This is a genomic window from Nocardioides luteus (assembly GCF_014648595.1).
GTDB lineage: Bacteria > Actinomycetota > Actinomycetes > Propionibacteriales > Nocardioidaceae > Nocardioides > Nocardioides luteus.
This window is the reverse complement of sequence record NZ_BMRK01000003.1, coordinates 364,188-414,845: the sequence shown is the minus strand read 5'-3', so window position 1 is coordinate 414,845 and position 50,658 is coordinate 364,188. Positions and strand designations below refer to the sequence as shown.

50 protein-coding genes and 3 tRNA genes are annotated in these 50,658 nt (G+C 69.4%); 33 read left to right on the top strand and 20 right to left on the bottom strand.

The annotated features are described in order from the left end of the window. Window positions 1-340 precede the first annotated feature (340 nt). From IEY81_RS06455 to IEY81_RS06445, 3 genes are read right to left on the bottom strand one after another with little or no spacing between them, the layout of a single operon-like run. On the bottom strand, window positions 341-1,600 hold the full coding sequence (locus IEY81_RS06455; RefSeq protein ID WP_189117624.1) for an MFS transporter: 1,260 nt from the start codon (window positions 1,598-1,600) through the stop codon (window positions 341-343). 51 nt (window positions 1,601-1,651) lie between these two features. Then, window positions 1,652-2,671 carry a DUF2332 domain-containing protein gene (locus tag IEY81_RS06450; protein WP_189117623.1) on the bottom strand — a complete coding sequence of 340 codons (1,020 nt, stop codon included), beginning with the start codon at window positions 2,669-2,671 and terminating at the stop codon, window positions 1,652-1,654. 57 nt (window positions 2,672-2,728) lie between these two features. Then, window positions 2,729-4,279, bottom strand: a complete 1,551-nt coding sequence (locus IEY81_RS06445) for a hypothetical protein (RefSeq protein ID WP_189117622.1) — start codon at window positions 4,277-4,279, stop codon at window positions 2,729-2,731. A 201-nt stretch (window positions 4,280-4,480) separates the two neighbouring features. On the opposite strand from IEY81_RS06445, the gene IEY81_RS06440 reads away from it, so the two are divergent. Beyond that, entirely contained in the window at window positions 4,481-5,281 is an 801-nt protein-coding gene (locus IEY81_RS06440) for a siderophore-interacting protein (protein WP_189117621.1), read from the top strand. 36 nt (window positions 5,282-5,317) lie between these two features. Here IEY81_RS06440 and IEY81_RS06435 read toward each other — a convergent pair whose 3' ends face one another. The 3 genes from IEY81_RS06435 to IEY81_RS06425 are packed head-to-tail and all read right to left on the bottom strand — an operon-like array spanning window position 5,318 to window position 8,318. Continuing rightward, a complete protein-coding gene (locus IEY81_RS06435; RefSeq protein WP_189117620.1) occupies window positions 5,318-6,583 on the bottom strand; it encodes an Nramp family divalent metal transporter in 1,266 nt (421 codons plus the stop codon). A 20-nt stretch (window positions 6,584-6,603) separates the two neighbouring features. After that, complete coding sequence (locus IEY81_RS06430; protein ID WP_189117619.1) at window positions 6,604-7,833, bottom strand: RNA polymerase sigma factor; 1,230 nt, start codon at window positions 7,831-7,833, stop codon at window positions 6,604-6,606. A 56-nt stretch (window positions 7,834-7,889) separates the two neighbouring features. Further along, a complete protein-coding gene (locus tag IEY81_RS06425; protein WP_189117618.1) occupies window positions 7,890-8,318 on the bottom strand; it encodes a YciI family protein in 429 nt (142 codons plus the stop codon). Window positions 8,319-8,485: 167 nt separating this feature from the next. On the opposite strand from IEY81_RS06425, the gene IEY81_RS06420 reads away from it, so the two are divergent. Beyond that, on the top strand, window positions 8,486-9,373 hold the full coding sequence (locus tag IEY81_RS06420; protein ID WP_189117617.1) for an LLM class flavin-dependent oxidoreductase: 888 nt from the start codon (window positions 8,486-8,488) through the stop codon (window positions 9,371-9,373). Here IEY81_RS06420 and IEY81_RS06415 read toward each other — a convergent pair. Both IEY81_RS06415 and IEY81_RS06410 read right to left on the bottom strand, forming a co-directional pair. Beyond that, entirely contained in the window at window positions 9,370-10,200 is an 831-nt protein-coding gene (locus tag IEY81_RS06415) for a nicotianamine synthase family protein (RefSeq protein WP_189117616.1), read from the bottom strand. The genes IEY81_RS06420 and IEY81_RS06415 overlap by 4 nt on opposite strands. Before the next feature lie 68 nt (window positions 10,201-10,268). Continuing rightward, window positions 10,269-10,628: a MerR family transcriptional regulator gene (locus IEY81_RS06410; RefSeq protein WP_189117615.1), complete on the bottom strand. Its 360-nt coding sequence runs from the start codon at window positions 10,626-10,628 to the stop codon at window positions 10,269-10,271. A gap of 117 nt (window positions 10,629-10,745) precedes the next feature. On the opposite strand from IEY81_RS06410, the gene IEY81_RS06405 reads away from it, so the two are divergent. From IEY81_RS06405 to IEY81_RS06395, 3 genes are all read left to right on the top strand, one after another. Further along, window positions 10,746-11,843: an alkene reductase gene (locus IEY81_RS06405; protein ID WP_189117614.1), complete on the top strand. Its 1,098-nt coding sequence runs from the start codon at window positions 10,746-10,748 to the stop codon at window positions 11,841-11,843. A 132-nt stretch (window positions 11,844-11,975) separates the two neighbouring features. After that, window positions 11,976-12,353, top strand: a complete 378-nt coding sequence (locus IEY81_RS06400) for a YciI family protein (protein WP_189117613.1) — start codon at window positions 11,976-11,978, stop codon at window positions 12,351-12,353. 1 nt (window position 12,354) lies between these two features. Next, the gene (locus tag IEY81_RS06395) at window positions 12,355-13,587 is read left to right on the top strand and encodes an RNA polymerase sigma factor (RefSeq protein ID WP_189117612.1); all 1,233 of its coding nucleotides are present in this window, start codon (window positions 12,355-12,357) and stop codon (window positions 13,585-13,587) included. Between the two features lie 21 nt (window positions 13,588-13,608). Here the strand turns inward: IEY81_RS06395 and IEY81_RS06390 are convergent, their stop codons facing one another. Continuing rightward, window positions 13,609-14,223 (bottom strand): TMEM165/GDT1 family protein, encoded by a 615-nt coding sequence (locus IEY81_RS06390; RefSeq protein WP_229787425.1) that lies wholly within the window; start codon window positions 14,221-14,223, stop codon window positions 13,609-13,611. Between the two features lie 203 nt (window positions 14,224-14,426). Here IEY81_RS06390 and IEY81_RS06385 point away from each other — a divergent pair, with 203 nt between their 5' ends. The 8 genes from IEY81_RS06385 (at window position 14,427) to IEY81_RS06350 (ending at window position 26,648) form a co-directional block, all read left to right on the top strand. Beyond that, window positions 14,427-15,182, top strand: a complete 756-nt coding sequence (locus tag IEY81_RS06385; RefSeq protein ID WP_189117611.1) for an HAD family hydrolase — start codon at window positions 14,427-14,429, stop codon at window positions 15,180-15,182. Window positions 15,183-15,818: 636 nt separating this feature from the next. Further along, window positions 15,819-16,586: an urea amidolyase associated protein UAAP1 gene (locus IEY81_RS06380; RefSeq protein ID WP_229787423.1), complete on the top strand. Its 768-nt coding sequence runs from the start codon at window positions 15,819-15,821 to the stop codon at window positions 16,584-16,586. Continuing rightward, window positions 16,583-17,374 carry an urea amidolyase associated protein UAAP2 gene (locus tag IEY81_RS06375; protein WP_229787421.1) on the top strand — a complete coding sequence of 264 codons (792 nt, stop codon included), beginning with the start codon at window positions 16,583-16,585 and terminating at the stop codon, window positions 17,372-17,374. Before IEY81_RS06380 ends, IEY81_RS06375 begins: the two co-directional genes overlap by 4 nt. Then, window positions 17,371-21,051 carry an urea carboxylase gene (gene uca / locus IEY81_RS06370; protein ID WP_189117610.1) on the top strand — a complete coding sequence of 1,227 codons (3,681 nt, stop codon included), beginning with the start codon at window positions 17,371-17,373 and terminating at the stop codon, window positions 21,049-21,051. Before IEY81_RS06375 ends, uca begins: the two co-directional genes overlap by 4 nt. Continuing rightward, window positions 21,048-22,742: an allophanate hydrolase gene (gene atzF, locus IEY81_RS06365; RefSeq protein WP_189117609.1), complete on the top strand. Its 1,695-nt coding sequence runs from the start codon at window positions 21,048-21,050 to the stop codon at window positions 22,740-22,742. Before uca ends, atzF begins: the two co-directional genes overlap by 4 nt. Before the next feature lie 311 nt (window positions 22,743-23,053). Next, the gene (locus IEY81_RS06360; protein WP_229787419.1) at window positions 23,054-23,728 is read left to right on the top strand and encodes a TetR/AcrR family transcriptional regulator; all 675 of its coding nucleotides are present in this window, start codon (window positions 23,054-23,056) and stop codon (window positions 23,726-23,728) included. A 201-nt stretch (window positions 23,729-23,929) separates the two neighbouring features. Then, window positions 23,930-25,159: a hypothetical protein gene (locus tag IEY81_RS06355; RefSeq protein WP_189117607.1), complete on the top strand. Its 1,230-nt coding sequence runs from the start codon at window positions 23,930-23,932 to the stop codon at window positions 25,157-25,159. A 97-nt stretch (window positions 25,160-25,256) separates the two neighbouring features. Then, window positions 25,257-26,648 carry a cytochrome P450 gene (locus IEY81_RS06350; protein WP_189117606.1) on the top strand — a complete coding sequence of 464 codons (1,392 nt, stop codon included), beginning with the start codon at window positions 25,257-25,259 and terminating at the stop codon, window positions 26,646-26,648. A gap of 217 nt (window positions 26,649-26,865) precedes the next feature. Here IEY81_RS06350 and IEY81_RS06345 read toward each other — a convergent pair whose 3' ends face one another. Next, a complete protein-coding gene (locus tag IEY81_RS06345; protein WP_189117605.1) occupies window positions 26,866-27,819 on the bottom strand; it encodes a helix-turn-helix transcriptional regulator in 954 nt (317 codons plus the stop codon). 128 nt (window positions 27,820-27,947) lie between these two features. Between IEY81_RS06345 and IEY81_RS06340 the strand changes: the two genes are divergently transcribed. Genes IEY81_RS06340 through IEY81_RS06330 form a run of 3 tightly spaced genes read left to right on the top strand, consistent with a single transcriptional unit; the run spans window position 27,948 to window position 29,504 of the window. After that, entirely contained in the window at window positions 27,948-28,583 is a 636-nt protein-coding gene (locus IEY81_RS06340; protein ID WP_189117604.1) for a histidine phosphatase family protein, read from the top strand. Beyond that, a complete protein-coding gene (locus IEY81_RS06335; protein ID WP_189117648.1) occupies window positions 28,577-28,909 on the top strand; it encodes a YnfA family protein in 333 nt (110 codons plus the stop codon). The genes IEY81_RS06340 and IEY81_RS06335 overlap by 7 nt, the downstream gene beginning before the upstream one ends. Before the next feature lie 22 nt (window positions 28,910-28,931). Beyond that, window positions 28,932-29,504: an NUDIX hydrolase gene (locus IEY81_RS06330; RefSeq protein WP_189117603.1), complete on the top strand. Its 573-nt coding sequence runs from the start codon at window positions 28,932-28,934 to the stop codon at window positions 29,502-29,504. A 177-nt stretch (window positions 29,505-29,681) separates the two neighbouring features. Here the strand turns inward: IEY81_RS06330 and IEY81_RS06325 are convergent, their stop codons facing one another. Next, entirely contained in the window at window positions 29,682-29,897 is a 216-nt protein-coding gene (locus IEY81_RS06325; protein ID WP_189117602.1) for a hypothetical protein, read from the bottom strand. Window positions 29,898-30,061: 164 nt separating this feature from the next. Between IEY81_RS06325 and chrA the strand changes: the two genes are divergently transcribed. Beyond that, window positions 30,062-31,183 carry a chromate efflux transporter gene (gene chrA, locus IEY81_RS06320; RefSeq protein ID WP_189117601.1) on the top strand — a complete coding sequence of 374 codons (1,122 nt, stop codon included), beginning with the start codon at window positions 30,062-30,064 and terminating at the stop codon, window positions 31,181-31,183. Here chrA and IEY81_RS06315 read toward each other — a convergent pair. The 3 genes from IEY81_RS06315 to mobA all read right to left on the bottom strand — a co-directional run bounded on the left by IEY81_RS06315 (window position 31,180) and on the right by mobA (window position 33,509). Continuing rightward, window positions 31,180-31,764: a bacterial proteasome activator family protein gene (locus IEY81_RS06315; protein ID WP_189117600.1), complete on the bottom strand. Its 585-nt coding sequence runs from the start codon at window positions 31,762-31,764 to the stop codon at window positions 31,180-31,182. The genes chrA and IEY81_RS06315 overlap by 4 nt on opposite strands. 14 nt (window positions 31,765-31,778) lie before the next feature. Further along, window positions 31,779-32,753, bottom strand: a complete 975-nt coding sequence (locus IEY81_RS06310; protein ID WP_189117599.1) for an NAD(P)H-quinone oxidoreductase — start codon at window positions 32,751-32,753, stop codon at window positions 31,779-31,781. A gap of 186 nt (window positions 32,754-32,939) precedes the next feature. After that, complete coding sequence (gene mobA, locus IEY81_RS06305) at window positions 32,940-33,509, bottom strand: molybdenum cofactor guanylyltransferase (protein ID WP_189117598.1); 570 nt, start codon at window positions 33,507-33,509, stop codon at window positions 32,940-32,942. Window positions 33,510-33,532: 23 nt separating this feature from the next. Here mobA and IEY81_RS06300 point away from each other — a divergent pair, with 23 nt between their 5' ends. The 4 genes from IEY81_RS06300 (at window position 33,533) to IEY81_RS06285 (ending at window position 36,620) form a co-directional block, all read left to right on the top strand. After that, entirely contained in the window at window positions 33,533-34,309 is a 777-nt protein-coding gene (locus IEY81_RS06300; RefSeq protein WP_189117597.1) for a carbon-nitrogen hydrolase family protein, read from the top strand. A gap of 85 nt (window positions 34,310-34,394) precedes the next feature. Then, window positions 34,395-36,212: a hypothetical protein gene (locus tag IEY81_RS24100; protein ID WP_229787417.1), complete on the top strand. Its 1,818-nt coding sequence runs from the start codon at window positions 34,395-34,397 to the stop codon at window positions 36,210-36,212. A gap of 49 nt (window positions 36,213-36,261) precedes the next feature. After that, window positions 36,262-36,492: a biotin/lipoyl-binding carrier protein gene (locus IEY81_RS06290; RefSeq protein ID WP_189117596.1), complete on the top strand. Its 231-nt coding sequence runs from the start codon at window positions 36,262-36,264 to the stop codon at window positions 36,490-36,492. Window positions 36,493-36,535: 43 nt separating this feature from the next. Continuing rightward, window positions 36,536-36,620: transfer RNA gene (locus tag IEY81_RS06285), tRNA-Ser, on the top strand. Between the two features lie 84 nt (window positions 36,621-36,704). On the opposite strand, the gene IEY81_RS06280 is transcribed toward IEY81_RS06285, so the two are convergent. Next, window positions 36,705-36,929: a hypothetical protein gene (locus IEY81_RS06280; RefSeq protein WP_189117595.1), complete on the bottom strand. Its 225-nt coding sequence runs from the start codon at window positions 36,927-36,929 to the stop codon at window positions 36,705-36,707. Window positions 36,930-37,100: 171 nt separating this feature from the next. On the opposite strand from IEY81_RS06280, the gene IEY81_RS06275 reads away from it, so the two are divergent. From IEY81_RS06275 to IEY81_RS06265, 3 genes are all read left to right on the top strand, one after another. Further along, window positions 37,101-37,595 (top strand): hypothetical protein, encoded by a 495-nt coding sequence (locus tag IEY81_RS06275; RefSeq protein ID WP_229787436.1) that lies wholly within the window; start codon window positions 37,101-37,103, stop codon window positions 37,593-37,595. Between the two features lie 43 nt (window positions 37,596-37,638). Further along, a tRNA-Ser gene (locus IEY81_RS06270) sits at window positions 37,639-37,732 on the top strand. A 176-nt stretch (window positions 37,733-37,908) separates the two neighbouring features. Continuing rightward, window positions 37,909-38,049, top strand: a complete 141-nt coding sequence (locus tag IEY81_RS06265) for a hypothetical protein (RefSeq protein ID WP_189117593.1) — start codon at window positions 37,909-37,911, stop codon at window positions 38,047-38,049. A gap of 68 nt (window positions 38,050-38,117) precedes the next feature. Here the strand turns inward: IEY81_RS06265 and IEY81_RS06260 are convergent, their stop codons facing one another. After that, entirely contained in the window at window positions 38,118-39,173 is a 1,056-nt protein-coding gene (locus IEY81_RS06260; protein ID WP_229787415.1) for a helix-turn-helix domain-containing protein, read from the bottom strand. A gap of 107 nt (window positions 39,174-39,280) precedes the next feature. Here IEY81_RS06260 and IEY81_RS06255 point away from each other — a divergent pair. Next, a tRNA-Arg gene (locus IEY81_RS06255) sits at window positions 39,281-39,353 on the top strand. 195 nt (window positions 39,354-39,548) lie between these two features. On the opposite strand, the gene IEY81_RS06250 is transcribed toward IEY81_RS06255, so the two are convergent. Then, window positions 39,549-40,016, bottom strand: a complete 468-nt coding sequence (locus IEY81_RS06250; protein WP_189117592.1) for a nuclear transport factor 2 family protein — start codon at window positions 40,014-40,016, stop codon at window positions 39,549-39,551. A gap of 213 nt (window positions 40,017-40,229) precedes the next feature. On the opposite strand from IEY81_RS06250, the gene IEY81_RS06245 reads away from it, so the two are divergent. Genes IEY81_RS06245 through IEY81_RS06225 form a run of 5 tightly spaced genes read left to right on the top strand, consistent with a single transcriptional unit; the run spans window position 40,230 to window position 45,500 of the window. Then, window positions 40,230-40,667, top strand: a complete 438-nt coding sequence (locus tag IEY81_RS06245; protein WP_189117591.1) for a MarR family winged helix-turn-helix transcriptional regulator — start codon at window positions 40,230-40,232, stop codon at window positions 40,665-40,667. A 41-nt stretch (window positions 40,668-40,708) separates the two neighbouring features. Then, window positions 40,709-41,890: a flavin reductase gene (locus tag IEY81_RS06240; protein ID WP_189117590.1), complete on the top strand. Its 1,182-nt coding sequence runs from the start codon at window positions 40,709-40,711 to the stop codon at window positions 41,888-41,890. Between the two features lie 42 nt (window positions 41,891-41,932). Then, window positions 41,933-42,961, top strand: a complete 1,029-nt coding sequence (locus tag IEY81_RS06235) for an LLM class flavin-dependent oxidoreductase (RefSeq protein WP_189117589.1) — start codon at window positions 41,933-41,935, stop codon at window positions 42,959-42,961. After that, window positions 42,958-44,571 carry an AMP-binding protein gene (locus IEY81_RS06230; protein WP_189117588.1) on the top strand — a complete coding sequence of 538 codons (1,614 nt, stop codon included), beginning with the start codon at window positions 42,958-42,960 and terminating at the stop codon, window positions 44,569-44,571. Before IEY81_RS06235 ends, IEY81_RS06230 begins: the two co-directional genes overlap by 4 nt. Then, window positions 44,568-45,500, top strand: coding sequence for a hydroxymethylglutaryl-CoA lyase-like TIM-barrel protein (locus tag IEY81_RS06225; RefSeq protein WP_189117587.1), 933 nt, complete (start codon window positions 44,568-44,570; stop codon window positions 45,498-45,500). Before IEY81_RS06230 ends, IEY81_RS06225 begins: the two co-directional genes overlap by 4 nt. A 59-nt stretch (window positions 45,501-45,559) precedes the next feature. Here the strand turns inward: IEY81_RS06225 and IEY81_RS06220 are convergent, their stop codons facing one another. Continuing rightward, entirely contained in the window at window positions 45,560-46,549 is a 990-nt protein-coding gene (locus IEY81_RS06220; RefSeq protein ID WP_229787412.1) for an Ldh family oxidoreductase, read from the bottom strand. Window positions 46,550-46,729: 180 nt separating this feature from the next. On the opposite strand from IEY81_RS06220, the gene IEY81_RS06215 reads away from it, so the two are divergent. Next, window positions 46,730-47,191 carry a PaaI family thioesterase gene (locus IEY81_RS06215; protein ID WP_229787410.1) on the top strand — a complete coding sequence of 154 codons (462 nt, stop codon included), beginning with the start codon at window positions 46,730-46,732 and terminating at the stop codon, window positions 47,189-47,191. An 82-nt stretch (window positions 47,192-47,273) separates the two neighbouring features. Here the strand turns inward: IEY81_RS06215 and IEY81_RS06210 are convergent, their stop codons facing one another. Continuing rightward, window positions 47,274-48,794, bottom strand: a complete 1,521-nt coding sequence (locus tag IEY81_RS06210; protein ID WP_189117585.1) for an MFS transporter — start codon at window positions 48,792-48,794, stop codon at window positions 47,274-47,276. Window positions 48,795-49,074: 280 nt separating this feature from the next. Between IEY81_RS06210 and IEY81_RS06205 the strand changes: the two genes are divergently transcribed. Both IEY81_RS06205 and IEY81_RS06200 read left to right on the top strand, forming a co-directional pair. Then, on the top strand, window positions 49,075-49,614 hold the full coding sequence (locus tag IEY81_RS06205) for a type II 3-dehydroquinate dehydratase (protein WP_189117584.1): 540 nt from the start codon (window positions 49,075-49,077) through the stop codon (window positions 49,612-49,614). Further along, window positions 49,614-50,363 carry a carboxymuconolactone decarboxylase family protein gene (locus tag IEY81_RS06200; protein WP_189117583.1) on the top strand — a complete coding sequence of 250 codons (750 nt, stop codon included), beginning with the start codon at window positions 49,614-49,616 and terminating at the stop codon, window positions 50,361-50,363. Before IEY81_RS06205 ends, IEY81_RS06200 begins: the two co-directional genes overlap by 1 nt. Window positions 50,364-50,423: 60 nt before the next feature. Here IEY81_RS06200 and IEY81_RS24095 read toward each other — a convergent pair. After that, window positions 50,424-50,658: oxidoreductase C-terminal domain-containing protein (locus tag IEY81_RS24095; RefSeq protein ID WP_276529623.1), on the bottom strand; the 235-nt coding region annotated here is incomplete at its 5' end.

The window sequence follows — 50,658 nt, the reverse complement described above, 5'->3', positions numbered from 1 at the left end:
GATGGTACTGCAACCGAGAGGCTGTGGGAGAGTAGGACGCCGCCGGACATATCTTTGCGCAGGGCCACCTCTTCGGAGGTGGCCCTGCTGCCATTTGTAGGTGTTTGCGATGATTGTCGAGGTCTCTTCGCGCCACGCCCCGTTGACGGGGATCGCAGCACGGGGTCCAATGTCATAGTTGCAGTCCGTATCAACATCTCGAACTAGGAGTTCCCATGGTCAAGAAGCTGCTCATCGCCGCCGTTGTCGCCGCGGGTCTCGGCGTGGCCATCAAGCTGGTCACCAGCCGCTGATTCGAGCTTCTCCAGCTGCCCGGTGCCCTCGAGGCGCCGGGCAGCTGTCATTTCGTCAGCTCGCGCTCTGCATCGTGGGGAAGGTCGACCTCGGCGAGAGACCGACGAGCGCCCGGGATCGCCAGGATCCCGGCCACCACGAGGAACAGCAGCAGGCCGGCGAGGATCAGCAGGGACTCGACGGTGAACTGGTCGGCGAGCGGGCCGAACACCACCATGGACAGTGGCATCGCGACGGACATGACGATCCCGACGATGCCGAAGACACGGCCCTGCATCTCGGGTTCGACCCGCTCCTGGAGGATCGTCATGGCAGGGGCGCTGAGCGCTGAGAAGAAGACTCCGATCAGCAGCCCGAACGCGAAGAAGACCCACATGTTGGTGGAGACCCCGAGCCCGACGACGAACAGCCCGATGAGGACCACCGAGACGACCATCAGGCGCATTCGGTGAGTGATCTTGGGGCCGAACGTCGCCATGGCCGCGCCTCCGGCGAGCATGCCGAAGCCCCAGAACAGCTCGTTGGCGGTGAGCTTCCAGACCTCGTCGCCGAAGGTACGCGTGACCATCAGCGGGGTCAGATAGGACGGGGCGCCGACCATGAGCATGACCAGCGTGAACAGGACGATGATCCAGCGCACGTGGGAGTGGGTGGAGACGTACTTCAGGCCGGCTCGCAGGTCGCCGAAGTAGGAGACCTTTCCCTGGTCTGTGCGTACGATGCGGGCGACCGGGACCAGGGCGAGCAGACCCACGCCGATCAGCGCGGTGGCGGCGTCGATGAAGAAGACGGCGACGATGTCCATGCTGGCGTAGATCACCGCAGCGAGCGCAGGAGCCAGGAGCGCCATCCCGGACTGGATCGTCTGGAAGGCTCCGTTGACCCGCAGCAGCTGCGACTCCGGCGCGATCTGGGGGATCATCGCGGTGACCGCCGGCATCTGGATGCCAGCGAAGACCGATCGGATCGCCAGCGCGAGGTAGATGATCCAGAGGTCGTCGATGCCGCTGGCCATCAGACAGGCCAGGATCAGGGTCGCGACCGCGATGGTGGCGTCAGAGCCCATGATCAGGAACTTGCGGTGATGTCGGTCCGCCCAGACGCCACCGAAGATCGACATGAAGGCCTGCGGGAGCATCCCGAAGACGAGGCTCAGCATCAGCACCGATCCGGATCGGGTCTCGATGGTGAGGTGCCACATCACGGCGAACATCACCAGCATCGAACCGAGCAGCGACATCGTCTGACCGGCGAGGAAGATCGCTACGTTGCGCTTCCAGCCGGGGAAGTCGTCGTCGACGGACATGGGGCCAGCCTCGACCCGGACCCCAGGTCCGTCAACCGACTTCGGCCCGGGCTATTCGAGGATCAACGGCGGACCGTGGTGGCTCGAACGGGCGAGCAGATCTCCATCGAGGCGAAGTGCAGGCCCATCGCTGCGGACGTCCCAGCCCGAGGCCTTCTGTGCCGGTGGCACGCCCTCCATGCTGATGTGGGCGATCCGTAGACGGCTGCGGGCCTCGGCGATCGCGGCGCGTACGCCGGTTCGAACCTCGGTCGGCCAGTACTGCTCGGTGATCGACTGCCAGACGACGGTCAGGACATCGTCCTGAGCCGGGGCCGCGAGCTGATCCTGCAACCAGGTGTCGGCGGAGCCGACGTCGATGAGCGGCGGGTCGTCCGCCGCGGCCGCCAGCGCACCTGCGAGACGGGCGTGCCGATCGACCTGGTGCGGCCACACGAAGGAGGTGAGGTAGTGCCGGCCCTTCTCGGTGGAGACGTCGACCGGGGCCAGGTCGCAGCCGCGCCGGGCGACGATCTCGAACGGAACCGGGCGGACGCCGGAGCTCTCGGTGTCGATCGCCAGCGGGCTGCTCTCGGGGCCGTACGCCCAGTCCTCACCGACGAAGCGATAGCGGTCGACGAGCAGGTTGAGGCCCGCCGAGGCGCCGGGCTCGAGCAGCCGGACGCGGGACAGGCCGGTGCGGCGTACGGCCTCGAAGATGCCGACCAGGAGACATGCCGAGCGGCCGACCTCGTTGGTCTGCGGCGCCACCGCCAAGCCCTCCCGGAGCTCGAGGACATGGGTTGCGATCACTTCTGCGAAGAGAGGCCAGGCATCGGCGTACGCGTCGTTGCCGCCGAGGTTCGGGTAGAAGCGCTCGAGCTCGGGGGCGTCACCGCGGAGCACGATGCGGTGCAGCGCGGCCAGGAGCCGCAGCTGCACCGCATCCCCTCGGGAGGCGTCGAGGTGGTCCCGGCAGATCTCCGCGGTGGGACCACCCGCCTCGAGGTCGTCCGCGAAGCGGTCGAGGAGCCATCCGTAGAGATGCTCCTGGTGACCGAAGTGATCTCTGAAGAGGTCCGCCAACGTCATGACCTCAGGATCCTCCCACCCCGCAACAGCAGTCGCTCCGGGGTGTGGGTCGGGATCTCAGCCGATCTCGGTGCGGACCGCCTTCGAGACGTCCTTGATGACGTAGACGGGGCCGACGTAGACCTTCTTGGTCTTTGCGACGACGCGGATGCGGCCGCGCACCTCGCGCTTGTGGCGGACCACGACCCACTTCGAGCCGTTCTTCTTCGCGTAGGTGTTGACGGTGCCGAAGTGGGTGCCACCGACGTAGATCTTGGCCTTGCCCCGGGTCGGGCCCGTGCGCACCTTGAGGCGAAGCGCCTTGGCGGCGAACCGGTCGATCGTCTGGTCGGAAGTGCGCGGGGAGACCGCGGCGTACACCCATGCGGAGCCGGCGATCGAGGGGAAGCCCCCGCTCGCCCAGTTGCCGCCCAGGACGGTGATCGGGGCGACCGAGCACTTCCAGCCGGTCCACGAGGAGAGGTTGCCGGCGGCGTCGCGGGCACGTGCGCGGAGGCAGATCGTGTCGCCGTCGTAGTCGGGCCAGCGGGTCTGGGTGGTCTGGGTGGTGTAGGTGGTGGAGGCGCCGAAGTGGGAGGTCCCGCCGGCGGCGCGCTTCTCCTGGTAGAGGTAGCCGGTCACCTTGACGTTGTCGGCCGCGGACCACGACGCAGTCGCTCGGTACATGCCGTTGCCGGCCCGCTTGCTCGGCCACGCGGGAGCGAAGGCGAACTTCGTGATCCGCGGCTTCGTCGTGTCCGACGACGCGACCGGTGCCGGCAGACCGGGCTCGGAGTACTCGGCGGGCGTGGCCGGATGGCCGATGGTCGCGCTGGACAGCTTCGAGGTGGAGCGCAGCGCCCACAGCCCGGTGACCAGGAAGGACTTGGGGGTGTTGGAGATGCCGCGGACCTTGATGCGACCGGTCAACGTCGACGACCTGCGGAGGGTGACGTACTTGCTGCCGGACCGCTTCGCGGTCGCGGAGACGGTGCCGAGGTAGGTCGAGCCGATGTGGATCTTCGCCTTGCCTCGCGAGGGGCCGGTGGCGACCCGGATGCGGACGCCGGTGGCCTTGACCGGCACGGTCGAGATGCGGTCGTTGGCGGTGCCGGTCTTGCGCAGCTTGAAGCTGAACGCGGACGGGTCCCAGGCGCCGTCGACGGTGTCCTCGCCGAAGGGGGCATAGGTGCAGCGCCAGCCGGACCAGGCGCTGCGGTTGCCGGCGGCGTCCGTGGCGCGTACCCGCTGGCAGGCCTGCTCGCCCTCGCCGACCTCGACGTGTACCGACCGCCGGGAGCCTGCGTAGGTCTTCGCGTACTTGGCGGTGCTCGACCAGGTGCTCGCTCCGAGGCGCGACCCCTTGCCGCTGCCGATCCACGTCTGGACCTCGTGGGAGGCGACGCCGACGTTGTCGGAGCTCGACCAGGAGTAGGCCGGGTTCGCGCTCCAGAAGGCGCCGCGCCACTTCATGTCGCCGGGACCGAGCCACTGCTTGATGGCGGTCGTGGAGATCTTCGGGGCGGTCGTGTCGGTGGTGGCCGACGCGGCGGTGACCGGGGCGAGGGTCGCCAGCAGGGCGACGGCGGTCGCTGCGCCCAGGCGCAGCCGACGGCGGGAGGTGATCATTCGTGCTCCAGGCTATGGCCGGCGGCGCCTGAAGGCGTGGCTGAGGGACCGCGGCGGGTTCATGCCGCTACGGCGGCTGCCGGAGATTATCAGGTGGTGAACGAGCTCGCACGAGTTTCTGGGCGCCTCTCGGCACAGCCCGGTCCGTAGCGCTACGCTCGGCGAAGTAAGGTGACCCTTACTTGATGGACGGAGCCGGGCATGGGATTCAACGAGGGCCGCAGGCTAAAAGGTCTGTACGCCGCCGAGGTGCTGCACAACAAGCAGGTGACGCCACACATGGTGCGCCTGACGTTGACCGGCGACGACCTCCGCCGCCTCCCGCAACGCGGCTTCGACCAGTGGTTCCGGCTCTTCCTGCCACGGCCGGGCGGTGTGGCCACCAACTTCGACGTGGTGCCCGAGAAGCTCGGCACGATCGACTATCTCAAGTACGTGCGGCACGCCGACCGACCGCCGCTGCGCAACTACACCGTGCGGGAGCATCGACCCGAGCTCGGCGAGATCGACGTCGACTTCGTCGCCCACGGCGACGACGGGATCGCCGGACCGTGGGCTCGTGGCGCTCAGCCCGGGGAGCGGGTCGTGCTGATGGACCAGGGCACCGGCTTCGACTACGCCGCCGACGCCTCGTTCCACCTGCTCGCCGGCGACGAGTCCGCGCTGCCCGCGATCCTCGGGATCCTCCGCGACATGCCGCGCGACGCCCGCGGCCTGGCGATCATCGAGATCCCGGACATGGCCGACGTCCAGGACGTCACCGCACCCGAGGGCGTCGAGGTGCGATGGGTGGCTCGCGGTGACTCCGGCGAGCAGCCCGGCGCCCCGGCCCTGGCCGCGGTGAAGGCGTTCACGCCCGAGGCGCCCGCCACGCTCTCGGCCTACCTCGCCGGCGAGCGCACGCTCCCCGCCGAGGGGCGCCGCCACCTCGTCTCCCTCGGGGTGCCCAAGTCGCGGATCACGTTCTCGGGCTACTGGCGGATCGGCAAGGCGCAGGCCTAGGTCAGTCTGGCTCGCCGATCCGCCGGCGCCCGAACATCAGTCGAAGAGGCCGCTGATGGAGGTGCGTACCTGGTCGAAGGCGAGCCAGGCGAAGATCAGCGCACAGATGACGAGGCCGATGTTGGAGACCCACTTGCTGCGCCACTCGGCGGGGGTGTGCCGGGTGTTGAGGAGCCAGAGCAGGGTGACCGCGAGGAACGGCATGAAGAAGGCGCCGAGGACGCCGTAGATGAGGATCAGCCAGGCGGGCTCGTCGGCGACCAGCAGCCAGATCATCGGCGGGAAGGTGAGCCAGAGGATGTAGGCGCGGTACCAGATGCCGCCGCTCTTCGCCTCGGGCTTGTCGGCCTTGCCGCGGATGGTGCCCATGAAGTCGGCGAACATCAGGCTGACACCGTTCCAGACACCGACCAGCGACGACATCGCAGCGGCCCAGAAGCCGATCAGGAAGAGCTTGCCGAACCAGTTGCCGTAGCGGTCGGCGAGGACCTTGGAGAGGTCGAGCATGCCCTGGTCGCCGGTGCCGACAGCGATCTTGGCCGAGTAGAGCAGCTCCGCGCCGACGATGAGGGTGGCGATCACGAAGATGCCGGTGACGACGTACGCGGTGGTGTTGTCGATCCGCATGACCCGCATGAACTGCGGGGTGTGCCAGCCCTTCTCACGCAGCCAGTAGCCGTAGGCCGCCAGGGTGATCGTGCCGCCGACGCCGCCGGCGACGGAGAGCACGTTGACGAGAGCACCGTCCGGGATGATCGGGGCGAGACCCTTGAGGAGCTCCGGGATGTTGGGGAGCGTGACGATCGCGGCCGCGACCATGGTGACGAACATGATCCCCACCAGGATGGCGAGGAACTTCTCGAAGAGGCTGTAGCGGCCGGCCCACACGATGGCGAGGCCGATCAGGCCGGACAGGATGCCCCAGACCTTCACCGAGGCGAACGAGAAGAGCGCCGCCAGGGCCAGGCCGGTGCCGGCCATCGCCGCGGCGCCGTAGATGAAGCCCCAGATGACGATGTAGGGGCCGAAGTAGAGGGTCGTCCAGATGCCCAGACGACGCCAGCCCTGGAAGATCGTCTCGCCGGTGGCCAGGCTGTAGCGCCCGGCGCCCTCGACCAGGACCACCTTCAGGACACAGCCGATGACGACCGCCCAGAGCAGGGCGTAGCCGAACTTGCTGCCTGCGATCAGGGTCGCGACCAGGTCGGCTGCGCCGACGCCGGTCGCGGCCACGACGAGGCCAGGACCCAGGATCCGCCAACGTGGGGTTTCGGAGGTATCTGGCGTCGTTGCATGTGACATGAGCGCAGGTATACCCCGTTTTAAGGAAGATCAGCGAGTTTTTGTCGTAGGACTGTCCGCTCGCGCTCGTTGGTGCACATCTGCGCAGCCCGCTCCAGCTCGGCACGCGCCTCGACGGTTCGGCCGAGCCGGCGCAGCAGCTCGCCGCGTACGGTCGGGAGGAGATGGGTGTGGTCGAGCCGCTTGTCCGCGGCGATCCGGTCGACCAGCTCCAGCGCTCGCAGAGGTCCGTGAGCCATCGCGACCGCGACGGCGCGGTTGAGGTCGACGATCGGGTTCGGGGCGATCCGGCCCAGTGCCTCGTAGAGGACGATGATCCGCTCCCAGTCGGTGGTCTCGACCGAGTCGGCGACGGCGTGGGTGGCGGCGATCGCCGCCTGCAGGCCATAGGGGCCCAGGCCGCGCGGCGTCGCCTGCTCGAGGGCGGCCAGGCCGCGGCGTACGGCACCCTGGTCCCAGCGGGTGCGGTCCTGCTCTTCGAGCAGGACGGGGTCGCCGGCAGCGTCGGTGCGGGCCGGGAAACGCGAGGCGGTCAGCTCCATGAGCGCAAGCAGGCCGTACGCCTCCGGCTCGTCGGGCAGCACGCCGATCAGCACTCGGGTCAGTCTCCGTGCCTCACGCGCGAGATCGGTGCGGATCAGGTCATCGCCCGAGGTGGCGGTCGACCCCTCGGTGAAGATCAGGTAGAGGACGTTGAGCACGCCGGGCAGCCGCTGGCGGCGCTCGTCGGGCGGCGGCACCTCGAAGGGGACCTTCGCAGCAGCGATCGTCTTCTTGGCTCGGGTGATCCGCGCCTGGATGGTCGGCACCGGGACGAGGAACGCGCGGGCGATCTCCTCGCTGCTCAGGCCGCCGACGACGCGGAGCGTGAGCGCCACCCGCGCCTCCTTCGACAGCACCGGGTGGCAGGAGACGAACATCAGCGCGAGCACGTCGTCGTCGATGCGCTCGACATCCAGGTCGTCGGCGTACGCCTCGTCCTGCTCGTGGGCGATCGCCGCGTACTTCTCCCGCTGGACACCGGCGCGGCGGATGGTGTCGATCGCGCGCCGCTTGGCCGTGGTCATCAGCCAGCCGACCGGGTTGGCCGGCTGACCGTCGCGCGGCCAGGCGACCAGGGCCTCGGCGAGGGCCTCCTGGGCGGAGTCCTCGGCGAGGGTGAAGTCGCCGGTATAGCGCGCGAGCGCGCCGACGATGCGGGCGGACTCGATCCGCCAGATCGCCTCGACGGCGCGCGTCGCGTCACTCATCTGATGCTCCTCGTGAGGTGGTCTCGACAGGCTCGACCACCGGGCGGCGGTTCGGGTCAGAGCTGGCCGGTCTTGGTGCGCCAGTCGAGCTCCTTCTGGATCCACGGGTTGTCCTGCGGGAACTCGTCGATCGTCGGCACCCGGCGGATCTCGACGGCGGAGCCGGGGAAGTAGGAGAGGCGCTTGCCCCACTCGACGGCCTCCTCCTTGGAGGCGACGGAGATCAGGTAGAAGCCTCCGAAGAGCTCCTTGGTCTCGCCGTAGGGACCGTCGGTGACCACCGGTGCCTCCTCGGCGTCGGCGTAGGTGACGACGGTGTGCTCCTCCGGGTCGAGGCCCTCCATGGCGAGGAGCACGCCCGACTTGATGAGTTCGTCGTTGAGCTTGCCCATCTTCTCGAGCATCTGCTCGAAGGGGATCTCGGCCATCGCGGCGTTCTGCTTCTCCTCGTCGACGGTGCGCCAGATCAGCATGTACTTCGGCATCTCGGTTTCTCCTGTGTCGGTCGGGCCGCTCTCCGGCCCGTTCACCCCTTGGTCGAACGAGGTCTGCTCGGGATCGACAACGAGATGAATGTTTTTTCGAAGGTGGTCTCGACAGGCTCCACGGTCTCGGCAGGCTCGACCACCGGAGGATGGGTAGGTTGGGGAGCGTGAAGATCTCACTGTGGCCCAACCTCGTCTATCCCACCGCTGACATCCTCGCCGAGGCGCAGGCTGCTGACCAGGCCGGCTGGTTCGGCGTGTGGGTCGCCGACCACTACATGCCCAACACCGGCACCGAGCAGATCGACGACGGGCCGATGCACGAGGTCTGGGGGATCCTGCCGGCGCTGGCCGCGACCACCCAGAACGTACGCATCGGGCCCCTGGTCTCCCCGACGACCTTCCACCACCCGGCGCTGCTCGCGAACCGGTCCGCGACGATCGACCACATCGCCGGTGGGCGCTTCGTGCTGGGGATGGGTGCCGGGTGGCAGATCAACGAGCACCGGGCCTACGGGGTCGAGCTGCCGAGCGCGAAGGTGCTCGTCGACCGGTTCGAGGAGGCGATCGAGGTCACCCGGTCGCTGCTCGACAAGCCGCGCACCACCTTCGAGGGCACCCACTTCCAGCTCACCGACGCTCCGTGCGAGCCGAAGCCGGTCGCCTCGCCGCTGCCGATCCTGGTCGGCGCCAAGGGTCCGCGGATGCTCCGCGTCGTGGCGCGCCACGCCGACGAGTGGAACACCTGGGGCACGCCCGAGAGCGCCGGCGCGGTGCGGGCCAAGCTGCTGGAGGCCTGTGAGCAGGTGGGTCGTGACCCCGCGACCATGCGGACGACCGTCAACCTCAACCTGGACCTCGACGGCGACAACCCGGGCCCGTCCGGCATGACGCAGACCGGCTCGGTCAGCGAGCTGCAGGACCTGATCGGCCGCTACGTCGAGAAGGGGTTCGACGAGTTCATCCTGCCGACCCGCTTCCTCGGTGCCACCGGCGACCAGCGCATCGAGCGCGCGGCGCAGCTCAAGGCCGAGGTCATCGACCCCGCGCTCTAGGTGTATTCGGCCGGGCGGGCGAGGATCGCGCTGTTGATCACGTCCGTCCCGGGCGCGTCGACCTCGGGGTCTGCCTCGGCGAGGACCGTCAGACCGGCCAGCGCTGCCGGGCCCACCTGCGGATAGAGCAACGTACGCAGCCCCCGGGCGCTCCGTGCCAGGACGAGTCCGCCCGGGGCGAGGTGGGTGACCGCCCTGGCCAGCACCGCGGCCTTGGCGGCATCGTCGGCGCCGACCAGGCCGGCCAGGAGCACGACGTCGACAGGGCCCGGCGGCCGGGCGTCGGCGGCCTCGGCGTGCTCGAAGGTGATGCCACCGACGCCGAGCCGCCCGAAAGCCGAAGAGGAGAGCCGGATCGCGTCGGCATCATGGTCGACGCAGTGCACCGCGACGCCGAGGTCAGCGAGGCAGAGCGCGGTCAGCGGCAGCGGCCCCGACCCGAGGAGCAGCACCTGTCGCGGCTCGGTGCCCTGGCGGCGTACCGCCTGCAGCTCCATCTCGACCAGGAGCCGGTAGTTCTCGCGGTAGGGGAAGCCGGCGAAGGTCACAGCCGGGTCCGGGGAGCGCGCGATCCGCTCGGCCCAGACGCGCTCGAGCGCGTGCTCCCCGGTGGACGCCACGGAGCGGAAGGCCGCCGGCGGGTGTGAGGACGGCAGCGCGGCCAGCACCGCCTCGGCAGCCGGCGCCGGGACGCTCAGCACCGCGGTGACCAGCCGGTTGAACAGCGCGTCGACGACGATGCCGGGCTCGAGCGACTGCTGGGCGAGCAGATCGTCGAGGGTGGAGACGAGACGTTCGTCGACGGCTTCGAACGCTCCCGGATTCACAACCGGTCACGATTCCACATCCGTCACATCCGTCGCAGGTGTATCAGGGATCAGACGGGCCAGACGGGTCAGACGGTCGCGCGAAAGCCGCGGTTGAGCTCGATGAGCTCGTCGAGGGCGTCGCGGGTGCGGAGCAGGTCCTTGATGTGATCGTCGAGGCGGGCGCGCTCGACGAGCATCCGATCGAAGGCCGCGTCGGCGCTGTCGGCGCTCGGGTTGTCGACACAGGGGAGCACCTCGAGGATGGTCCGGCTGGAGAGCCCACCGGCGTAGAGCCGCTGCACGAAGACGACCCGGTCGACCGCTTCCTCGGGATAGTGCCGCTGCCCGCTCGCGCTGCGTTCGCTCTGGAGCAGCCCCTGCTCCTCGTAGTAGCGCAGCGACCGCACGCTCACGCCCGCTCGCTCGGCGAGCTCCCCGATCCGCATCGTTCTTCTCCGTTCTCGACACTCAGGGCCAGGTGATCCCGGCCACAAGACTTGCCTCTGACGTCAATGTCAGGTTCTAGCGTAATCGAACCGGACCCCGACAAAGGAGAAAACAACGTGTCCGATCTCTTCACCAGCCACCGGCTCGGCGACCTCACCCTGCCCAACCGCGTGGTGATGGCGCCGATGACCCGGGCCCGCGGCACCGCCGACGGCCTGGCGACCGAGTCGATGGCGACGTACTTCGCCCAGCGTGCGAGCGCCGGCCTGCTGATCAGTGACGGCGTCCCGCCGAACCTGGTCGGATCGGCCAGCCCCGGGATCGCCGGCCTGCGCAGCGACGCCGAGGCGGAGTCGTGGCGCCAGGTCACCGACGCAGTGCACGCCGAGAGTGGACGGATCTTCGCCCAGATCATGCACGGCGGCCGGATGGGCCACGTGGAGACCACCGGTGTGCAGCCCGTGGGGCCCTCGGCGGTCACGCCGAACGCGCACGTGTTCACCGCGGCCGGTTTCGTGCCCGCTCTCGAGCCTCGCGAGCTCGCGACCAGCGAGGTGGCCGAGCAGGCCGAGTCGTACGCAGCAGCGGCCCGACGCGCGATCGACGCAGGCTTCGACGGCGTGGAGCTGCACGGCGCCAACGGCTACCTGATCAGCCAGTTCCTCTCCTCCAACGCGAACCTCCGCACCGACCGCTACGGCGGCTCGATCGCCAACCGGATCCGGTTCGCCGTGGAGGCGATGTCGGCCACCGTCGACGCCATCGGGGCCGACCGGGTCGGCATCAGGCTCTCGCCCGGCGCCGGCCTGGGGGACGTGGTCGAGGACGGGATGCCGGAGCTCTACGGCGCCCTGCTCGACGAGCTCGGTCGCCTCGACCCGGTCTACGTCCACCTCGTCGCCACCGCACCGGGGGAGGTGCTGCTCGACATGCGCCGCCGCTGGAAGCAGTCGCTCATCATCAACCCCAGCTCCTGGCTGACCCGTGGCGACGCGATCTTCGGGGCGACCGCCACCGACCGCGCCTCTGCCGACCACTGGCTCGGCCTGGGTGCCGACCTGATCAGCTTCGGCCGGCCCTTCCTGGCCAACCCGGACCTCGTCGAGCGCCTGCGGCACGGGCTCCTGCTCGCGGAGGCCGACGTGGAGACGTACTACACCGGCGGCGACCGGGGCTTCATCGACTACCCGCCCCACCAGGAGCAGGTCGCCTGAGGTCGGCGGATCCGGCGACTTCCGAGCCGGGTTCTGCGACCATGTAGAACTACGCAGACCGGCTCCGACGTATCCCTCGTAAGCACGCCTACGGAGGGCACCTACGAAGGGCGCCCGCGAGAGGGAACTGTCATGAAGTACGTCATCCTCATCCACTCCAACCCGCAGCCGTGGGGCCACCCCACGGGTGACTTCATCCCGGAGCTCCAGTCGCTGCCGGAGGAGGCCAGGGAGAAGCTCAGCGCCGCGTTCGAGTCGATCCTGGAGGAGCTCTCCGCCAACGGGGAGCTCCTCGGCGGCCAGGCGCTCGCGGACCCGGCGACCTCCAGGCTCTATCGGTGGGAGGCGGGGGAGCCGGTCGTCACCGACGGCCCCTACTCCGAGGCGAAGGAGCATCTGGCCGGGTTCTTCCTGATCGACGTGGAGTCCCAGGAGCGCGCTGAAGAGGTCGTACGCAGCTTCAGCGGCCCCGGTGAGACGGTCGAGCTGCGGCCGGTGGCAACCTACTGACATGACGGTGTCGGGAGTCGAGGACGTGTGGCGGCAGGAGTCCGCACACGTCCTCGGCGCCCTGCTGCGGGTGCACCCAGACCTTCCCGACTGCGAGGACGCCGCCCAGGAGGCGCTGATCGCAGCCAGTCGGCAGTGGGCCTGCGACGGTCTGCCCGCCGATCCCCGTGCCTGGCTGATCCGGGTGGCCCACCGGCGGTTGATCGACCAGCTGCGGTCCGACTCGGCTCGCACCCGGCGCGAGGTCGCCGACGGGATCGCCCGACGGCTCGACGAGCCCGACCCGTCGGCCCCGGAGATCGGCTCGGCCTACGACGACACGCTGCGGCTGATGATGATGTGCGCCCATCCCACGTTGCGCCGCCCCTCGCAGGTGGCGATCACGCTGCGGTGCGTGGGCGGTCTGACCACGGCCGAGATCGCGGCTGCGTATCTGGTCCCGGAGGCGACCATGGGGCAGCGGCTCAGCCGCGCGCGGGCGACCTTGAAGAACGAGGAGTTCTGCTCGCCGGCGCCCGACGAGCTGCCGGAGCGGATCGCCTGTGTGCTGGACGTGTGCCACCTGATCTTCAACGAGGGCCACACCCGCACCAGCGGCCCCGAGCTACAGGGTGTCGAGCTCACCGAGGAGGCCATCCGGCTGACCCGGATGGTCCACGGCATCCTGCCCGAGCACGACGAGGCCACCGGCCTGCTCGCGCTCATGCTGCTGACCCAGGCCCGCTCGCGCGGCCGCGTCGACCACCTCGGCGACCTGATCCCGCTCGAGGACCAGGACCGCTCGCAGTGGGACCGCGCCCTGATCGACGAAGGCGTCCGGCTGCTCGAGACGGTGCTGCCGGAGGGACCGGTCGGTCGTTATCAGCTGCAGGCCGCGATCGCCGCGGTCCACGCCGAGGCCGAGTCGTACGAAGCCACCGACTGGCTTCAGATCAACCTGCTCTACGGCATGCTCGCCCAGGTCGCGCCGTCGCCGGCCGTCACGCTCAACCGGGCGGTCGCGGTGGCGATGAGCCTGGGCCCCGACCACGGCATCGAGATCGTACGTGACCTGCTGGAGCATCCGGCGATGCAGCGTCACCACCGTGCCCATGCCGTGCTGGCGCACCTGCTGGAGCAGTCCGGCGATCTCACGACGGCTCGCGAGCACTACCTGCTCGCGGCGCGGCTGACCCGCAGCGTGCCGGAGCAGCGCTACCTGAACCGCCGGGTCGAGGCGCTCGACCGGGAGTGACCGCCCGGCAGGGAGCGGCGGTCATAGCTGCACCACCCCGTCGAGGATCAGGACGATCCCGAAGATCGCGAACAGGGCGGCGGCGCCGTACTTGATCACCTTCTCGGGAAGGTTGCGGCCGAGGAGCGCGCCGACACCGATGGCGAGGGCGTCGGCGGCGACCATCCCGACGGTGGAGCCGATCCAGGTGCCGAGCCAGCCCTCCTGGGTGGCCAGGGTGATCGTCGCGAGCATGGTCTTGTCGCCGAGCTCGGCCAGGAAGAACGCGATCCCGACGGCGATGATCGCCATGCCCCGGCTGTTGCGGGCCTTCTTGGCCTCGTCCTCGGTGAGCTCGTCGCCGCGCAGGGTCCAGAGGGCGAAGAGCAGGAAGGCGACGCCCGCCACGATGGTGATGTGGTGCTGGTAGTCGGCGAAGGCGTCCCCGATGAGGGCACCGATACCGACCGAGGCGAGGTGGACGATCGCGGTGGCCGCGGTGATCCCGAGGATCACGTCTCGAGCGCGGTAGCGGGTGGCGAAGGTCATCGCCATGAGCTGGCTCTTGTCGCCGAGCTCGGCGACGAAGATGACCGCGGTCGACAGCAGGAAGGCGTACACGGAGTTCCTCTCCGGCGCCGGCCGGAGGAGCTGCACGAGGACGGACCTCTCCTTCGACCGGCACCGTGCGTTGGCATGGATGCTTGGTCGAAGGTCTCGTCCGCCACCTGGTGGCCGATCGCGCCGGGCCCGAGGCCAGTATGTCGACGCGACTGTTGAGGACTACTCCCCTTCGGGCCCCACTCTAGCGGTCGTGCGAAGTCCTTCAGCAGAGCCCCGATCCTGGTTAGGCTGACGCCATGGACGAGGCCGAGGTGCGCGCGGTCCTCTTCGACCTGCACGACACCCTCGTCCCGAGCGGGCATCCTGCCGAGCACGACGCGGTGGCCCGGGCGATGGGCGCCGATCTCGGGGTCGATCCCGAGGCGTTCGCGGCTGCGGTCGTGGAGACGTACGACGAGCGCGTACGCGGCCTGATGGCCGACGTGCACCACACCGTGCGCTATCTGGCCAGGCAGGTCGGCGGGAGCCCCACCGAGTCGCAGGTGGAGAGCGCGATCGCCCGGTGGCTCGACTACGCCCTCTCGCTGCACGGCGCGACCTGGGCGCTGCCGGCGCTCGAGTCGTTGCGCCGGCGCGGCTTCAAGCTCGGTCTCGTCGCCGACTGCGGGGCCGAGACCGTCGCGATCTGGCCGCACAGCCCGCTCGCCGACCACGTGGACGCGGTGTCGTTCTCCTGCGAGACCGGCGTACGCAAGCCCGACTCCGGCGCCTATCTCGTCGCCGCGGCCGCGCTGGAGGTGCGGACCGGGGAGTGCGTCTATGTCGGGGACGGTGCCGACGGTGAGCTGAGCGGCGCCGAGGCGGCGGGGATGCGAGCCGTGCGGTTCGGCGCCGACGAGGAGAGCGACCCCGAGTGGGCCGGTCCAGCGGTCGGCGATCTGGGCGAGCTCGTCGGCATCGTCGGTCTGCCGACGCCCCGGACGGAGTCCGAATCGCGGACTTTCGTCTCCGGCAACGTGGTGCCTTGGGGATCGCGGAGATCCTCGCGCTGATCCCGCCTCGGCCACCCGCCGGCGGCGCGGAGGCGTCGTCGGAGACCGATCCGCTGCGCTGAGGGTGCCACTTCGCGACGTCGATGTCAGCCGAATTCGACAAGCTCGCGCCTATCGGTCCGCTCCTCGGCACGGTTCCGGATCGCTATCGGAATGGTGTCCGATATCGCACAACTGCTGTTACCTGTTTTATGACAGATCAACGACTTTCGCTACTGCATCGACCGATTGGATCAATCGCTCCATCAGGCGGAACGCCAGGCGTGAATTCGGCAGGAAATGGTCATTGACCCCTAGCCAGTCCGCGGCGAAAACGGTAAGAATCGATCGACCGACAGGGAAGAATTTCTCCGACTCCGACCCCCACATTTCGGACTCAGATCTCTAACAGTCTTGGTTTGCCCCCGACGCCCTTGACCGACATGCTTACCTGTCAGTCGACAGGTTAATCATGCTTCAAGGAGGACCCGGGTGGCGCTGGCTGGACAGACGACCGGAGCGAGGTCGAGCGGCGGGCTTGCTCGTCCGCTCGTGCCGAGCGAGGGAGTGACCGAGCGAGGCGAGGACCACAGCACGGACACGGTGCTGAACGCACGGGCAGACGCTCGCGCGCAAGGGGGACAGGTAAGCGACTGGATGCCGTACCTGCCGGCTTCGTCGAGCCCGTTCTGTCCGGAGGACGTCGACCCGAAGAGCCTGACCTGGGCGGAGACGGTGGCGCCCGGCGGCTACACCCACAAGGTCCTCGCCCGCGGCACCCGGTTCCGGCTCGAGGACCCGACCGGCGAGGCGTGCGCCCACACCCTGGTCTACAACGCGTTCGAGCCGACCGAGCGGCTCAACGTGGCCGACACCCAGAAGATCCCGTGGCAGGCCTACCTCGGTGCCGGTCACCCGCTGCTCTCGGGCGACGGTCGGGTGCTCGCCACGATCCTCGCCGACACCTCGGGCCGTCACGACGCGTTCTGCGGTACGAGCACCGCGGCGTGGAACGCGCTGCGCTACGGCACCGCGCTGCCCGAAGGGCCTGCGCCCGCCGGGCGGGACCTCTTCGTGAAGGCGGCCGCCAAGCACGGGCTCGGGCCTGCGGATGTACCTCCGTCGGTCTCGTTCTTCCAGGGAGTCCGGGTGACGGAGGACGGCAGCTTCGACTGGTACGGCTCGTCGGGGGCGGGCACCTCGGTCGAGCTCGTCGCCGAGCTGCCGCTCCTCGTCCTGATCGCCAACGTCCCGCATCCACGGGACCCTCGTCCGGACTACATCGTCGGGCCGTTGCGCGTGCACGCCTGGCGTACGCCGGAGACCACCGCGACGACCCCGGCAGACGAGCGTTTCGACGCCTCTCCCGAGGTGTGGCGGGCTTACCTGAACACACTCGACTATGCGGAGGCTCGGGGGCTGTGACCACCACGATCGACAACCCGGTGATGAGGCCTGTGACAACTGTTCCGGTTCCAGCGACCACCTATCCGACGCCCGACGGGCAGCTGGTCTCCAGCGTCCCGGTCGGGGCGTCGTACGCCGAGGGCAGTCACCTGGAGTGGGGTGACCCGCTGGTGCCGGGCACCGTCGTGCTGGACGAGCAGGTGGCGCCGCGCGCCTCGTGGTCCGCCGTCGTCCGTGCCGGTCACGTGCTGACGATCGTCGACGTCGGGGGCAACCAGTCGGGCGACTGCCTGCTCTACAACGCGCACGACACCGACGAGCGCTACAGCGCGCCCGACACCCTCGCCTGGCAGGACAACGCCTACATCCGCACCGGGACCGTGCTGCGCAGCAACCACGGCCGTGCCCTGATGACCGTCGTCGAGAACGAGATCGACCGTCAGGACACCATCGGTGGCGCCTGCTCGCGAGAGTCCAACACGCTGCGCTACGGCCATCACGTGATGTATCACCACGGCTGCCGGGAGAACTTCCTGACCGAGGGTGCCCAGCACGGTCTCGGCATGCGCGACATCGTCTCCAACATCAACTGGTTCATGAACGTGCCGGTCGAGGAGGACGGTGCCCTCGGCATCGTCGACGGCATGTCCGCGCCCGGCAAGCGCGTCGCGCTGCGGGCGGAGATGGACACGCTCGTGCTCATCTCCAACTGCCCGCAGATGAACAACCCCTGCAACGACTTCAACCCGACGCCCCTGCGGATGATCGTCTCCGAGCCGGACGTCGACTACGAGGCGCCCGAATGACAGAAGCTCTCTCCCTCGACACCGTCCTCGTAGCCAACCGGGGGGAGATCGCACGACGAGTGATGCGCACCGCGCGTGAGCTCGGGATGCGTACGGTCGCGGTCTTCTCCGAGGCCGACCGGGCTGCACCGCACGTGCGGGAGGCCGACGAGGCCGTCTGTCTGGGCTCGGCGCCCGCCCGGGACTCCTACCTACGCGGCGACCTGATCATCGCAGCAGCCCTGCGCACCGGTGCGGGGCTCCTCCATCCCGGCTACGGGTTCCTCTCCGAGAGCGCCGCCTTCGCGCGGGAGGTGGAAGCCGCCGGGCTGCGGTTCGTCGGTCCCACCCCCGAGCAGATCAGCGCCTTCGGCGAGAAGCACTCGGCCCGCCGGCTCGCCGAGAACGCCGGTGTGCCGATGCTGGCCGGGTCCGGCCTGCTCTCCGGTCCGGACGAGGCTGCGGACGAGGCCGCCCGGATCGGGCTGCCGGTCATGGTCAAGGCCACCGGCGGCGGTGGCGGCATCGGGATGACCGCGTGCACCTCGGAGGAGGACGTCCGTACCGCCTACGAGCGCGTCGCCCGGCTGGCGCAGACCAGCTTCGGGACGGCCGGCGTCTTCCTCGAGCACCTGGTGCGGCCCGCCCGCCACGTCGAGGTGCAGGTCTTCGGCGACGGCGAGGGTCAGGTCGCGGTGCTCGGCGACCGCGACTGCTCGCTGCAGCGCCGCAACCAGAAGGTGGTCGAGGAGGCGCCCGCGCCGGCTCTTCCCGAGCACGTCCGGACCGTCATGCACGACTCCGCGCGCCAGCTCGCCAAGTCGGTCTCCTACCGTTCGGCCGGCACGGTCGAGTTCGTCTACGACCCGGGTCGCGAGGTCGTCTCCTTCCTGGAGGTGAACACCCGGCTGCAGGTCGAGCACGCCGTCACCGAGCAGGTGATGGGCATCGACATCGTCGCGCTGATGCTGAAGCTGGCCCGCGACGGCGTCACCGCCCTGCCGGACGAGCTCTTCCGCAGGTGCCCCACCCCCAAGGCGTACGCGGTGGAGGCGCGGGTCTACGCCGAGGACCCGGCCAAGGACTCGTTGCCGTCGTCGGGCCTGGTCACGCGAGCGGTCCTGCCGGAGACGTCCGCAGCGGTGCGGGTCGACTCCTGGATCGAGAGCGGGCTCGAGGTCTCGCCCCACTACGACCCGCTGCTCGCCAAGGTGATCGCCACCGGCTCGACCCGCGACGAGGCGCTGGACACGCTGGGCGAGGCGCTCGCGCAGACCCGGATCGACGGCATCGTCACCAACGTCTCCGCGCTGCGGGCGATGACGACCTACCCCGAGCTCCGCTCGGCCACGCACTCGACCACGACCCTCGCCGAACGCGCCAGGGACGGCCGCGGTGGTGACCCCGACCCGCGGATCGACGTCCTCGACCCGGGCGTGCTCACGACTGTGCAGGACCTCCCCGGGCGGGTCGGCTACTGGCAGGTCGGCGTGCCGCCGTCGGGTCCGTTCGACCCGGTCTCCTTCGCCGAGGCCAACCTGGCCGTCGGCAACGACCGAGGTGCTCCGGGCCTCGAGGTCACGGTGCCGCTGGCGACCGGGAGACCGGCCTCGCAGGGGCCGGCGCTCGTCTTCTCCGATCCCGCCGTCGTCTGCGTGACCGGTGCCCCTATGCCGGTCAACGTCGACGGCGTGCCTGCCCCGCAGTGGGAGCCGATCGAGATCCCCGCCGGGGCCACGCTTCGGCTCGGCCGCACCGACGGCCCAGGGCTGCGCACCTACATCGCGGTCCGGGGCGGCCTGGACGTACCGGACTATCTCGGCAGCGCCTCCACCTTCACGCTCGGCGGGTTCGGCGGGCACGCCGGCCGGGCTCTCCAGCGGGGCGACGTGCTGCGCCCGGGCGACCGGATCGACCCGCGGGCCGAGCTCGCGGCGACGCCGGAGTCACGGCGTACGGCGCTCACCAACAGCTGGGAGATCGGCGTCACCGAGGGGCCGCACGGCGCCCCGGAGTTCTTCACGCGCGCGGACATGGACCAGCTCTACGCCACGAGCTATCAGGTCCATCACAACTCGGCTCGCACCGGCGTACGTCTCATCGGGCCGAAGCCGACCTGGGCGCGTGCCGACGGCGGCGAGGCGGGGCTGCACCCCTCCAATATCCATGACACGCCCTACACGGTCGGGTCGCTCGACTTCACCGGCGACACCCCGATCATCCTCGGCCCCGACGGACCCTCGCTCGGCGGCTTCGTCTGTCCTGCGGTGGTCGCCAGCGGCGAGCTGTGGAAGATCGGCCAGCTCCGTCCCGGTGACACGGTGCGGTTCGTGCCGGTGCGCGAGGGCAGGGCCGCGTCGCTGGTCAACCACCGGGCCTCGCTCACGGTCGCCGGTGGTGCGGGCGGCGACGGCGACGACGGGGTCCTGGGTCGGCTGCCCGAGACGCCGGCGCGGCCCGAGGTCACCTACCGGCGCAGCGGCGACAACTCGGTGCTCGTCGAGTACGGGCCGATGACGCTCGACCTGGGCCTGCGGATGCGGGTGCACGCGCTGCAGTCGGCGCTCGCCGAGCACGCTCCCGCGGGGATCATCGACGTGACGCCGGGGATCCGGTCGCTGCAGGTGCACACCGACTCCTCGGTACTGCGGGCCGGGCAGGTCGCCGGGCTGCTGCGTGAGTTGGAGGAGGACCTGCCGGCCTCCTCGGAGCTGACCGTGCCCTCGCGGCGGGTGCGGCTCCCGCTCTCCTGGGACGACCCGGCGACGCGCGAGGCGATCGAGCGTTACACCGCCGGCGTACGCGACGACGCGCCGTGGGCGCCGTGGAACATCGAGTTCATCCGCCGGATCAACGGGCTCGCCTCGGTCGAGGACGTCCACCGGATCGTCTTCGACGCGTCGTACCTCGTGCTCGGGCTGGGGGACGTCTATCTCGGCGCGCCGGTCTCGACGCCGCTGGACCCGCGCCACCGGCTGGTGACCACGAAGTACAACCCGGCCCGCACCTGGACGGCGGAGAACTCCGTCGGGATCGGCGGTGCCTATATGTGCATCTACGGCATGGAGGGGCCGGGCGGCTACCAGCTCGTCGGGCGGACGACGCAGGTGTTCAACCGGTTCCGGTCCTCCACCTCGGCCGGTGGGCTCTTCCAGGACGACCCGTGGGCGCTGCGGTTCTTCGACCGGATCGAGTGGTATCCGGTCTCCGCCGACGAGCTGCTCGAGCTGCGGGCGGAGGTGGATGCCGGTCGCGGCGAGTTCGAGACCGAGGAGGGCACCTTCTCGATCAAGGAGTACGACCGCTTCCTGACCGCCAACGCCGACTCGATCGCCGCCTTCCGTGACCAGCAGTCCGCCGCCTTCGACGAGGAGCGCGAGCGCTGGAAGGAGGCGGGGGAGTTCGACATCTGCGACCGGCTCGACTCCCGTGGTGACCCCTCGGAGGTCGACGTCCCGGGCGGTTGCGTGCCGGTCACGGCGCCGTTCACCTCGACCGTGTGGAAGGTCGTCGCCAGCCGCGGTTCGCAGCTGGCGGAGGACGCCCCGTTGATGGTGGTCGAGGCGATGAAGATGGAGGCGAGCATCCCCGTCCCGGTGGCCGGTGAGGTCGTCGAGCTCTATGTCAGACCGGGTGAGCAGATCGTGCCGGGTCAGGTCATCGCCGCGGTGCGGCCCGTCGACGGGGCCGGCTCTTGATCGATTCGCTGCCCGGCGGCGCGGTCGTCCGTGCCGCCGAGGCGCTCGACCGGATCGAGGCGGCCGACCGGCCGGAGATCTGGATCGCGCTGCGCTCGCGGGACGACCTGCTCGAGGAGGCTGCCGCGATCGACGCGAAGGTGGCCGCGGGCGAACGCCTGCCGCTCGCCGGGCGCCTGCTGGCGGTGAAGGACAACATCGACGTCCTCGGCCTGCCGACCACCGCCGGTGCCCCGCCCTACGCCTACACCCCGTCCGCCGACGCGACCGCCGTCGACAGGCTGCGTGCGGCCGGTGCGCTGGTGGTCGGGAAGACCAACCTGGACCAGTTCGCCACCGGGCTGGTCGGGACGCGCAGCCCTTACGGAGCGGTCCGCAACGCCTGGGACCCCACCCGCATCTCCGGCGGCTCGTCCTCGGGGTCGGCGGTCGCGATCGCGCTCGGTCTGGTCGACCTCGCCCTCGGCACCGACACCGCCGGCTCCGGACGGGTGCCGGCCGCGCTCAACGGCATCGTCGGGGTGAAGCCGACGCGGGGGCTGGTGCCGGTCACCGGCGTGGTGCCCGCCTGCTACACGCTCGACTGCGTCACCGTCTTCGCCCGGGACCTCGGGAGTGCGCGGGCGGCCGCGGAGCTGATGGCCGGCCCGGATCCGGCGGACCCGCTGTCGCGTACGTTGCCGGCGGACGCCGGGCTCCCGGCTGTGCCGAGGGTGGCGGTGCCGACCGGCGAGCATCTCGACGGCCTGGCCCCAGGATGGGCCGAGGCCTTCCAGGGTGTCGTCGAGCGCCTGGCCGCGGCCGGCGTCGAGATCGTCGAGACCGACATCTCACCGCTGCTCGAGGCCGCCAGGCTGCTCTACGGGGGCGCTTTCGTCGCCGAGAGGTACGCCGCGGTGGGCTCCCACATCGAGGCCAACCGCGACCTCGTCGGGACAGACCTGGACCCGACGGTCGCGGCCATCGTGCTCGCCGGAGGCTCGGCCACCGCGGCCGACTGGGCGCGGGACACCGCTCGGCTGGCACAGCTGGGCGCCGAAGGACGGGCCGGGCTGGCCGACTGCTCGGCGCTGCTGACCCCGACCACGACGGGCCATCCGACGCTGGCCGAGGTCGCCGCGGACCCGGTCGGCGCCAACGCCCGCCTGGGCCGCTACACGAACTTCGCGAACCTGCTCGACATGGCCTCGCTCGCCGTCCCGGCCGGGCAGGTCGACGGGCTGCCCTTCGGGGTGATGCTGACCGGTGCGGCCGGCACCGACCGCAACCTGGCGGCGATCGCGCAGGCTCTGCTCAGCCCGTGCGTCGACCTCTTCGTCGTGGGCGCCCACCTGTCGGGTCAGCCGCTCAACCATCAGCTTGTCGAGGCCGGGGCGACGCTGCTGCGTCAGGTCTCCACCTCGGCCGACTACCGCCTGTTCGCGCTGGACACGGTGCCGGCCAAGCCCGGGCTGGTCCGGGGTGATCCCGGGGCCGGGGCGCGGATCGCGGGAGAGCTCTGGCGCGTGCCGGCAGCGGGTTTCGGGGCGTTCGTGAGTGGCGTACCTGCTCCGATGACGATCGGGAAGGTCGAGCTCGAGGACGGCGTCTCGGTGCCGGGATTTCTGGTCGAGCCGTTCGCTGTCGAGAACGCCGCCGATATCTCCTCGCACGGCGGATGGCTCCGTTACCAGGCTGAGCAGGGCCTTTAACGTTCCATGCCGTTATCGGTTATGGGACCGGGGTAATTCCTCCTGGTGGCACAGGACTCTGTTCGTGCCTTTGTTTCCGCGTCACACTGGGCAGAATTCCGCCAGCATTATCGCTCCGGGAGGATGCTGTGCCGTGCCTATTGCATCGTCATGCCATACACTTTGTTGACAGGGAATTCAACCCTCCTGTGGGACTTTCGACTCTATTCTTTAGAGGAAGAAGACTCTTTCGAATCTTCCCCGAAACTCGGGAGGTCGCTTAGATGACGTACATGACAACTAGGCGTTCTCGGCCCGGCCGCCCCAGGCATGTGCCCGATTCGGGCACCGCCTCGCCACGTGATCAGATCCTCGATGCCGCGGCGCGACTCTTCGTGTCGCAGGGCTTCGCAGCGACGTCCACGCGCGAGATCGCCGACCAGGTCGGGATCCGCCAGGCCTCTCTCTACTACCACTTCGCCGGCAAGGACGAGATCCTCGTCGAGCTGCTGCGCAAGTCGGTCCGACCGACCACGGACAAGGTCGAGAAGATCCGGAACCAGGTGCCGCCGCTCGACGTCGCGACCGCTCTCTATCTGCTGGTCCTCGTCGACGTACGCACGCTCGCCGACGTGCCGCACAACGTCGGCATGCTCTACCTGCTGCCCGACGTCACCAACGGTGAGGTCTACACCCAGTTCCGCGAGGAGCACGACGAGCTGACCGAGGCCTACACGGACCTCGCCGCCAAGGTCGCCTCGGAGACGGTGTTGTCGACGATCGGTCTCAAGCAGCTGGGCAACATGCTCGTCCAGCAGGTCGAGGGCGTCATCAACATGCGCACCGAAGACCCGGTCCGGAGGATCTCCTGCCCGGAGGCGTGGGCGATCGCGTCCTCGTGCCTGCGGATCTGCGGGGTCAGCGAGGACAGGATCCAGGCGGCCAACGAGGTCGCCGTGGACATGCTCGACGAGTTCCTCGAGGACAGGGTCCGCGAGCCTGCCTGACCCGGTGGGCTGATAACTCAGTAAATGGTGGGTACGGCTCGCGCGTTCGAGTTGCCCCGATGAGGGTTGACCGACAAACTTTCCGAGCCCTTTGCCACCTTCCCCACCGCGAGGATCCCCACACGTGTCCAACGACCCTTCCGGAGGCCGCTGATGGCCCGGAAGCAGAAGCAGACAGCAATACTCTCCGTGACTCGCGGAGTGACGACGCTCAACGGCCTGGTGGTGGATCGTCCTTGGGGAGAGGAGCCGCACCAGGCCGGTATTCGTGCAGTCCGGGAGCAGCTCGCGGGTCCCGGACGCAAACCCGTCCAGGTCGTCGCCACCGACGACGAGGCTCGCGTCCGGATGCTCGTCCATCCCGACGGGCAGGTCACCGACGTCGAGACCCTCGAGGTCTTCGGGAGCTACGGCTCGCCCGATGACGTACCCGGCGCTGCGTGGCTCCCCGGTGGGGTCACCTCGACGGTCGTGCAGGCCGAGGTCGAGCCGGAGGAACCGGAGCCGTACGTCCCGCCGGTCCTCGCGGTTCCGGCGCCGGTCGAGGACGCCGAGCCGCCGCCTCCTGCGCCCGCGCCGGAGCCCGAGCCGGAACCCGAGCCGGAGCCCGAGCCGCCGCCCGCGCCCGAGCCGCCGCCCGCGCCCGCGCCGCCGTCATCACCGCCGCCTCCGCCACCGGCTCCATCGCCCGCGCCGGAGCCCGAGCCAGAACCCGAGGCTGAACCTGAACCCCAGCCCATCCCGGCTGCCGAGCTGGAGCCGGTGGCCGACGAGCGCGGGGAGCGCTCCGCCGCACCCCTGGTGCCGCTCCACCACATGGAACCGGGTCCGTACCGTCGGTCCCGGATGACCCGTCGCGGCCGAGTGGTGCTGGTCATCGCCGGCGTACTCCTGCTGATCCTGGTCTACGAGGTCGTACGCGGCGTGGTGACCGGCTCGGACGCGGACTCCTCCGAGAAGAAGGAGCCGCAGAGCGGGCAGTCGGCGCCGAGCGCGGGTGAGAGCGACGAGGTCATCGAGGCGCCGTCGGAGGCGACCTCGCCGAGCGCGCCGGCCTCCTCCGCCGAGTCGAAGCCGACACCGTCGTCGACCCCGTCCCCGACCGAGAAGCCCACGAAGAAGGCGACCGAGAAGACCCAGCCCCAGCCGACCAGGACGCTCTCGGTGAAGGCGATCGCGATGACCGAGGCGATCGGTCTGCGGATCGACGCGAGCCGGCTCCCGGTGACGGCCACGATCGCGATGGACCCGTGGGGTGCACCGGAACGGTTCACGCGGACGGTCACCATCACCGAGCCGAACCAGCTCGTCGTGGTCAAGCCGGTCGCCTCCGGGCACGCGGAGTGGAGCGTCCGGGTCGAGGGTGCCGAGAAGGTCACCGGCTACACCCACTCCTGGCCCAAGGGCGACCGGGAGTTCACCAAGCGCTGACCCTGCCGGGCCGGAATTGCTACCACGGTCGGATGTGGTGGCCTCCGGCCCGGCGTACGCTTCACGAGAACGTGTTCCTGCGCCTCGGAGGTCTCGCATGCCGCTCAAGATCACGCCGCCCGCCGGCACCCGCACGATCGCGGGCCGGACACTGGGCCGGGGGTTGGGGGCGGTGGAGCGCACCGCCAAGCAAGGAGTGCGCTGGGCGCTCGGTCACGGCATCCCGCGCACGGTCATCATCCGCTCCTCGCGGAAGGGCGACCTGCAGGGTGACCTGATCCTGAGCGGGCCCGGGTCGCACACCTTCGATCTGGTCGATCTCTTCGAGGAGCTGCGGTCTCGCGGGCCGCTCTACCGCGGCGGCTTCAGCCACGTCGCGACCGACCACGAGGTCATCAAAGAAGTGCTGACCAGCAACGACTTCGTCACCGGTTTCTTCGCCCCCGACGAGTCCGGCACCGGCGTGCTGTCGCGCGCTGCGATGTGGTCGGCGACCGACGTGTTCGCTCCGCTCCAGCCGCCGTCGCTGCTGGCCACCGAGCCGCCGGAGCACACCCGCTACCGCAAGCTGGTCACCCGCGTCTTCACGGTGCGCGCCGTCGAGCGACTGCGTGCCCGCACCGAGGAGATCGCCCGCGAGCTGCTCGACGACCTGGAGAAGAAGGCCGCCTCGGGGGCCGACGTCGACCTCGTCTCCGGCTACTGCGGGCTGCTGCCGATCACGGTCATCTCCGAGGTGCTCGGTGTCCCCGTCGAGCTCCGCGAGCGCATGCTCGAGCTCGGCAAGGGTGCCGCGCTGAGCCTCGACATCGGGCTTGAGTGGCGTACGTTCCGGGAGATGGAGTCGTCGCTGGAGGCGTTCGACACCTGGCTGCGCGGCCATCTGGAGTATCTCGCCGAGCACCCCGGCGACGACCTGCTCAGCCAGCTCGTCGCTCTCCGTGACGACGGTGACCGGCTCAGCGAGAAGGAATTGCGCTCGGTCGCCGGGCTCGTCTTCGCCGCCGGCTTCGAGACCACGGTGAACCTGATCGGCAACGGCATCGCGCTGCTCCACGACAACCCCGAACAGCTCGCTGTGCTGAAGGCGCAGCCCGACCTGTGGTCGAACGCGTCGGACGAGATCCTGCGGCTCGACCCGCCCGTCCTGCTCACCGGCCGCGTCGCCCGCCGCGACTCCACCATCGCCGGCCAGCCGATCCCGCGCGGCACGATCATCAACACCGTGCTCGCCGCCGCCAACCGTGACCCCGCCGTCTTCACCGACCCGGACACGTTCGACGTCACCCGCGAGAACGCCCGCGACCACCTCTCCTTCTCCAGCGGCCGCCACTTCTGCCTCGGCGCGGCGCTCGCTCGGATGGAGGGTGAGATCGGCCTGCGCCTCCTCTTCGAGCGCTTCCCCGACCTGAAGATCGTCGGTGAGCGCAAGCGCCATCCCACCCGCATCCTCCGCGGCTACTCGCAGCTGCGAGCCCGCCTCAGCTGATCACCCCGCCGGTCGACCCCGCCGGTCGTCCCGCTGGTCGAGCCGGGAGGCCGCCTGCGGCCGAGCGTGTCGAGACCAACACAGTCCTGTCGAGCGCCGAGGGGACCGTGTTGGTCTCGACACGCCTCCGCCCAGGGGCTCCGGCGGCTCGACCAGCGGGGCAGCGGCCTCCCGGGTCGACGACGGGGACGCGGTGTTTCGGCTCGACCAGCCACCCTCAGCGGGGCTCGGCTGCCTCGAGGAGCCGCTGTCCGAGGGCGGCGACGCAGCGGCGTACCTCCTCGCCCTCGACCACGTGGAACGGCACCGCGCGACGGGCGAGCTCCTGCGCGTACCAGTCCGGGCTGTTGGTGCTGCCGACGAGACGGCAGGTCCCCTCGTCGATCCGTTCGAGCCGGCCCAGGACGCGCGGCAGATAGCGGTCGACCTGCTCGAACGGCGCCTCGAAGACGACCTCGACCGAGTAGGCCCAGCCCTCGCCGAGGTGTTCCTCGACCTCGGCGACAGGGTCGATCTCGGGACGTACGAAGGGGGTCTCCTCGATGTCCACCGCGCTCATCCGGTCGACCCTGAGGACACGGCGGGCGTCGGCGGTGTGCGACCAGCAGAGGAGATACCAGCGGGCGTGACGTACGACGACCGCCCACGGGTCGACGACCATCTTCCGCTCGTTGCCGTTCTCGGTCGTGTAGGCGATGGTGCTCCGCCGCCGGGAGTCGCAGGCCTGGACCAGGCTCGTGGTGATGTCCGGGTCGGGGGAGACCGCGCTCTGGTCCGGGACGGCCGAGATCGTACGTCGCACCGCGGCCACCGTCTGGGACAGCGACTCGGGCAGCACCCGGCCGATCTTGCCGACAGCGCTCCCGACCGGCCCGGTGGCGTCGGCGATGTCGTGGTGGCCGTCGAGCAGGGCCATCACCAGGCCGAGCGCCTCCGCGGTCGTGAAGATGAGCGGGGTGCGCATGCCGCGGCCCAGGCGGTAGCCACCGTAGGGCCCGCGCTCGGACTCGACCGGGATGCCGGCCTCACGCAGGATCGCCACATAACGGCGCGCGGCGCGCTCGGTGACCCGCAGCCGCTCGCCGAGCCGCTCGGCGGTGATCCCGGGGCAGGCCTGCAGCAGCTCGAGGGTCAGCAACGCCCGCGCGGTCGGGCTCTCGTCATGTGCCATCGTGGCGGCTCCCGGAAGTAGTTCGTCCGGATTCAGCGTAGCCCTGACGGCTCGGTCGGCGCGCGTGACTTCTCGGCCGCCATAACTGACTTCTCGGGGTGGGCGAGGACCCGTACCCTTGCCCGCATATGAGACTTCTGCTGATCAGACACGGCCAGACCCCGAGCAACGTGTCGGGGGCGCTCGACACCGCCTTCCCCGGGGCCGGGCTGACCGAGCTCGGCCAGTCGCAGGCCGCGGCCGTGCCGGACGCGCTGGCGGGGGAGAACATCGCGGGGCTGTACGCGTCCAGGCTGGTGCGTACGCAGCTGACCGCCGCCCCGCTCGCCGAGCGGCTCGGGCTGCCGGTCGTGGTGCAGGAGGGGTTCGAGGAGATCAATGCCGGTGACCTGGAGATGGCCACCGACAAGCAGGCGGTGACGGCCTATCTCGAAGCGCTCGGCGACTGGATCAAGGGCACCTTGGAGACCCCGGTCCCCGGGGGCGAGGCCGGTCACGAGTTCCTGGCGCGCTTCGACGCCGCCGTGCAGACCGTGGTCAAGCAGCACGGGCCCGACGACACCGTCGCGATCGTCTCCCACGGCGCCGCCATCCGGATGTGGACCGGGCTGCGCACCACCCGGTCGCCCGCGTTCGGTGATGACAACCGGATCCGCAACACCGGCCTCGCCACGATCGAGGGCAGCCCGGAGGAGGGCTGGGAGACGATCGCCTGGAACAACGACCCGCTGGGCGGGGCGCACCTGATCGGCGAGGGATTTTGATCCTCCGCTCGCTGCTGCTCTTCCTGCTCGCCGCGGTCGCCGAGATCGGCGGCGCCTGGCTGGTCTGGCAGGGCCTGCGCGAGCACCGAGGCTGGCTCTGGGTCGGTGCGGGGTTCATCGCGCTGGGGCTCTACGGCATCGTCGCCACGTTCCAGCCCGACGCTCACTTCGGGCGGATCCTGGCTGCGTACGGTGGCATCTTCGTGGTCGGCTCGATCGTCTGGGGGATGGTGATGGACGGCTACCGGCCCGACCGCTGGGACCTCGCCGGGGCGGCGCTGTGCCTGGCCGGGATGGGCGTGATCATGTACGCCCCACGCGGGTGACGACGTCGGGAAGGATGGAGTCATGCCACCCGAAGAGGAATCACCGCGCACCTTCGTCCCCGTCGCGCCGGCGGACCGGCCGCGTCGCACCCGCCGTACGGCGCGCGTGCTCCTGATCGACGACCGCGACCGGATCCTGCTCTTCGCCGACTCCGACCCGGGTGTCCCGGGTGCGCGTTGGTGGATCACTCCCGGCGGCGGCATCGACCCCGGAGAGAGCGACGAGGTCGCCGCGGTGCGCGAGATCGAGGAGGAGACCGGCCTGCGGATCACCGAGGCCGACCTGCTCGGGCCGACGATGCGCCGCGACGTGGTGCACGGCTACAGCGACGTGGTCATCGAGCAGGAGGACGTCTTCTACGCCTGCTGGGTGCCGGCCTTCGAGGTCTCGATCGCCGGTCACACCGAGGAGGAGCAGCTCACCATGGGCGGTCACCGCTGGTGGACGCGCGCGGAGCTGGAGACGACCGACGAGGAGATCTGGCCGGCGGTGCTCCTCGACCTGTGGAAGGACGCCGAGGTACGCCGCGACGCGGCCGGTCGGACAGCGCCTGCCGAGGGCGGTCTGGTCGAGGAGTCCACCGTCCCCGCCTGATCTCGAGACGCCCCGAGAAGCACCGCAGCCGACCATCCCCCACTGGATGGTCGGCTGCGGCTGGGTGAGATCTGCGCATATCCCCCGGTATGGCGAGATCTCGGGAAGGTGTCGCCGCCACGAGCCGGATCCCCCGATCGGCTCGGTGCGGCGACACTCAGTCTGGGGAGGTCACGCTCAGTTGACGAGACCGAGCGCGATGATGCCGGTGGCGGCCACGATGGCGACGCCGAAGAGCGTGGTGTCGGCGGCCGGCGGCATCCCGCTGCGGTGCTTGCGCTCGGAGCTGTCGCTCTTGCGGAGGCTGCGGACGGCGTCGAGGACGTTGTTGCGGATCGACTCGACGGCGGTCAGGTCACTGCGGTGACGTGCGGTCATCGTGGTGCTTTCCATGGGGTTTCCTCTTCTCGGCGGTCGGCGCGGGCCGTCCGTGCCCGGCGGCCTTCACGTGAGAGGAACGGGGTCGCGGGCAGGTCATGACGCGGCTTTTCGCTACATCACAGTTAAAGAAGATCAACATCTGAGGAACAGCGGCTCGAGGTCGTACGCTGCCCGTCATGACCACGCTGGTGGAGATCGCTCGGGAGTGGGGCCGGATCGGCGTCATCGGCTTCGGTGGACCACCCGCCCACATCCGGCTGCTTCGCGAGACGGTCGTCGAGCGCCGCGGGTGGGTGGAGCCGGGGGAGTTCGAGGACGCGATCGCGACCTGCAACCTGCTCCCCGGCCCGTCCTCGACCCAGCTCGCGATCTTCACCGCCTGGCGAGTACGCGGCGCGGCCGGTGCGGTCGTCGGCGGGCTGGCGTTCATCGTCCCGGGTCTGATCGCGATCCTCGCGCTGGCCGCGCTGTTCCTCGGCGACCCGCCGGAGTGGGTGCTGGGCGCGGGAGCCGGCGCCGGGGCCGCGGTCGCCGCGGTCGCGATCCAGGCGGGCTGGGCGCTGGTGCCGTCCTCCTACGCGCGCACCCCGTCGCGTCCGCGCTGGATCGTCTACGCCGTCCTGGGCGCGCTCGCCGCTGCGATCACCGGAGCCTGGGTGGTGCTCGTGCTCGTCGGCGCCGGGCTCGTCGAGGTGGTGGTGCGGCGGCCGTGGCGTACGAACTCGTTCCAGTCCGTGATCACCCTGCCGGTGCTGGCCCAGGGCACGCTCACGGCGGCGGTCGCTGCGCCGTTGGCCTGGACCGCGTTCAAGGTCGGCGCACTGTCCTACGGCGGCGGGTTCGTGATCATCCCGCTGATGCAGTCCGACGCCGTCGACCGGCACGGCTGGATGAGCTCGGCCGAGTTCCTCAACGCGGTCGCACTCGGCCAGATCACTCCGGGCCCGGTCGTCCACACCGTGGCGGTCGTCGGCTTCGCGGCCGCCGGTCTGCTCGGCGCGCTCGGCGCCGCGGTGATCGCGTTCGGGCCGTCGTTCCTGATGATCATCGCCGGCGGGCGGCACTTCGAGGCACTGCGCTCCTCACCGCTCGCCCGCGCCTTCCTCGACGGCGCCGGGCCAGCCGCGATCGGGGCCATCCTCGGCTCGGCGGTGCCGCTGGCACTCGCCATCAGCGAAACCTGGCAGTGGGTGGTGCTCGCCGCTGCCGGCGTACTCCTGCTCGTCCTGAGGCGCGGCGTCGTCCTCACCCTCCTGCTCGCAGGAGGGGTCGGAGTGGTCGTCGCGCTGGTCGGCTAGAGGTAGAGCCCGCCCGAGGAGTCGCCGTGGTCGGACTGGCCCGGCTGCTGTCCCTGGCCGGGTGCCGGCTGACCCTCGGGGGAGAGGCTCACGCCGGGCGGCAGGCCCTTGCGGATCTGCTCGAACTGGGCGCGCGCGGCGACCTGCTGGGCGTAGATCGCGGTCTGGATGCCGTGGAAGAGACCCTCGAGCCAGCCGACCAGCTGGGCCTGCGCGATCCGCAGCTCGCCGTCGGAGGGGGTCTGCTCCTCGGTGAACGGCAGCGAGAGCCGCTCCAGCTCCTCGACCAGCTCGGGAGCGAGCCCGGACTCGAGCTCCTTTATCGAGGCGTGGTGGATCTCGCGGAGACGGTTGCGCGAGGCCTCGTCGAGCGGGGCGGCCTTCACCTCCTCGAGCAGCTGTCGGATCATCGACCCGATCCGCATCACCTTGGCGGGCTGCTCCACGAGGTCGGTCACGTCGCGCTCTTCGTCCTCGGGCGCCTCCGGTGCGGTGGCGTCCTTGAGTACGTCGGCGGGGACCGAGATCGGCTTCCCGTCGGGACCGATGACCACGACTTCCCCGGTCTGCTCCTGCGTCATGTGCCCAACCCTACCTAGGCCTGGGTGGTCAGCAGGATCTTGCCGGTGTGCGTGCCCGACTCCATCAGCCGGTGGGCCTCGGCGGCCTCCTCCAGCGGGAGTACGTCCTGCACGACCGGCTTCACGTCACCGGCTTCGACCATCGGCCAGATGTTCTCGACGACCTCGGCGCAGATCCGCGTCTTCTGCTCGACCGGCCGCCCGCGCAGGTTGGTCGCGATCACGGCTGCTCGCTTGCGGAGGAGCGAGTTGATGTCGAGCTCGGTCTTGGTGCCGCCCTGCATGCCGATGATGACCAGGCGGCCCTCGGGGTTGAGCGCATCGATGTTGCGGGCGAGATACTTCGCACCCATGTTGTCCAGGATGACGTCGGCGCCGCCGTAGACCTTGGCGACCTCGACGAAGTCGTCGTCCTTGTAGTTGATGGCCGCCTCGGCGCCGAGCGACTTCACGAGCTCGGCCTTCTCGGCCGACCCGACGGTCGTGATCACGCGCGAGCCGAGCTTGCTGGCGACCTGGATCGCCATCGTGCCGATGCCGCCGGCACCCCCGTGGACCAGGAACGTCTCGTCGGGGGTCAGCCCGCCGACCATGAAGACGTTGGACCAGACCGTGGTGGCGACCTCGGGCAGAGCCGCCGCGGTGACCAGGTCGACGCCCTCGGGCACCGGCATCACCTGTCCGGCCGGCACGGCGACCTTCGACGCGTACCCGCCCCCGGCGAGCAGCGCGCACACCTCGTCACCCTCCTGCCAGCCCTCGACGCCTTCGCCGACCGCGGAGACGACGCCGCTGCACTCCATCCCGATGATGTCGCTGGCGCCCTTCGGCGGCGGGTAGAACCCCTGCCGCTGCAGCAGGTCCGCCCGGTTGAGCCCCGCCGCGGCGACGTCGATCACAACCTCCCCCGGCCCGGCCTCCGGGTCGGGACGGTCGGTGACGGTGAGGACCTCGGGCCCTCCGGGCTGCTCGGCTACGACGGCTCGCATGCCTCCAACCCTAGGGGGCCGGCACAGCGGGCTGGGGCGGCCCGGGGACGTGTAACACGTCGTTCGTAGGACTATCCGGTCGTTGTGAACGACCGGATAGTCGGTGTAACAGCGTGTTACAGCTCGAAATACGGCTCGGCGCGGCTCGGTCGCGGCCCGCCCGCGACCACCGCCGGCGACGACCGGTCAGAGGTTCTTGAGATCGGTCCAGGTGTCGATGTCGCGGTGCTCGTCGCCCTCGGACGGCACCTCGACCAGCTCGAGATCGGCGAGCAGCTTGTGCAGCGGCATGTTGTGCTGACCCTCGTGGTCCGGGCGCACCTCGGCGAGGCGGTCGGCGGAGAGCACCATCGCCAGCTGTCGACATCCGTCGGGCCCGACGAGCACCGCGCCGTCGCGCCCGAACGCCGCCTCGCGGAGCCGCGACAGCGTGCGTGGACGCAGGAAGGGCATGTCGACGGCGACCACACCGACGTACGCCCGCGGCCTCAGCAGCGCGTCGACGCCGGTCAGCAGCGCGGCGACCGGGCCGCCGAAGCGCGGGTCCTCGCGGACGAAGGTCACCGGGCGCTCGGTGATCACCTGGTCGCCCACGACGACGACCTCCATCGCGTCGACGACGGCGTCCAGCGCCCACGCCAGCATCGTGCGGCCGCCGAGCTCGATGCCGGACTTGTCGATCCCGTCGAGGCGGGAGCTGCGTCCTCCGGCGAGCAGCACCGCGGCGTACGGCTCCCATTCGTCCCAAGCAGTCACGACGGGGACTCTAGTCTGGAGGAATGACCACCTGGAACAGCCTCCGGATCAGCCTGGTGCAGCAGGCCTCGGGTCTCGAGCCCGACGCCAACCGGTCCCTCCTGGCCGAGCTGACGCCCGACGACAGCGACCTGGTCGTCTTTCCCGAGGTCTTCTCCCGCGACTTCGGCAAGCCGGGCTCAGACCTCGGTCCGTACGCCGAGGAGGTCGACGGACCGTTCGGGGCCGAGGTGGCCCGGGTGGCGAAGGAGCGGGGCACCACGGTGGTGGCCGGGATGCTCGAGACCAGCGGAGACCCGGAGGGCAGGCCGTTCAACACCCTGCTCGTACGCGGCGGGGCCGAGGCGGCGTACCGGAAGATCCATCTCTACGACTCGTTCGGCTACAAGGAGTCCGACGCGCTCCTCGCCGGGGAGATCGAGCCGAAGGTGATCGACATCGGCGGCGTCCCCACGGGCCTGATGACCTGCTACGACCTGCGCTTCCCCGAGCTCGCCCGGCGGCTGGTCGACGAGGGTGCCGAGCTGATCGTGCTGCCGGCGGCCTGGGTGGCCGGGCCGCGCAAGGTCGACCACTGGCGCACCCTCGTGCGCGCACGCGCGATCGAGAACACGGTCTTCATCGCGGCAGCCGCCCAGCCGACGCCGCGCTACTGCGGCCACTCGATGGTCGTCGACCCGCTCGGGGACGTTCTGGTCGAGGCCGGAGACGATGACCAGGTCGTCTCCGCGACGATCGAACGAGGGGTCCTGGAGGAGGCTCGGCGCACCAATCCCTCCCTGGTCAACCGCAGGATGTGAGGTTCGTCAACAAGTCCCGCTCACGGGGGTAACCGGATATCGATGACTCGTTAGGTTCACCCCGTCGCCGGTATCCTCGTCTGTTATGGACCGAGCCCCCCGCCGTCGCGCTGACAAGAGCAAGCGTGGCCGTCGTGCAGCCGGTCGCAGCGAGCCCACACCCGCCTACGTCGAGCCGACGTCGAGCGAAGCGCTGGCGTACGACCAGTGGGCGGAGGACGACTGGGCCGGCTATCAGCACACCGGCCAGCCCTATGGCGACCCGTCCTACGGGGAGCAGACCGACGACCGTGGCAACGACCAGGGCTGGAACGACGGCTGGGCCGATCAGACGTGGTACGACGACCGTCGGTCGCCCGCCGAGCCGCCGCCCACGCCGGGTGGCGGTCGCCGGATCGCCTCGGGGCGCAGCGAGTCGCAGGAGCCCGACGAGCCGAACGGTTACACCGGGAAGCGCGCCCGGATCACGCCCGAGGAGCCTGAGCCCGCCTACGGCGGTTACCCGGCTCCGGCCTACCGCAACGAGCCGGCGCCGGCGCTGAGCGGCCCGACCGCGCCGCCGCCGAGCGCGCGGCAGGCTCCGGCCTACTCGACCGGAACCTATGGGCGGACCGGCCTGGCCCAGGCGCCGCACACGCCGTCCCACATCCAGCAGCCCGGCTACCAGCCGGACTCCTACCAGCAAGACACTTACCAGCCCGAGTCCTACCAGCCTGATCCTTACCAGCCCTACGGCACCGACCCCTATCAGGCCGACGTCTACCAGTCCGGTCAGGTCGAGACGATCCAGGACCCGGCGGCTCCCTACGAGCCGGAGACGGCCGGACGGCCCAAGACCGCGGCCAAGGTGACCTCGTTCCTGGCGCAGCCGCGAGTTCCCGGTGCCGGCGCCGCGCGAGCGGGTCTCGGCCTCATCGAGAGCCTCACCTCCGGCACGATCCGGCTGATCTGGATCGTGGCGCTCGCCGTCGGTCTCGTCGGCCTCGCGATCAGCGCCTTCGACCTGGGCCCGGAGATCTTCGGCGGCCTCGGTGCCGCCGTGGTCGGCACCGCCTACACCTTCGCGCTCGCGCACCGCACGGGCGGCCGCCCGCTGATCTTCGGAGCCCTGGCAGGGGTCGCCGGGATCGTCGTGGTGCTCGTCGACAACGAGGCCCTGCGTACGGGGGCGGCGGTCCTGGTCGCCTCGGTCGCCGCCGTCCTCGCGGTGATGGGCACCGTCCCGTCGCGTCGCTTCCCGAAGACGATCCGCGAGGCGTTCATCGCCGTCGGCATCGCCGCGCTCGGCAGCTTCGCGGCGCTCGGCTTCGAGCCGGTGGTGATGGTCTCGCGGTTCGAGTACGCCACGCTGGCCTGCTCTCTGGCGATCGCCTTCTTCGCCGTCTACCGCCTCGGCGCCGGCCTGCACGGCCTCGGCCGACGCGGCGCGATCGTGGTCGGCATCGGCGGCCTGATGCTCGCGCTCACCCTGATCTACGCCGAGATGCTGCGCCGCTACGGCAGCACCGGCCTGCTCGACTCGGTCGGCGACATGCAGCGCTGGTGCCGGATCCACATCGGTGGCTATCCGCACCCGATCCAGGCGTTCTTCGGCGTACCGGCGCTGGTCTGGGGCACCCACATGCGTGCCCGCCGCCGTCAGGGCTGGTGGGTCTGCCTCTTCGGCGTCGCGCTCACCGCGCCCGTCGCGAGTACGTTCCTCAACCCCGACGTCGGCCTGCTCGAGGCCGGGCTCTCGGTCGTCTATAGCATCCTGGTCGGTCTGGTGATCGCCTTCGTGATCATCCGCATCGACCTCGCGCTCACCGGATCGACCGCCGGCGGCGGCCGCCGCGCAGCGCGGGAGGCCGACGAGGCCAGCGCCGTACGCCCCGAGCCGAGCCGCACCCGTTCGCTGCTCTGAGGCCCGTTCTGACTAGGGATACCACCGGGTAACCCGTACGTTCTGGGGTATGAACCGCAGAACCCCCACCACGATCGCTGCCGAGATGGTCGCGAACGTCATGAGCGTCGGAGTGCAGCCAGGGGACAAGGTCGCCGCAGGTGACACCGTCATGCTGCTGGAGTCGATGAAGATGGAGATCCCCGTCCTCGCCGAGGCGCCGGGCACGGTCGTCGCGGTCAAGGTCGCCACCGGAGACGTCGTCCAGGAGGGTGACGTGCTCGTGGAGTTGAGCGCCTGACCCGGTGGCGCACTAGACTCCGTTGACGCGCCCACGGGCGCATGGAGGGGTGCCGGAGTGGCCGATCGGAACCGCCTTGAAAGCGGTCGTAGGGAGACCTACCGCGGGTTCGAATCCCGCCCCCTCTGCAGATTGAGCGCCAGCGAAAGCTGGCTGAGGGGGCGTTGGCGCGGGCGTGGCCCTGCCAGATTGAGCGCCAGCGAAAGCTGGAGCTAGACCTCCTGCAGGTGCCGGTCGACGTCGATCATCACCTGCCGCAGTTCGAGGAGCAGGTTCTCGAGGTCCGTACGGTCGAGCACGTCGTCCGCGAGCACGGCGAGCCGGCTCAGCAGCGTGCCGCGGTCGCGGAGCACGCTGACGTCGGCGAGCGCATGCCACTCCTGACCGTTCTCGAGGGTCAGCAGCGAGTCGCGTACGCCGTTGAGACGCTGCCGCACCTCCCATCGCCAGAGGCCGACGTTCTCCTCGGGGCGGGGAGCAGCGATCGCGGTATCCAGGGCCCGAAGAGCATCCGAATCATGTGGAAGCACACCTGTCATAAGTAAAGTGTGACCTAGGTCACGTGCCTGATCAAGCCGATGCGGTCTCCCGCGCGCGTGTCGGTCACAATGGGGAGCGTGTCGACCGCTGAGCTCACCTACTACCGCCTCGCTCCCACCGTGCAGGCCCGCCTCCTGGGCGCCTCCGTGGTCGGGCTGGCGCTCCTCGTCTTCGCCGGTACGGCGATCGTGATCGCGGCCCGGATCGACTTCGCCTGGCTCTTCATCCCGCTCGTCGTCGGCGTCGTCGCCGTGGCCGGGTTCGGCTGGTGGCTCCGCAACAAGGCGTACGTCCTGCGCGCCAGCGCCCAGGGCTACCGCGTCTCGTTCGTGCGCGGTGCGGGCGTGCGTGAGGCCCGCTGGGCCGACATCCAGGAGGCGGTGACCACGATGCCCGCCGGTACCCCCTGCCTCGAGCTGCGGCTCAAGAAGGGCGGCGCGACCATCATCCCGGTGACCATCCTCGCCCTCGACCGTGAGCAGTTCGTGCGCGAGCTCCAGGGCTTCCTGAAGGCCACGATCAAGCCTCTCGACACCGGCTCGGGAACCACCGAAGCGCCCTGATTGGTCCCAGGCCTGCCGGTCTTGTAGCCTGTTCGCGCGGTATGGAGGCGTCGCCTAGTCTGGTCTATGGCGCTCGACTGCTAATCGAGTTTGGGGCTTAAACCCCATCGAGGGTTCAAATCCCTCCGCCTCCGCCAGTTTCACCGAGTTTGGCCCCCTTCGCGAGGGGGCCAAACTCGTTTCTGACCTGCATTTTTGTGCAGTGCACGACCGTACGCCGGAACGAGAACTATCCGTAACACGGTGATGTGCACAATAATCAGTCCGTAGGCCTCTCGGCACCTGTCGGCCTCGAGACCAGGAAGGAAAGAACATGAAGTTCGTACGCACCGCAGTTGCGCTCACGCTGGCCTCGGCCGCCACCGTTGCTGTCAGCTTCTTCGCAAGTGCTCCTGCTCAGGCCGACACCACGTGGCCGAACATCATTGCGAGCGACACCACGTGGCCTAACTAGGCAACTCGGTTGCGAATCCCCCGGCAGATGCTGGGGGATTCCGCCTGGGCGAAGGCGAGTTCCAACTCTCAGTCAGAGAACCCTTCGCCGATCCCGCCGCCGGCACGCCCGATCTCGTAGCCCAGTTGGAAGCGCGTATCCGCGTCGTACTCTTCCTTGAGGTCTGACACGTACCCGGCGTAAGTACGTGGACTCACGCCGAGCCGCTTTGACGCCGCCGGGTCGGAGTGCCCCTCGATCAGCATCCGCAGCGTCATTGCCCGCTGCTCACCGGCGATGTCCTTCAAGGTGGACGAGTCAGCCGCCGAGAACGGGCGACCTCGCTCCCAGGCCCTCTCAAAGACGTCGACCAGGTAGTTGACGACCGCGGGCTCACGGATCGCAACTGCGGTCGCGACGCCTTCAGGCCCTGGGATGATCGCCACGTTTCGGTCGAAGATCATGGTCCTGTTGAAGAACTCGTCCAGAGTGCGTACCTCGCCGCCGGCTGCGGTCACGGCGGCTACGTACTCCCTGGTACCGCTGTTTCGTCGTGCTGCGTGCTGATAGAGAGTGCGAAGCTTGACGCCTCGTTTGATCAGTTGCGTGTCCTTCTGAATCGCGTTCGACAGCACGGCGCCGGTATCGCGACCATCCTGCGGTTGTGCTGTGAGCGCCTCAAACTCGCACTCTGCTACGAGAGAGTCGATGTATCGCTGCACTGCGGACCCGTGCATATAGGCGAACGGGCCGAGCTCGTCAGTGGGGGCGGATCGTCGCCACGCGCTCCGAAGCGCGGCGAAGTCGTTCGCCCACTCCGCTGACTCTTGGAGGAGCCGGATGCCCTCCTGGGTCATCGGGGTGACGACCTGTGCTTGGACGGTCGCGGGATCGACGGTGGTCCAGACGGTCGGGTCCTCGGCAGGCTGCCGTACGAGACCGAGCTCGACCAGCGCGGCCAGAGCGTCGACGAACTCCCCGCCTTCGTTGATCCGTTCGTCGGAAGAGGGCAGAAGGCCTTTCTCGGCGATCAACTCGAAGAGCTCGATGCCCTTGGCTTCGAGCAGCGCACGCGTTGTGGGCGCGCGTCCTTCTTCGGTCACGTTCTCCTCCTCGCCGGACGGCGTGGGTCGACGCTTGCTCACGCTCCACCTCCCCGATGCTGTGGCTAGCGCCAGATCTTCTCACACGTGGCGATTTCTGGTCACGGACCATCTTCCGCTACTGTTCTACACGTTGCTTCGGTAACACTGCGCCTGTAGCTCAACGGATAGAGCATCTGACTACGGATCAGAAGGTTTGGGGTTCGAATCCCTACAGGCGCGCAGAACACAGAAAGGCCCCTGGTCGGCGAAAGCCCGGCGAGGGGCCTTCTTCGTTTCTCTGGGCGATATGCACGGAACGTCGCCCGGTGCCTGGTGCGTGAGGTCGTCTGCGGGCCGCTATGACAGAGGGTCCGACCTTGTGAACGTTTCACGAGGTCGGACCCTCTGTCATAGTCCCTCAGCGGCGAGGAGGGGTCACGGGTTGATGCCGCCCACTCCCGGGAAGTCGATGTCCGTCAGTGGGGCCTCGTACTGCAGGAACGGGGCGTGGCGACGCTTGGCGACCTTCCAGCCGTCGGCGGTCCTCACGTAGCCGTCGACGACGTGTACGCCGCGCACGATGACCGAGGGAGAGTCGGCGAGCATCATGGTCGCGAAGATGTGCAGGTCGCCGGTCGCGTCGTCGCCGTCGACCTCGATGCGGATGCTGCTGATCGAGTGGTTGACGGTCTTGAACGGGGCCAGGGACGGGACCAGAGAGTCCGCGAAGCTGTTGCCGTCGAACTGCTTCAGGCCGCCGAAGTAGCTCAGATCGGCGTCGGGGATGAAGCAGGTCCGCATCAGGTCGGTGTTGCGGCGATCCATGGCGTAGGCATAGCGCTCCACGAGACGTCTGATCTCGCGGATGTCTGCGAGTTCTTGGGTGGTCTGGGCATTGGCCATCGGGCTGCTCCTGCCGGATTCGTGGGGCTCCGTCGGTGAGGGCGCCGGAGCGGAGGTCGTCACGACAATAGACCGCGACAGTCGGACTAGCAAGCATGCGAATAAGCTGACTGATAATGCAGCGACCCGGTCCTGCGGCCCTAGACTGCGCCCATGGTCAAACCTGCGAAGAGCGACGACGACGCCCTCGAGTCTTCCGAGTACGACACGGAGATGATGCTCCTGGTGGACTCCGTCTTCCGTCTGGAGCGAGCGATCGCTCGGATCGGTGCGATGCGTCTGCGGCCGTGGCGGATGACGCTGTCCGGGTATGCCGCGATGCGGGTGATCCAGTCGCGTCCGCAGCTGTCGTTGATCCAGCTCTCGCGGCGATGCTTCGTCAAGCCTCAGACGATGACACGCATCGTCTCGAAGCTCGGCGAGGCGGGGTACGTCAAGCGCACGACGAGCTCCGGCAATGAGCGCGCCATGTCGCTGACGCTCACCGCCAAGGGTCGCAAGGTGCTGCGCGAGATGGACGAGGAGGTCCTGAAGATCAACGAGACCCTCTCGCAGAACCTGCCGGACGCCGAACGGGCGAGGTTGATCGGTTTCATGCGCGACAGCGCCATCGCGGTCGAACGGGAAGCGGCGGACCTCGAAGGCTTATAAGCATGCTTGCATTTCCCGGGTAGGCGTCCTACGGTGTCGGCATGCCCGGCACTGTGGAGACGCCCGACGGCGTCCGTGACCTCGACCCCGACTTCTTCAGGTTCGTCCTGGGCCACTACCCCAGCGGGGTGGTGGCCATCACCGGCCGTGATGCCCAAGGCGCACCTGTCGGCATGGTCGCGACGTCGTTCACCTCGGTCTCGCTCGATCCCCCGCTCGTCGCGTTCCTGCCCATGCGCACCTCGAGCACGTGGGCGGCGCTGCAGGAGACCGAGGCGTTCTGCGCCAACGTCCTGACCGCCGACCAGGAGCAGGTGTCGCGCCAGCTCGCCGTCAAGGGCGGCGACAAGTTCAACGGCATCGGCTGGCGGCCGGGCCCGACGGGCTCACCCGTGCTGGACGATGCCGTCGCCTGGGTCGACTGCACGATCAGCGCGGTCCACGACGCCGGGGACCACGTCATCGTGGTGGGGGCGGTGCAGGACCTGCGGGTCGAGAACCCAGCCTCTCCGCTGCTGTCGTTCCAGGGCGGCTACGGCACCGTCGCCTCGCCGGCGCTCGCCGCGAGCGGCCTGCCGGACCAGCCGGAGGTGGTCGAGCACTTCCGGCTCGTCGACCGGCTCCGTCCGCTGATGCTCGAGGCTTCGCGAAGGCTCGGAGTCGAGGTGGTGGCGACTGCCCTCCTCGACACCGAGGTCGTCGCCCTGGCGACCAGCGGGCATCCCGAGCCCGGGCGGCTGCCGACTCGCGTCGGTCAGCGCATGCCGTACCAGCCTCCGCTCGGGGCGGCGTTCGCAGCGTGGTCCGACCCCGAACGCTGGGTCGCCCAGCTTCCTCCCGGCCAGCGGGACCACGCACGAGGGCTGGCTCAACGCGTACGCGATCGGGGCTGGTCCGCCACGCTCGGGGGACCGGACAGTCTCGCGCTGGAGCGGGCCCTCTACCGGCTGCCGGTCGACGCGCCGGCGCCGGAGGAGCTCGAAGCGGTCGGGCGCCTGCTCGACCCGCTCGACGAGACCTATGAGCCCCGCAGGTTCGCGGTGAAGGACCGGATCCCGCTGCGGACGGTCGCCGTCCCGGTGCTGGGCTCGGTGGGCGCGGTGCGGCTCGTGCTGACGGCGTACGGCCTGCCGCAGTTCTCCACCCACGACGACTTCGTCCGCTACCGCGACACCTTGCTGAACGTTGCCCGGGCCATCGGGCCCGGGAGCATGAGCGCCTGACCCGGCCGCTCCTCCGATTTTCCGTCGCACGAAGGGACACCGATGTTCGAACTATTCACCGGAGCGCAGCCGCTGGTCGGAGGCGAAACCGACCCCGGTCCGCTCGAGAAGCGCATCGACAGCCTCGATCAGGCCCAGGTCATCGACCGAGTGCTGATCGGCTACTCGTCGATCTGGCCGCACAACCATGCCGTCGTGCCCTACGCGCTCGCCCGCAGCAACCACTTCTCCCCGATCATGGCGCATCGCCCCGGTGTGATGTCGCCGGTCTCCGCCGCGCGCTTCTTCGCCTCGCTCGATGTGCTCGCACGCGGCCGCCTCGCGCTCAACGTGGTGGTCGGAGGGAGCGACAAGGACCTGATGCGCGAGGGCGACAGCACGCCGAAGGCCGACCGCTACCGCCGGGCGACCGAGTACCTGGACATCGTGCGCAGGGCCTGGACGAGCACCGAGGCGTTCGACCACCACGGCGAGTTCTACGACGTCGAGTCCGTCAAGCTGCAGACGCGCCCGTTCCAGGGCCAGGTGCCGATCTTCATGGGAGGCGACAGCGAGGATGCGATCGAGTTCGGCGCGAAGCACGCCGATCTCTACATGCTGTGGGGCGAGCCGATCGCGGGCACCCGCGAACGCATCGAGCGGGTGCGGAAGGCCAGCGAGCGGCACGGGCGCGAGATGCGGTTCTCCGTCAGTCTCCGACTGTTCGTGGCCGAGACCGACGACCTCGCCTGGCAGGCAGCACGCGGGGTGGAGCACGAGATCATGGCGGCGCAGGGGACGAACACCTTCCTGCGCTCGTCGAAGGGCGACACCTCGGTGGGCCGTCAGCGGGCCTTGGCGCTGACCGACGAGGAGCTCCACGACGACTGCTTCTGGACCGGCCTGACCAAGCTGCTCGGCGGGTTCGCGAACTCGCAGGCGCTGGTGGGCTCGTACGACCGGGTCCTGGAGTCTCTCCGGCGCTATCGGGAGCTGGGCGTCGACGCCTTCTTGGTGACGACCGGAGCCGAGGCGAGCTACGATCCGTCACTCGCGGAGTTCCTCGCCGAGACGAAGCGGGCACTGGCATGAGCGGTCGTGAGCTGGACGGTATGGGTGGTGGCACCATCGGTGGCCTGTTGGCCCGCCGGGCGGCAGCCATCCCGGACAAGACCGCGGTGATCACGCCGCACGCCGAGCTCACCTACGGCGAGCTGGACTCGATCGCCACGAGGATCGCCTCGGGATTCCAGGGCCTCGGTCTGACGAAGGGCGACGCGGTCGCGATCTTCCTGCGCAACCGGATCGAGTGGGTCACCTCCTGGCTCGGCACCGCGCGCGGCGGCTTCGTGTGCGTCCCGGTCAACACCGCGTACAAGGCGTCGTTTCTCCTGCACGCCCTCAGCCTCACCAAGGCCCGGGTGATCGTCACCGAGTCGCTGCTCCTGCCGGCCGTCGTGGCCGAGCTCGCCGAGCTGCCACAGCTGGAGTGGGTCGTGCTCGTCGACGAAGCCGCCGAGACGGCGGATGCGATGAAGGTGATCAGCTACGGCGAGCTGCTCGACAGGGGAGACCCTGATGCGAGGCTCCCCGAGGTCGCGCACACCGACATCACCGGCATCGCGCTGACCTCCGGCACAACCGGCAAGAGCAAGGGTGTGGTGATGCCGCACTACCAGGCGGTGGTGGCAGCCCGCGAGAACGTCGAGTCGATGGGCACGACGTCGCGCGACCGACTCTACACCTGTCTGCCGATGTTCCACGGCGCGGCGCAGCTCAACATGTGCCTGCACAACTTCTACGCCGGAGCGACGATCGTCCTGGCCGAGAAGTTCAGCGCGAGCCGGTTCTGGGACGAGATGCGCTCCTACGACATCACCATGTTCAACGCGCTGGGATCCATGCTTCCGATGCTCCTCGCCCAGCCGCCCTCCGAGCGGGATCGTGACCATCGGGTGCGACGGATCTTCGCGGCGCCCGCTCCACCGGACGTGCTCATGCCGTTCGAGGACCGCTTCGACATCCACGTGGTGGAGGGATACGGGCTCACGGAGATCAAGAACGTCACGTACAACCCGATCGAGACGCGGAAGATCGGCTCGATCGGCAAGCCCAGCAACACCACCGAGCTGCAGATCCAAGGCCCTACCGGTGAGCAACTCCCGGTCGGCGAGGTCGGCGAGATCGTCTACCGGCCGAAGGTGCCCAACGTGATGTTCACCCACTACGTCGACGATGTGGAAGCGACGCTGGCGACGATGCGCAACATGTGGTGGCGCACGGGCGACCTCGGGTACGTCGACGCCGACGGCTTCTACTACTTCGTCGACCGGCAGAAGGACGCGCTCCGCCGTCGTGGTGAGAACATCTCCTCCTACGAGGTCGAGTCGGTGCTGATGAGCTTCCCGGGGGTCCTCGAGGCGGCCGCGGTCGGCACGCCGTCGGATCTCGGAGAGGACGAGGTGCTGGCGGTCATCGAGACCGATGACGCCGACGGCTTCGACGTCGAGGGTCTCTTCCACCATTGCGACCAGCGACTCCCGCACTTCATGGTGCCTCGGTACTACCGAGTGCTGTCCACCCTGCCGCGTACGCCCACGGGCAAGATCCAGAAGGGCGTGCTGCGCACCGAGGGGAGAGAGGGTCCAGGTCGCTCCTGGGACTCCTGGGAGGCTGGGCTGCGCCCGACGAGGCACGCATGACCCGGGTCGTCCTCAAGGACGTGGCTCCCCGCCTCGCCCTCCAGGCTCATCAGGTCGACACCGGTGTGAAGGTGGAGCTCATCGACCGGTTGACGGCGGCAGGGATGCCGGCGATCGAGGTGTCGTCGTTCGTACGTCCTGACCTGGTTCCCGGCCTCGCTGACGCCGAGGAGGTGTTCGCCAGGATCGATCGTTCGCAGAGCACCACGCTGCACTGCTGCGTCGGGAACGAGACGGGGCTGCGGCGGGCGATCGACGCCGGCGCCGACGTCGCGTGGTTCCTGCTCTCGGCGGACGACGAGTTCTCTCGCAACAACACCGGCAGCAGCACGGACGAGGCCATCGACCGCCTCGGCCGGCTGGTGAGCATCGCGGACGGGACCGACACGGCATTGGGCACGTACGTCATCTTCGCCTGGGGCGGGCCGAGCGGTCCTCCGCGGGGACCTGAGGTCATCGAGCGCTTCGCCGGCAGGTTGCACGACATCGGCGTGCGGGACTGGCTGCTGGCCGACTCGTTGGGATACGCGTCGCCGCGTCAGGTGCGCGAGATGATCGACGCGGCTCTGACGGTGAACTCGCCGGAGCACCTCTCCGTGCAGGTGCACGACTCGCGGGGGATGGGTGTGGCGAACATCGTCGAGCTGGTCGGGTTGGGCATCGACCACATCGACGTGTCGCTGGGCGGCTCAGGTGGGCACCCCGCGATTTCTGGGGTTCCGGCCGGCGGTGTCTGCAGCGAGGACGCCGTGCAGCTGCTCGACCGGATGGGGATCGACACCGGTGTCGATCTGCAGCTGCTGGTCGAGACGGCCACCTGGTTCGCCGAGGAGGTGGGTGTCCCGGGCCCTGGGTTCGTCCGCAAGGTCGGTCCGGTGCCGGTCGAGGAGACCCGCGACAGCGGTCCGCGCTTCTCCTGGAGCTCCTGAGGAGATGAGAACGGGGCCTCCCGCCACCTCGGTGGCGGGAGGCCCCGTTCGACGTGCTGTCAGTGCTGAGCCGCGATGCGCCGTAGTCCGTCGAGCACCGCGGGCTCGACGTGGACGACGCCGCGCTCGCGCGCTTGCTCGCGCGTCCGGCGCGATCGGTCGAAGGGCATCCGGACCTCGTCGACTCCCTCGGCGGTCCGGGTGCTTCGTACCCAGTCCGCGTACTCCGAGGCGCGGGCTCGGAAGTCGTCGGCATCGGTCACGGTCGCCGGGTCGATGGCGACGACGAGGAAGCCCAGTCCGGCCACCCCGTCGGTGATCGCCGGAGCTCCGGTCATCATACCGAGGAGCTGGACGACCAGGGCGAGGCCGGAGCCGCGGTGTCCGCCCCATACGGTGAACGCCCCTGCGAGCGCCTCGGCGGGCGAGGTCGTCGGCTGTCCATCGGGGTCGAAGGCGATGCCCTCGGGCAGCTCCTCACCGAGCCGGTTGGCGAGCACGACCTCGGCGTAGGTCACCGACGAGGTGCCGGTGTCCCAGATGATCGGCTCGTCGGCGGTCGGGAACCCGAAGCCGATCGGGTTCGTGCCGAACCGTGCTTCGGTGCCGCCGTGCGGCGCCACCAGGCGGCCGGCGTTGCCCGCGATCATGCCGACGAGGCCGGCGGCGGTGATCTGCTCCAGATACCACGAGTACATCCCCGTGTACCAGGTGTCCGTCGCGGCAACCACGGCCATGCCGCCGGACCGCGCCTTCTCGATCGCGGTCTCCGTGGCCCGCTGAGCGACGACGTAGCCGACCGTGTCGCCGCCGTCGATCGTCGCCGACAACGCCGAGTCCCTGACCACCTGAGGCGGCCGTGCCGGCGTCGCTGTCGACTGGATCCGCTCGGCGACGGAGAGCGCCCGAGGCAGGCCGCCGTAGTTGAGACCGCGCAGCTCGCAGTCGATGAGGTGTGCGCTGACCGTCGAAGCGTCCTCCCGGGACAGGCCGACGGCCACCATCGCCCGCTCTACCACCTCTGCTGCCTCCGGCACTGACAGAGACACGATCCCATTGTTTGTAAGCATGCTTGCATTATGGGACGATGTGGTCCGGGTTACAAGGAATCCGACCGAAAATGTCAGCATGCTGATATGACAGATGATGGGTATGCCGAGCTGACCTCCGCTCTACGTGGATTCCTCGATGCCGTGGCGACAGCCGGGCCGCACGATCAGGTGCAGGCCTTGACCGACGACCTGCGCCGCTGGACCGCCATCCTGGCCGAGTCTCGGCAGGAGGAGGGGAAGCGTGTCTTCGGGGAACGGTTCGATCTGCCGGATCGCGGGCAGACCTTGACGCCTGTCTTCGCGCCGCAGGTCGTCACCACCTCGAAGGTCGAGGGGACCGCTTGGTTCGGCGACTACTTCCATGGCAGCAACGGCGCCGCACACGGCGGTACGTTGCCGCTCCTGTTCGACGAGGTCTTCGGTCACATCGCGGTCGAGCGGGGGAGCCGGGCGCGGACGGCGTATCTGCACACCGACTTCCGCTCGGTGACGCCCATCGGGGTCGACCTGCAGGTTCGGGCGTGGGTCGAGCGGGCGGAGGGGCGCAAGCTGTTCCTGGCTGCAGACCTGAGGGACGGCGAGGTCGTGTGCGCCGAGGCCGAGGCGCTCTTCGTTCTGCTGCGGGACGGAGCCCCCTGATCGGGTGGGGCGGACGTGGGAGCGCCGCCCCTCGCACGTCCGAGTCGTGCGGGGGCGGCGCTCTGTGGGGGAGGGGAGAGGGTCAGTCTCGCACGGGCGCGCTGCCGTCGATCCACTCGGTGTTCTCGGCCGCCCTCTGGTCGAAACGTGCTTCCCTGACCAGGAGCCCGGCCAGGAGCATGAGGAACGCTGTCCCGGCTAGGAACAGCCATACGTGGACGTAGTTCTCGCGAGCCGGCAGCGGTAGGCCCGGCACGTGGGAAGCGGCGAGGAGAGCGGTGATGATCGGCGGTCCGAGCGCGCCGATCGCAGTGCTCGCGGCTCGAGCCGCGCCGGTGAGCATCCCCTGCTCGCCCGGTCGGGCCGCGCGCAGGTAGGCCGCGGTCGATGCCGTGTAGGACAACGCGTAGGCGGCGCCGATCAAGAAGGAGAGGATGAAGACCTGCAGCGAGGTGCCGGAGACCTGCGAGAACCATACGAAGGCGAGCAGCGCGATGGTCGCGCCGGCGATGCTGGTGCCGCGTTGGCCGAACCGGCCGATCACCTTGCCGGCGATGCCGCCGCCGAAGGCGATGGTGAGACCGCAGGGCAGCAGGTAGACGCCGGCCATGAGGGTCGATGCGTCGAGACCGTAGCCTGCGATGCTCGGAGTCTGCGCGTAGTTGCAGATCGCCAGGGCGCCGTTGATGCCCAAGATGGCCACCACGCCGGCGATGACGAAGGCCGGCCACACGTCGCGTCGCTTGATCACCCTGAGGTCGAAGAGCGGCTGGCGGTGCCGCAGCTCCCAGGCCGCCCACGCGACGAGAAGCAGTGCCGCGACCGCGAGCAGCGAGACGAGCAGCCCGGCCGTCCACTCGTTCGCCTTCCCGATCGAGTAGACGAGGAGAGTGAGCCCTCCTGCCAGCAGGAGCGCGCCGACGTAGTCGACAGGAACGCGCGTACGCGTCGGGATGTCCTCCACGAACGCCCAGATGAGCGCGAGCAGGACCACCGAGAGGATCAGGATGAGCCAGAAGACCGTTCGTACGCCGCCGCCGAGCTCCAGCACGGCCCCACCCACCAGGTAGGACCCCGATATGGCGAGGCCGATGGCGAAGGTCATCGCGCCGGAGTACTTGTCGGACTCCTTCCCGCTGCGGCTGCGACCCCGCAGGATCGCGTAGTAGATCGGGAGCCCGGCGTTGAACCCGATGATGACGCGACCGGCGAGCAGCGTCTCGAAGTTCTGCGCGGCGACGCAGACGATGTTGCCGAGCACGACCATGCTCGTGGTGAGCAGCAGCATCCTGCGCATCCCGAACAGGTCCGCCAGACGTGACAGGACCGGCACGCTGGCGGCCGCGGCGATGCCGGTCGCCGAGAGCACCCATGCCGACTGGCCGGGAGTGAGCGTGAAGGTCGAGGCGATCTCCTTGAGCAGCGGGATGACCGTCAGCTGCTCGGTGTCCAGGCACAGGACGATCAGGAAGCCAATCGCGAGGGCCAGGCCCTGTTCCGAGACACCGACGGCCTTGATGCGACGCCCCACGGCAGAGGTCGTCTCGTCGTCGCTCGCGGGGACATCGGGATTCGACGTCGCGCCGGGCATCTGACTCGTCATCGCGCACCCCGAGGTGCCGACGGGTGGATCGTGAGTTCCGTGAAGCGGACGGTGAAGGACATGCTCCAGCGCTCCTAGGTGGTGAGTGTGCGTGACGAACGTCACGACCGTAGAGCGAGGTCGACGAAATAGCAAGCATGCTTATAAGAATGCTGTGTTCGGGTTGTCAGTGCAAGGCGAGAAGCATTGACAAGGGCGGAACCAATAAGCATGCTGATCAGCGCGCTGCTGTCGTCGATGGTGGCGTACTCACCTTCAACGTCTGAGAGCGAGATCCACCATGTCGACGAATGCCCCCGAGCTGCCGGGCCTGCGGTCGAGCGACCGGCGTCATGTCATCGCCGTCATCGACGGCCCCAACGTCTCCAACCTGGCCCGCCGCAACAAGCGGATGTACGGCCCGCAGGTCTCGGCCGAGGGGCTGGGCGAGTTCGTCCAGGAGTGGGGTGCCCGGCTCGGCGTCGAGGTCGAACGTTTCATGTCGAACCACGAAGGCGAGATCCTCGAGTTCATCCACGAGTCCGGTGAGCGAGTCGACGGATACCTCGTGAACCCGGCCGGCCTCACCACCACGAGCGACATGGTCCCGTTCGCTCTCTACGACACCGGCAAGCCGGTGATCGAGGTCCACTTCGCCAACATCAAGGCTTCGGCATCCACGGCGCGTGGACCGGTCTACGGGCCGCGCGAGTCCACCTTCACCCCGTACGTCGCGGGCCAGTTCATGGGGATGCGTGAGTACAGCTACGCCGGTGCGCTCCTCTCTCTCGTGCTCGCGCTCGACGACACGACCTTTCTCGGCGCGCCGACGGAGGAGTGATGGTCGCTGAGCCTCCGCAGGCCATCACCGGGAGCCAGTCGGTCATCGACTACCTCGCCCATGGCGGTCGCTGGTCCGCCGGGCTCGAGGAGGTGCTGGCCCGCTCGCCCGCCTTCGCGGAGGGGCACCTGCAGATGGCGACGAGCGCCATGCGGAACGGCGGGCTCAGTCAGAAGACCCGGGAGTTCGTCCTGCTGGCTGCGAACCTCAACGCCACCCACCTGAACCTCGGCGCGGCTCGTGACCATCTCCGCAGCGCGCGCGAAGCGGGCGCCACCGACGACGAGCTCCGGGAGGTGCTCCAGTGCGCGAGCATGGTCGGGTTCCATGCCGTCGTCATCGGCCTCGGTCCGCTTCAGCGCATCGCGCCGGTGGACCTGTCCCGCGAGCTCACCGCGGAGGAGACGCAGCTGAAGCAGTCCTTCATGGACCGCCGAGGTTACTGGTCGAGCCAGTGGGACGAGCTCCTCCGGCGGGACCCATCGTTCTTCGCCGCGGTCCTGGAGTTCTCCGCGGCACCGGCCGCTACCGGCGCGCTCTCGGCTCTCGACAGGGAGTACGTCTACATGGCGTTCGACTGCTCGCCGACGCACATGTTCGAGCCCGGCCTGGAGCTGCACATGCGCGAAGCCATGAAGCTGGGTGCCACCGCTGAGGACCTGCTCGTCGTGCTCGAGTTGGTCAGCACGATCGGCCTCGAGGCGGCTACCACCGGCTACGAGCTGCTCGATGCGCTCGACGCCCGCTGACCGGATGTGTGGCTCCCTTCGTGCAGTGGGCCGGTCGCAGGGGATACGACCGGCCCACGTTCATGACGCGGAGGCCAGACTCGCCTTCTCGAGGGCCCACGCGAGCTGGGTGGCGATCGGCACCGAGAGGTCGCCGAGGCTGCCCGGGTCGACGGGGAGCCGTTCGGCGATGACCCTCTTGCTGAAAATGAACTGCTGGGGACGGTTGACGCAGTCGGCGGCGATCAGCTCGCCCTTGCGCAGGTAGAAGCAGGAGAACTCGCGGTCGGAGCGCGGGTCGCCGCGCAGGACGACC

Coding starts and splice junctions, on each gene's coding strand:
- IEY81_RS06455 (WP_189117624.1), bottom strand. CDS start 1,600: ATGTCCGTCGACGACGACTTCCCCGGCTGGAAGCGCAACGTAGCGATC.
- IEY81_RS06450 (WP_189117623.1), bottom strand. CDS start 2,671: ATGACGTTGGCGGACCTCTTCAGAGATCACTTCGGTCACCAGGAGCAT.
- IEY81_RS06445 (WP_189117622.1), bottom strand. CDS start 4,279: ATGATCACCTCCCGCCGTCGGCTGCGCCTGGGCGCAGCGACCGCCGTC.
- IEY81_RS06440 (WP_189117621.1), top strand. CDS start 4,481: ATGGGATTCAACGAGGGCCGCAGGCTAAAAGGTCTGTACGCCGCCGAG.
- IEY81_RS06435 (WP_189117620.1), bottom strand. CDS start 6,583: ATGTCACATGCAACGACGCCAGATACCTCCGAAACCCCACGTTGGCGG.
- IEY81_RS06430 (WP_189117619.1), bottom strand. CDS start 7,833: ATGAGTGACGCGACGCGCGCCGTCGAGGCGATCTGGCGGATCGAGTCC.
- IEY81_RS06425 (WP_189117618.1), bottom strand. CDS start 8,318: ATGCCGAAGTACATGCTGATCTGGCGCACCGTCGACGAGGAGAAGCAG.
- IEY81_RS06410 (WP_189117615.1), bottom strand. CDS start 10,628: ATGCGGATCGGGGAGCTCGCCGAGCGAGCGGGCGTGAGCGTGCGGTCG.
- IEY81_RS06400 (WP_189117613.1), top strand. CDS start 11,976: ATGAAGTACGTCATCCTCATCCACTCCAACCCGCAGCCGTGGGGCCAC.
- IEY81_RS06395 (WP_189117612.1), top strand. CDS start 12,355: ATGACGGTGTCGGGAGTCGAGGACGTGTGGCGGCAGGAGTCCGCACAC.
- IEY81_RS06385 (WP_189117611.1), top strand. CDS start 14,427: ATGGACGAGGCCGAGGTGCGCGCGGTCCTCTTCGACCTGCACGACACC.
- IEY81_RS06380 (WP_229787423.1), top strand. CDS start 15,819: ATGCCGTACCTGCCGGCTTCGTCGAGCCCGTTCTGTCCGGAGGACGTC.
- uca (WP_189117610.1), top strand. CDS start 17,371: ATGACAGAAGCTCTCTCCCTCGACACCGTCCTCGTAGCCAACCGGGGG.
- IEY81_RS06350 (WP_189117606.1), top strand. CDS start 25,257: ATGCCGCTCAAGATCACGCCGCCCGCCGGCACCCGCACGATCGCGGGC.
- IEY81_RS06345 (WP_189117605.1), bottom strand. CDS start 27,819: ATGGCACATGACGAGAGCCCGACCGCGCGGGCGTTGCTGACCCTCGAG.
- IEY81_RS06340 (WP_189117604.1), top strand. CDS start 27,948: ATGAGACTTCTGCTGATCAGACACGGCCAGACCCCGAGCAACGTGTCG.
- IEY81_RS06330 (WP_189117603.1), top strand. CDS start 28,932: ATGCCACCCGAAGAGGAATCACCGCGCACCTTCGTCCCCGTCGCGCCG.
- IEY81_RS06325 (WP_189117602.1), bottom strand. CDS start 29,897: ATGGAAAGCACCACGATGACCGCACGTCACCGCAGTGACCTGACCGCC.
- chrA (WP_189117601.1), top strand. CDS start 30,062: ATGACCACGCTGGTGGAGATCGCTCGGGAGTGGGGCCGGATCGGCGTC.
- IEY81_RS06315 (WP_189117600.1), bottom strand. CDS start 31,764: ATGACGCAGGAGCAGACCGGGGAAGTCGTGGTCATCGGTCCCGACGGG.
- IEY81_RS06310 (WP_189117599.1), bottom strand. CDS start 32,753: ATGCGAGCCGTCGTAGCCGAGCAGCCCGGAGGGCCCGAGGTCCTCACC.
- IEY81_RS06300 (WP_189117597.1), top strand. CDS start 33,533: ATGACCACCTGGAACAGCCTCCGGATCAGCCTGGTGCAGCAGGCCTCG.
- IEY81_RS24100 (WP_229787417.1), top strand. CDS start 34,395: ATGGACCGAGCCCCCCGCCGTCGCGCTGACAAGAGCAAGCGTGGCCGT.
- IEY81_RS06290 (WP_189117596.1), top strand. CDS start 36,262: ATGAACCGCAGAACCCCCACCACGATCGCTGCCGAGATGGTCGCGAAC.
- IEY81_RS06275 (WP_229787436.1), top strand. CDS start 37,101: ATGGGGAGCGTGTCGACCGCTGAGCTCACCTACTACCGCCTCGCTCCC.
- IEY81_RS06265 (WP_189117593.1), top strand. CDS start 37,909: ATGAAGTTCGTACGCACCGCAGTTGCGCTCACGCTGGCCTCGGCCGCC.
- IEY81_RS06250 (WP_189117592.1), bottom strand. CDS start 40,016: ATGGCCAATGCCCAGACCACCCAAGAACTCGCAGACATCCGCGAGATC.
- IEY81_RS06245 (WP_189117591.1), top strand. CDS start 40,230: ATGATGCTCCTGGTGGACTCCGTCTTCCGTCTGGAGCGAGCGATCGCT.
- IEY81_RS06240 (WP_189117590.1), top strand. CDS start 40,709: ATGCCCGGCACTGTGGAGACGCCCGACGGCGTCCGTGACCTCGACCCC.
- IEY81_RS06235 (WP_189117589.1), top strand. CDS start 41,933: ATGTTCGAACTATTCACCGGAGCGCAGCCGCTGGTCGGAGGCGAAACC.
- IEY81_RS06230 (WP_189117588.1), top strand. CDS start 42,958: ATGAGCGGTCGTGAGCTGGACGGTATGGGTGGTGGCACCATCGGTGGC.
- IEY81_RS06225 (WP_189117587.1), top strand. CDS start 44,568: ATGACCCGGGTCGTCCTCAAGGACGTGGCTCCCCGCCTCGCCCTCCAG.
- IEY81_RS06210 (WP_189117585.1), bottom strand. CDS start 48,794: ATGACGAGTCAGATGCCCGGCGCGACGTCGAATCCCGATGTCCCCGCG.
- IEY81_RS06205 (WP_189117584.1), top strand. CDS start 49,075: ATGTCGACGAATGCCCCCGAGCTGCCGGGCCTGCGGTCGAGCGACCGG.
- IEY81_RS06200 (WP_189117583.1), top strand. CDS start 49,614: ATGGTCGCTGAGCCTCCGCAGGCCATCACCGGGAGCCAGTCGGTCATC.